The 55445-nt window shown below is 73.6% G+C and carries 55 protein-coding genes and 1 pseudogene (1 of these 56 only partly in view); 27 read left to right on the plus strand and 29 right to left on the minus strand.

The annotated features are described in order from the left end of the window. Nucleotides 1-64: 64 nt before the first annotated feature. Together adh and ACF07N_RS01325 are read right to left on the minus strand one after the other, a co-directional pair. Entirely contained in the window at nucleotides 65-1582 is a 1518-nt protein-coding gene (adh, locus tag ACF07N_RS01320) for an aldehyde dehydrogenase (protein WP_392106878.1), read from the minus strand. A gap of 119 nt (nucleotides 1583-1701) precedes the next feature. Continuing rightward, nucleotides 1702-2928 carry a GAF domain-containing protein gene (locus ACF07N_RS01325; RefSeq protein WP_392106881.1) on the minus strand — a complete coding sequence of 409 codons (1227 nt, stop codon included), beginning with the start codon at nucleotides 2926-2928 and terminating at the stop codon, nucleotides 1702-1704. Nucleotides 2929-3210: 282 nt separating this feature from the next. Between ACF07N_RS01325 and ACF07N_RS01330 the strand changes: the two genes are divergently transcribed. Beyond that, nucleotides 3211-3567, plus strand: a complete 357-nt coding sequence (locus ACF07N_RS01330) for a hypothetical protein (RefSeq protein WP_392106884.1) — start codon at nucleotides 3211-3213, stop codon at nucleotides 3565-3567. On the opposite strand, the gene ACF07N_RS01335 is transcribed toward ACF07N_RS01330, so the two are convergent. Together ACF07N_RS01335 and ACF07N_RS01340 are read right to left on the minus strand one after the other, a co-directional pair. After that, nucleotides 3533-4021, minus strand: coding sequence for a hypothetical protein (locus tag ACF07N_RS01335; RefSeq protein WP_392108719.1), 489 nt, complete (start codon nucleotides 4019-4021; stop codon nucleotides 3533-3535). The two genes, ACF07N_RS01330 and ACF07N_RS01335, sit on opposite strands and share 35 nt — an antisense overlap. 245 nt (nucleotides 4022-4266) lie before the next feature. Next, nucleotides 4267-4650: a DUF5997 family protein gene (locus ACF07N_RS01340; protein ID WP_383328765.1), complete on the minus strand. Its 384-nt coding sequence runs from the start codon at nucleotides 4648-4650 to the stop codon at nucleotides 4267-4269. Nucleotides 4651-4708: 58 nt separating this feature from the next. Here ACF07N_RS01340 and ACF07N_RS01345 point away from each other — a divergent pair, with 58 nt between their 5' ends. After that, the gene (locus ACF07N_RS01345; RefSeq protein ID WP_392106888.1) at nucleotides 4709-5482 is read left to right on the plus strand and encodes a LysR family transcriptional regulator substrate-binding protein; all 774 of its coding nucleotides are present in this window, start codon (nucleotides 4709-4711) and stop codon (nucleotides 5480-5482) included. 7 nt (nucleotides 5483-5489) lie between these two features. Here the strand turns inward: ACF07N_RS01345 and ACF07N_RS01350 are convergent, their stop codons facing one another. From ACF07N_RS01350 to ACF07N_RS01360, 3 genes are all read right to left on the minus strand, one after another. After that, nucleotides 5490-6254, minus strand: a complete 765-nt coding sequence (locus ACF07N_RS01350) for a DUF4142 domain-containing protein (RefSeq protein WP_383328771.1) — start codon at nucleotides 6252-6254, stop codon at nucleotides 5490-5492. A 165-nt stretch (nucleotides 6255-6419) separates the two neighbouring features. Further along, nucleotides 6420-7115, minus strand: coding sequence for an HAD family hydrolase (locus tag ACF07N_RS01355; RefSeq protein WP_392106891.1), 696 nt, complete (start codon nucleotides 7113-7115; stop codon nucleotides 6420-6422). A 20-nt stretch (nucleotides 7116-7135) separates the two neighbouring features. Continuing rightward, nucleotides 7136-7612 (minus strand): Lrp/AsnC family transcriptional regulator, encoded by a 477-nt coding sequence (locus ACF07N_RS01360; RefSeq protein WP_383328777.1) that lies wholly within the window; start codon nucleotides 7610-7612, stop codon nucleotides 7136-7138. A 196-nt stretch (nucleotides 7613-7808) separates the two neighbouring features. On the opposite strand from ACF07N_RS01360, the gene ACF07N_RS01365 reads away from it, so the two are divergent. Next, entirely contained in the window at nucleotides 7809-9299 is a 1491-nt protein-coding gene (locus ACF07N_RS01365; RefSeq protein WP_392106895.1) for an FUSC family protein, read from the plus strand. 342 nt (nucleotides 9300-9641) lie between these two features. Continuing rightward, complete coding sequence (locus ACF07N_RS01370; protein ID WP_392106898.1) at nucleotides 9642-10670, plus strand: lactonase family protein; 1029 nt, start codon at nucleotides 9642-9644, stop codon at nucleotides 10668-10670. A 122-nt stretch (nucleotides 10671-10792) separates the two neighbouring features. Here the strand turns inward: ACF07N_RS01370 and ACF07N_RS01375 are convergent, their stop codons facing one another. From ACF07N_RS01375 to ACF07N_RS01390, 4 genes are all read right to left on the minus strand, one after another. Next, nucleotides 10793-11716, minus strand: a complete 924-nt coding sequence (locus ACF07N_RS01375) for a sirohydrochlorin chelatase (RefSeq protein WP_383328786.1) — start codon at nucleotides 11714-11716, stop codon at nucleotides 10793-10795. 110 nt (nucleotides 11717-11826) lie between these two features. Continuing rightward, nucleotides 11827-12822: an N-acetylglucosamine kinase gene (locus ACF07N_RS01380; RefSeq protein WP_392108721.1), complete on the minus strand. Its 996-nt coding sequence runs from the start codon at nucleotides 12820-12822 to the stop codon at nucleotides 11827-11829. 2 nt (nucleotides 12823-12824) lie between these two features. Then, the gene (locus tag ACF07N_RS01385; RefSeq protein WP_392106901.1) at nucleotides 12825-13502 is read right to left on the minus strand and encodes a uracil-DNA glycosylase; all 678 of its coding nucleotides are present in this window, start codon (nucleotides 13500-13502) and stop codon (nucleotides 12825-12827) included. Between the two features lie 109 nt (nucleotides 13503-13611). Continuing rightward, entirely contained in the window at nucleotides 13612-14769 is a 1158-nt protein-coding gene (locus ACF07N_RS01390) for a WD40/YVTN/BNR-like repeat-containing protein (protein ID WP_392106904.1), read from the minus strand. Between the two features lie 177 nt (nucleotides 14770-14946). On the opposite strand from ACF07N_RS01390, the gene ACF07N_RS01395 reads away from it, so the two are divergent. Further along, nucleotides 14947-15531, plus strand: coding sequence for a hypothetical protein (locus tag ACF07N_RS01395; protein ID WP_392106907.1), 585 nt, complete (start codon nucleotides 14947-14949; stop codon nucleotides 15529-15531). A 92-nt stretch (nucleotides 15532-15623) separates the two neighbouring features. Here the strand turns inward: ACF07N_RS01395 and ACF07N_RS01400 are convergent, their stop codons facing one another. The 4 genes from ACF07N_RS01400 to ACF07N_RS01415 form a co-directional block, all read right to left on the minus strand. Beyond that, a complete protein-coding gene (locus tag ACF07N_RS01400; RefSeq protein WP_392106909.1) occupies nucleotides 15624-16547 on the minus strand; it encodes a hypothetical protein in 924 nt (307 codons plus the stop codon). Nucleotides 16548-16563: 16 nt separating this feature from the next. Beyond that, nucleotides 16564-17169 carry a hypothetical protein gene (locus ACF07N_RS01405; RefSeq protein WP_392106912.1) on the minus strand — a complete coding sequence of 202 codons (606 nt, stop codon included), beginning with the start codon at nucleotides 17167-17169 and terminating at the stop codon, nucleotides 16564-16566. 156 nt (nucleotides 17170-17325) lie between these two features. After that, nucleotides 17326-19335, minus strand: a complete 2010-nt coding sequence (locus ACF07N_RS01410) for a HEAT repeat domain-containing protein (protein ID WP_392106915.1) — start codon at nucleotides 19333-19335, stop codon at nucleotides 17326-17328. 68 nt (nucleotides 19336-19403) lie between these two features. After that, nucleotides 19404-21119, minus strand: coding sequence for a DNA alkylation response protein (locus tag ACF07N_RS01415; RefSeq protein ID WP_392106918.1), 1716 nt, complete (start codon nucleotides 21117-21119; stop codon nucleotides 19404-19406). A 76-nt stretch (nucleotides 21120-21195) separates the two neighbouring features. On the opposite strand from ACF07N_RS01415, the gene ACF07N_RS01420 reads away from it, so the two are divergent. Further along, nucleotides 21196-21954 (plus strand): PaaX family transcriptional regulator C-terminal domain-containing protein, encoded by a 759-nt coding sequence (locus ACF07N_RS01420; RefSeq protein ID WP_392106923.1) that lies wholly within the window; start codon nucleotides 21196-21198, stop codon nucleotides 21952-21954. A gap of 72 nt (nucleotides 21955-22026) precedes the next feature. Here ACF07N_RS01420 and ACF07N_RS01425 read toward each other — a convergent pair whose 3' ends face one another. Then, complete coding sequence (locus ACF07N_RS01425; protein WP_392106925.1) at nucleotides 22027-22815, minus strand: pectate lyase; 789 nt, start codon at nucleotides 22813-22815, stop codon at nucleotides 22027-22029. A gap of 397 nt (nucleotides 22816-23212) precedes the next feature. Here ACF07N_RS01425 and ACF07N_RS01430 point away from each other — a divergent pair, with 397 nt between their 5' ends. After that, nucleotides 23213-24484 (plus strand): PHB depolymerase family esterase, encoded by a 1272-nt coding sequence (locus ACF07N_RS01430; RefSeq protein ID WP_392108723.1) that lies wholly within the window; start codon nucleotides 23213-23215, stop codon nucleotides 24482-24484. A gap of 22 nt (nucleotides 24485-24506) precedes the next feature. Here the strand turns inward: ACF07N_RS01430 and ACF07N_RS01435 are convergent, their stop codons facing one another. Beyond that, entirely contained in the window at nucleotides 24507-25586 is a 1080-nt protein-coding gene (locus ACF07N_RS01435; protein ID WP_392108725.1) for an NADH:flavin oxidoreductase/NADH oxidase, read from the minus strand. A 118-nt stretch (nucleotides 25587-25704) separates the two neighbouring features. Between ACF07N_RS01435 and ACF07N_RS01440 the strand changes: the two genes are divergently transcribed. Further along, nucleotides 25705-26055, plus strand: coding sequence for an ArsR/SmtB family transcription factor (locus ACF07N_RS01440; RefSeq protein WP_392106928.1), 351 nt, complete (start codon nucleotides 25705-25707; stop codon nucleotides 26053-26055). A 157-nt stretch (nucleotides 26056-26212) separates the two neighbouring features. Further along, a complete protein-coding gene (locus tag ACF07N_RS01445; RefSeq protein WP_383328819.1) occupies nucleotides 26213-26671 on the plus strand; it encodes a DUF6214 family protein in 459 nt (152 codons plus the stop codon). A 124-nt stretch (nucleotides 26672-26795) separates the two neighbouring features. On the opposite strand, the gene ACF07N_RS01450 is transcribed toward ACF07N_RS01445, so the two are convergent. The 4 genes from ACF07N_RS01450 to ACF07N_RS01465 form a co-directional block, all read right to left on the minus strand. Continuing rightward, the gene (locus ACF07N_RS01450; RefSeq protein ID WP_392106931.1) at nucleotides 26796-27542 is read right to left on the minus strand and encodes a TetR/AcrR family transcriptional regulator; all 747 of its coding nucleotides are present in this window, start codon (nucleotides 27540-27542) and stop codon (nucleotides 26796-26798) included. Between the two features lie 249 nt (nucleotides 27543-27791). Beyond that, nucleotides 27792-28487 (minus strand): phosphatase PAP2 family protein, encoded by a 696-nt coding sequence (locus ACF07N_RS01455; RefSeq protein ID WP_392106934.1) that lies wholly within the window; start codon nucleotides 28485-28487, stop codon nucleotides 27792-27794. 131 nt (nucleotides 28488-28618) lie between these two features. Then, a complete protein-coding gene (locus ACF07N_RS01460) occupies nucleotides 28619-29554 on the minus strand; it encodes a M56 family metallopeptidase (RefSeq protein ID WP_392106937.1) in 936 nt (311 codons plus the stop codon). A 142-nt stretch (nucleotides 29555-29696) separates the two neighbouring features. Next, entirely contained in the window at nucleotides 29697-30257 is a 561-nt protein-coding gene (locus ACF07N_RS01465) for a DUF5134 domain-containing protein (protein ID WP_392106940.1), read from the minus strand. A gap of 150 nt (nucleotides 30258-30407) precedes the next feature. Here ACF07N_RS01465 and ACF07N_RS01470 point away from each other — a divergent pair, with 150 nt between their 5' ends. Further along, entirely contained in the window at nucleotides 30408-32075 is a 1668-nt protein-coding gene (locus tag ACF07N_RS01470; protein WP_392106943.1) for an FUSC family protein, read from the plus strand. 404 nt (nucleotides 32076-32479) lie between these two features. After that, a complete protein-coding gene (locus ACF07N_RS01475) occupies nucleotides 32480-32998 on the plus strand; it encodes a MarR family winged helix-turn-helix transcriptional regulator (protein ID WP_383329460.1) in 519 nt (172 codons plus the stop codon). Nucleotides 32999-33035: 37 nt separating this feature from the next. On the opposite strand, the pseudogene ACF07N_RS01480 reads toward ACF07N_RS01475, so the two are convergent. Then, nucleotides 33036-33797, minus strand: a pseudogene (locus ACF07N_RS01480) (VOC family protein). 397 nt (nucleotides 33798-34194) lie between these two features. Next, entirely contained in the window at nucleotides 34195-34587 is a 393-nt protein-coding gene (locus ACF07N_RS01485) for a VOC family protein (protein ID WP_383328840.1), read from the minus strand. A 71-nt stretch (nucleotides 34588-34658) separates the two neighbouring features. Here ACF07N_RS01485 and ACF07N_RS01490 point away from each other — a divergent pair, with 71 nt between their 5' ends. After that, on the plus strand, nucleotides 34659-35198 hold the full coding sequence (locus tag ACF07N_RS01490) for a GNAT family N-acetyltransferase (RefSeq protein ID WP_383328843.1): 540 nt from the start codon (nucleotides 34659-34661) through the stop codon (nucleotides 35196-35198). A gap of 3 nt (nucleotides 35199-35201) precedes the next feature. Here ACF07N_RS01490 and ACF07N_RS01495 read toward each other — a convergent pair whose 3' ends face one another. After that, on the minus strand, nucleotides 35202-35885 hold the full coding sequence (locus tag ACF07N_RS01495) for a glycerophosphodiester phosphodiesterase (RefSeq protein ID WP_392106947.1): 684 nt from the start codon (nucleotides 35883-35885) through the stop codon (nucleotides 35202-35204). A gap of 250 nt (nucleotides 35886-36135) precedes the next feature. Between ACF07N_RS01495 and ACF07N_RS01500 the strand changes: the two genes are divergently transcribed. From ACF07N_RS01500 to ACF07N_RS01520, 5 genes are all read left to right on the plus strand, one after another. Next, on the plus strand, nucleotides 36136-37533 hold the full coding sequence (locus ACF07N_RS01500; RefSeq protein ID WP_392106950.1) for a DUF6421 family protein: 1398 nt from the start codon (nucleotides 36136-36138) through the stop codon (nucleotides 37531-37533). Continuing rightward, complete coding sequence (locus ACF07N_RS01505) at nucleotides 37530-38324, plus strand: SDR family NAD(P)-dependent oxidoreductase (RefSeq protein ID WP_383328852.1); 795 nt, start codon at nucleotides 37530-37532, stop codon at nucleotides 38322-38324. The genes ACF07N_RS01500 and ACF07N_RS01505 overlap by 4 nt, the downstream gene beginning before the upstream one ends. Beyond that, entirely contained in the window at nucleotides 38321-39391 is a 1071-nt protein-coding gene (locus tag ACF07N_RS01510) for a threonine aldolase family protein (protein WP_383329463.1), read from the plus strand. Before ACF07N_RS01505 ends, ACF07N_RS01510 begins: the two co-directional genes overlap by 4 nt. A 396-nt stretch (nucleotides 39392-39787) precedes the next feature. Continuing rightward, nucleotides 39788-40360, plus strand: coding sequence for a transglutaminase domain-containing protein (locus ACF07N_RS01515; protein WP_392106953.1), 573 nt, complete (start codon nucleotides 39788-39790; stop codon nucleotides 40358-40360). A 9-nt stretch (nucleotides 40361-40369) separates the two neighbouring features. Then, nucleotides 40370-41071, plus strand: a complete 702-nt coding sequence (locus ACF07N_RS01520; protein ID WP_392106956.1) for a B3/4 domain-containing protein — start codon at nucleotides 40370-40372, stop codon at nucleotides 41069-41071. 18 nt (nucleotides 41072-41089) lie between these two features. Here the strand turns inward: ACF07N_RS01520 and ACF07N_RS01525 are convergent, their stop codons facing one another. Together ACF07N_RS01525 and ACF07N_RS01530 are read right to left on the minus strand one after the other, a co-directional pair. Next, nucleotides 41090-41818, minus strand: coding sequence for a lysophospholipid acyltransferase family protein (locus tag ACF07N_RS01525; RefSeq protein ID WP_392106959.1), 729 nt, complete (start codon nucleotides 41816-41818; stop codon nucleotides 41090-41092). A gap of 188 nt (nucleotides 41819-42006) precedes the next feature. Then, a complete protein-coding gene (locus ACF07N_RS01530; RefSeq protein WP_392106962.1) occupies nucleotides 42007-42423 on the minus strand; it encodes a DUF4395 domain-containing protein in 417 nt (138 codons plus the stop codon). Nucleotides 42424-42501: 78 nt separating this feature from the next. Here ACF07N_RS01530 and ACF07N_RS01535 point away from each other — a divergent pair, with 78 nt between their 5' ends. The 4 genes from ACF07N_RS01535 to ACF07N_RS01550 all read left to right on the plus strand — a co-directional run bounded on the left by ACF07N_RS01535 (nucleotide 42502) and on the right by ACF07N_RS01550 (nucleotide 45516). Continuing rightward, on the plus strand, nucleotides 42502-42915 hold the full coding sequence (locus ACF07N_RS01535) for a thioredoxin family protein (RefSeq protein ID WP_383329466.1): 414 nt from the start codon (nucleotides 42502-42504) through the stop codon (nucleotides 42913-42915). 83 nt (nucleotides 42916-42998) lie between these two features. Beyond that, a complete protein-coding gene (locus tag ACF07N_RS01540; RefSeq protein WP_392106965.1) occupies nucleotides 42999-43490 on the plus strand; it encodes a flavin reductase family protein in 492 nt (163 codons plus the stop codon). 219 nt (nucleotides 43491-43709) lie between these two features. Further along, nucleotides 43710-44498: an electron transfer flavoprotein subunit beta/FixA family protein gene (locus tag ACF07N_RS01545; protein WP_333929999.1), complete on the plus strand. Its 789-nt coding sequence runs from the start codon at nucleotides 43710-43712 to the stop codon at nucleotides 44496-44498. A gap of 55 nt (nucleotides 44499-44553) precedes the next feature. Next, on the plus strand, nucleotides 44554-45516 hold the full coding sequence (locus ACF07N_RS01550) for an electron transfer flavoprotein subunit alpha/FixB family protein (protein WP_383328870.1): 963 nt from the start codon (nucleotides 44554-44556) through the stop codon (nucleotides 45514-45516). A 56-nt stretch (nucleotides 45517-45572) separates the two neighbouring features. Here the strand turns inward: ACF07N_RS01550 and ACF07N_RS01555 are convergent, their stop codons facing one another. Then, on the minus strand, nucleotides 45573-46481 hold the full coding sequence (locus ACF07N_RS01555) for an endonuclease/exonuclease/phosphatase family protein (protein WP_392106969.1): 909 nt from the start codon (nucleotides 46479-46481) through the stop codon (nucleotides 45573-45575). A gap of 195 nt (nucleotides 46482-46676) precedes the next feature. Between ACF07N_RS01555 and ACF07N_RS01560 the strand changes: the two genes are divergently transcribed. Together ACF07N_RS01560 and ACF07N_RS01565 are read left to right on the plus strand one after the other, a co-directional pair. Continuing rightward, on the plus strand, nucleotides 46677-47978 hold the full coding sequence (locus tag ACF07N_RS01560) for a DUF6986 family protein (RefSeq protein WP_392106972.1): 1302 nt from the start codon (nucleotides 46677-46679) through the stop codon (nucleotides 47976-47978). A gap of 135 nt (nucleotides 47979-48113) precedes the next feature. After that, the gene (locus ACF07N_RS01565) at nucleotides 48114-50111 is read left to right on the plus strand and encodes a protein kinase (protein WP_392106975.1); all 1998 of its coding nucleotides are present in this window, start codon (nucleotides 48114-48116) and stop codon (nucleotides 50109-50111) included. Here ACF07N_RS01565 and ACF07N_RS01570 read toward each other — a convergent pair. Together ACF07N_RS01570 and ACF07N_RS01575 are read right to left on the minus strand one after the other, a co-directional pair. Further along, entirely contained in the window at nucleotides 50057-50872 is an 816-nt protein-coding gene (locus ACF07N_RS01570) for a hypothetical protein (RefSeq protein WP_392106978.1), read from the minus strand. The two genes, ACF07N_RS01565 and ACF07N_RS01570, sit on opposite strands and share 55 nt — an antisense overlap. Nucleotides 50873-50879: 7 nt before the next feature. Then, nucleotides 50880-51917, minus strand: a complete 1038-nt coding sequence (locus ACF07N_RS01575; protein WP_392106981.1) for a LacI family DNA-binding transcriptional regulator — start codon at nucleotides 51915-51917, stop codon at nucleotides 50880-50882. Between the two features lie 223 nt (nucleotides 51918-52140). Between ACF07N_RS01575 and ACF07N_RS01580 the strand changes: the two genes are divergently transcribed. The 4 genes from ACF07N_RS01580 to ACF07N_RS01595 form a co-directional block, all read left to right on the plus strand. Then, on the plus strand, nucleotides 52141-53094 hold the full coding sequence (locus tag ACF07N_RS01580; protein ID WP_383328889.1) for an ROK family protein: 954 nt from the start codon (nucleotides 52141-52143) through the stop codon (nucleotides 53092-53094). Nucleotides 53095-53247: 153 nt separating this feature from the next. Beyond that, nucleotides 53248-53694: a helix-turn-helix transcriptional regulator gene (locus tag ACF07N_RS01585; RefSeq protein ID WP_392106984.1), complete on the plus strand. Its 447-nt coding sequence runs from the start codon at nucleotides 53248-53250 to the stop codon at nucleotides 53692-53694. A gap of 10 nt (nucleotides 53695-53704) precedes the next feature. Next, entirely contained in the window at nucleotides 53705-54121 is a 417-nt protein-coding gene (locus tag ACF07N_RS01590) for a VOC family protein (protein WP_392106987.1), read from the plus strand. Nucleotides 54122-54220: 99 nt separating this feature from the next. Beyond that, nucleotides 54221-55445: the 5' portion of an ATP-binding cassette domain-containing protein gene (locus ACF07N_RS01595; protein ID WP_392106990.1), read on the plus strand. Its footprint extends 1172 nt past the window's final position; 1225 of the gene's 2397 nt are visible here — the first part of the coding sequence; it begins with the start codon at nucleotides 54221-54223; the stop codon falls past the right edge of the window.

Genomic DNA, 55445 nt, shown 5'->3' on the forward strand with positions numbered 1-55445 from the left:
TGGTGGCTGCAGTTCGAAGGGTGCCTGAAAGGGTAAAGCCCTCCCAGGCACCCAACTTGCGTCTCTAGAAGAACCCAAGTTTCTTCGGACTGTATGAAACAAGAATGTTCTTCGTCTGCTGGTAGTGGTCCAGCATCATCTTGTGCGTCTCGCGGCCGATGCCCGACTTCTTGTAGCCGCCGAAGGCCGCGTGGGCCGGGTAGGCGTGGTAGCAGTTGGTCCACACACGGCCCGCCTTGATCTCCCGGCCCAGCCGGTAGGCCGTGTTGCCGTCGCGGGTCCAGACGCCCGCGCCCAGGCCGTACAGCGTGTCGTTGGCGATCTTCAGGGCCTCGTCGACCGAGTCGTAGGTGGTGACCGAGACGACCGGGCCGAAGATCTCCTCCTGGAAGATCCGCATGTCGTTGGTGCCGCGGAAGATGGTCGGCTCGATGTAGTAGCCGCCCTCAAGACCGGGAACCGTCCGGGAACTGCCGCCCGTGACGACCTCGGCGCCCTCCTTCCTGCCGATGTCGAGGTAGGAGAGGATCTTCTCGTACTGGTCGTTGCTCGCCTGCGCGCCGATCATCGTGGCCGGGTCCAGCGGGTCGCCGGCGACGATGGCCTTCGTGCGTTCGACGCAGCGGGCCATGAACGCGTCGTAGATCGACGACGGGACCAGGGCCCGGGACGGGCAGGTGCACACCTCGCCCTGGTTCAGCGCGAACATCACGAAGCCCTCGACGGCCTTGTCCAGGAAGTCGTCGTCGGCGGCCATCACGTCGGGCAGGAAGATGTTCGGGCTCTTGCCGCCCAGTTCCAGCGTGACGGGGATGATGTTCTCGCTCGCGTACTGCATGATCAGGCGGCCGGTCGTGGTCTCGCCGGTGAACGCCACCTTCGCCACGCGCGGGCTGGACGCCAGCGGCTTGCCCGCCTCCACGCCGAAGCCGTTGACCACGTTCAGCACGCCGGGCGGGAGCAGGTCGGCGATCAGGCCGACGACGTAGAGCAGGCTGGCCGGGGTCTGCTCGGCCGGCTTGATGACCACGCAGTTGCCGGCGGCCAGCGCGGGGGCCAGCTTCCAGGCGGCCATCAGGATGGGGAAGTTCCACGGGATGATCTGGCCGACCACGCCCAGCGGCTCGTGGAAGTGGTAGGCGACGGTGTCGGCGTCGATCTCCGCGATGCTGCCCTCCTGCGCCCGGACCACGCCGGCGAAGTACCGGAAGTGGTCCACGGCCAGCGGGATGTCCGCCGCCAGGGTCTCGCGCACCGGCTTGCCGTTCTCCCAGGTCTCGGCGACCGCGATCTTCTCCAGGTGCTGCTCGATGCGGTCCGCGATGCGGTTCAGGACGTTGGCGCGCTCGGTGGTCGACGTCCGGCCCCATCGGTCGGCCGCCCGGTGGGCCGCGTCCAGGGCGAGGTCGACGTCGGCCGCGGAGGAGCGGGCCACCTCGCAGAAGACCTTGCCGGTGACGGGGGTCGGGTTCTCGAAGTAGCGGCCCTCGACGGGGGCCACCCAGTCGCCGTCGATGAAGTTGTCGTAGCGCCGGGCGAAGCTGACGATGCTTCCGTCCGTTCCTGGCTGCGCGTACACCATGGCGGCTCTCCTCCGGGGGCAGGGCGGGTGACGGCCACGCCGTCGTGACGCCCTCACTGTGCTCGCGGCGGGTTGGCGCAAGGTTGGCGCCGCGTCCGGCCGTCGCTCGCCCCCCGCCGTCAGTCGCGCAGCGCCGCCGACAGCCGTCCCGCGGCGATCGCCCGGCGGGTGTCCCGCGGTTCCAGCAGCCGCAGCGCGTGCTCGTGGATCTCCGCGTCGTACGGCGCCCGTTCGCCGAAGCGCAGGGCGTGCTCCGGGCGCGTGCTCCCCAGCACGGCCTCCCGCACGGCCACCTCGAGGCGGGTGCGCCACTCCTCGACGCCGGGCGCCTGCGAGCGTGGCAGCAGCGGGCCGCCGTACAGACGCAGGGCGGTGTCCGTGTCGCCCTGCTCCAGCGCGTGCAGCACGTCGGCCGCGTCGCAGGACACCGGGGCGGTGAGGGCGTAGCGGCGGGGCGAGACGCCCCCGCCGAGCGCGCGGCGCAGGTGGGAGACCTCCGCCTTGAAGGTGGACGCGGTGACCGGCCGGTCCCCGTACAGGGCGGCGTGCAGCCGCTCCGGAGAGAAGCCGTCCGGTTCGAGCGCGAGCAGGGTGAGGATCTCCACCTGGCGCGGCCGCAGGGCCAGACGACGGCCCTCACGCACGACACGCGCGGCGCCCAGGCAGGTCAGCCGCACCTGGCCCGGACGGGACGCCGCCTCGGTGCCGAGGCGGGCCTCGATCGTGGACACCAGCGTCCGCACGGTCGACATGGCCAGCGGGTGCGACCGGTCCCAGGTGGTGGACAGGTCCAGGACGCCGAGGACCCGGCCGTCCGGGCTGTGCACGGGAGCGCAGTAGCAGACCCAGCCGTGCAGGGCCGACACCAGGTGCTCGGCCGCGAAGACCGAGCTCGGCCGGCCGGTGCGCAGGGCGAGGGACAGGGCGTTGGTGCCCATGGCCTGCTCGTCCCAGCGGCCGCCCGGGGCGAAGTTGACGCGCTCGGCCCGGCGGCGCATGGTCGCCCCGCCGCAGGTCCACAGGATGGTGCCGGACTCGTCCGTGACAGCCGTGACGAACCCGGCGTCCTCGGCGATGCTGCGCAGCTCGCCGGCGAGCGCGGACACCGGCCGGTACAGCGGTGAGGACGTCCAGCGCTGGTGGACCGGGACGCCGTCGGTGACCGGGGCGCTGTCCCGGCCGGGGTCCACACTGCCGAGCGAACGCGCCCAGGACTCGGTCACCTCGTGGCGCAGCGCGGTGGTGCCGCCCGGCCGCGTCCCCGGGACGCTCAGCCGCGGCACCCACCGGGACCACTCGTGCTCCAGCACGGCCCTGCGCCGGCGGAGGTCAGGGCGCTGTGACATGGCCTCTCCCTGCCGTCGAACCGGTTCTCGGCGTGGGGTCAGTGTGACCGGACACTCCCGGCCCGGTCGAGAACCCGGACGCGGCGGAATGTGCCTCTTCGTACGACTGATGGCTCGAAAGTGACCGAACGGCCGGGAATCGACGCCGGTCTGAACGGGCGACCGCCTGACGGGATGTTTGTCCGGTGCCCGGGTGCCGCCGTACGGGTGACGGGTTCACTCGACCCGACGGACGCCGTCCTACCCGCGTACCACCGGCGCACGGCGCCACGTTGCCCTGGCATGGACAGCACTGACACGGCGCGGCGCCTTCCACGGAACGACGCCGCGCCCCGTCCGTACGCCGAGATCACCACCGCCTACGCGGGCCATCCGCCGATCTACGCGGCCCTGGTCGCCGAGTGGGAGGCCAGAGGCAACGCGGTGCCGGAGCACCGCGACGGCCAGTGGGTCTCCTTCGCCGCGCCGGCCGACAGCGAGACGTGGACCGCCGTGCCCTCCTGGCCGGCCGGTCCGCACATGGGTCCGGTCGCCGCGTCGGGGGGTGCCGTGAGCGGACTCAGGCCGGGGCCCGACCGGCCCGTGAGCCCGGGTGCCGCCCGTCTCACCACCCGTCCGGCACCACCGGCTCCGCGCTGACCGGCGCCAGCACGGCGAGCGTGCCGGTGGCCTCGCGCAGGGCCGACTCCAGGGTGCCGGGCGCGTGCAGCGCGCCGGTGCCGTCCGGCGGGGCGAGCCACTCCAGCCGGCCGGCCGGACGGTAGGGGGGCGGCACCGCGACCCAGGAGCCGCGGCCGAGGTGCCGGACACCGGACCCCACCCACTCGCTGACCGGATCCGGTGGCAGGAAGAACCCCACTCTGCGCGCGGCGGAGTCCACCAGCGTGGGGCCCGGCACCCGCAACGGGTCGCGCCACAGCAGGTCCAGCGCGAGCAGGCCCAGCCGGTCGGGCACGCTGAGCACGTCCCAGTACCGCCCGGCCTCCACGAGGGCCGTGCCCGTGCCGTAGTCCCACTCGCGCTTGCACTCCTGGGGGTCCGTGGCGGCCGCGGCGAGCCACTCGACGGCTTGCTTCCACATGACGCTCTGCATGGCCACCCCAGGCACAGTCGGCGGCGCCGCGGTGGCGCGCGCGGGACGCGGGACACGGGCCGGTGACGCGCGGGATTCCGCGTGCCGCCCGGTCGCCTCCATGGTCGTAGATATTTCTACGGGCTGGAAGGGGTGGCGCGACGTGGCGTTTGCGCAGGTCCACGTCCCGGTCGAAAGGGGGCACGCGAAGGTGCCGGCCCGAAAGCCCCCGGTCAACTCCGGGCGCGTCCTGCCCCGGCGGGAGGTCAGCCGTTGCGTTCGGCCTGCTTCTTCTTGATGCGGGCCGCCTCCTTGCGGACCTCGGCCTGGGTGGCGCGCTCCCGCACCAGCCACTCGGGGCTCTCCTGCTTCAGGGCCTCGATCTGCTCGGTGGTGAGAGCCTCGGTGACACCCCCGCGGGCCAGGCCGGCGATGGAGACACCGAGCTTCGCCGCGACCACGGGCCGGGGGTGCGGGCCGTCGCGCCGCAGGTCCTGCAGCCACTGCGGCGGGTTCGCCTGGAGCTCGTTCAGCTCGGCGCGTGAGACGACACCCTCCCGGAACTCGGCGGGGGTGGCCTCGAGGTACACACCCAGTTTCTTCGCCGCGGTGGCGGGCTTCATCGTCTGGGTGCTCTGGTGCGACGTCATGGCACCCAGCGTATCGAGCGTGTGCGCGAGCCCTGACCACGGCCGGTAACCTGGCCAGGTGACAGGCTCGGAAGTTCCCCCCTCGTTCCGGCTCGTGTACGTCCCCGGGGTGATGCCCGACAAGTGGGTGCGCGTCTGGAACGAGCGGCATCCCGGCGTCCCGCTGACCCTCACGCAGGTGCCCGCCGCGGACGCGGCCGGGCGGCTGCGGGACGGGGAGGCCGACGCGGGTCTCGTCCGGCTGCCCGTGGACCGCGCGGTCTTCAGCGCGATCCCCCTCTACACCGAGCAGACGGTCGTCGTCGTCCCGAAGGACCACCTCGTCACGGCGGCCGACGAGGTGACGCCCGAGGACCTGGCCGACGACATCGTGCTGCACCCCCTCGACGACGTCCTCGACTGGGAACGGGGGCTGCCCGGACGGCCCGCCCTCGAACGCCCCGCCACCACGGCAGACGCCGTCGAGCTGGTCGCGGCGGGCATCGGCGTCCTGATCCTCCCGCTGTCGCTCGCCCGCCTCCACCACCGCAAGGACCTCACCCACCGGCCCCTCACCGGCGCCCCCGAGTCGAGCGTCGCCCTGTCCTGGCCCGAGGACGCGACGACCGACGAGGTGGAGGACTTCATCGGCGTCGTCCGCGGCCGCACGGTCAACAGCACCCGGGGCCGTACCCCGCCCGCGGCGCAGGGGAAGTCCGGGCGCGGGGACCGGGACGGGACCCGCCGGAAGCCGGCGGGCGCCGGGAAGCCGGCCGCGAACCGGCGCGGCGGCACGTCCGGCGGAGCCACCGGGGGCGGCGGCAAGCGGGGCAGGCCCCGCCGCCGGTCGTAGTCCCCGCTCAGCCCGCCGTGGGAGACGGCTGCGGCTGCGCGAACGACGGGTTGGGCGCGACCGTCTGGAAGTCCTTCAGGTCCTCGGGGACCGGCAGCACCCGGACCGGCGCACCCGCCTGCGGGGGCGGCGGCGTCGTCTGGTCCTGCGGCAGCTTCGCCGGGGCGGTGATCTGGAACGCGACCTGCTCGTGATTGACCAGGCCGGTCTTCTCCAGGATCGAGATGTGGTCCAGCACGGTGTCGTTGGTCTGGTCGGCGAGTTCCCGCACGAGGCTGTTGCGGGTGGTGGCCCGGATCTTGGCGACGGTCGGGAAGATGCTGCCGTGCGCGACGCGCATGATGGTCACCGCCGTCGAGTCGAACTCCTTGCCGGTCGCGCCCTCCGCCGTCGCCACGAACTGCTGCTGCTGCGGGGACGGCTCGTTCGGCAGGGTGATGCCCAGGTCCGTGCCGAGCTTGCGGCACGTCGCGTCGAGGCGGCCGTGTCCCACCAGGAGGTGCTTGGCGACTTCCTTCATCGCCGGTGTCGTGCCCTTCGCCATCGCCATCTGCCCGAGCGGGTACTCCCACAGCCCGGCCGCGCGCACCCGCACCACGAAGTCGCGGTCGGCCTCGGTCAGCGGACCCCACTGGGTGTTGGCGATGATGCGGTCCTGCCCGGAAGCCGCGTTCTGCACGCCCAGCATGCTGGGGTAGGCGAGCGCGGAGAGCGTAAGGATCAACGCACCGCCCACGAACGCGGTTCCTGCCGTGCTGCGCGAGATGCGCATCGTGCCTCCTGGGATATGAACGGCCCAACACCCAGAGGTACGGACGCCGGGAGCGAAACAATCACTCCTGCCGCGAAAAACTTGGTGTGACGTGCGGTACCCGGTGGCGCCGGCGCGACGGCACCGGGTACCGCGCGCCGGTGCACGGGTCGGGAGAGGCGTCCTTCACACGGGGCGTGCCGAGTCCGCGAGCCACTCGTAGGCGGACCGAGCCGTGAACTCCCGCTGCCCGCCGCGCAGGAGAAGGGCCGCGGTGGCGAACTCCGGTGCGTCCGCCTGCGCCGGGACGTACGGGATCGCGATGCACCGCATGCCCGCCGCGTGCGCCGCGGCGGCGCCCGGGGCGGCGTCCTCCAGCACCACGCAGTCGGCCGGGGAGGCACCGAGCCGGCGGGCCGCCTCCAGGAAGACGTCGGGGGCCGGCTTGCCGTGCGGCACCTCGTCGGCGGAGACCACGGTGCGCAGGTGCGCGTCCAGTCCGGTGCCGGTCAGCACCGCGGCGATGGCCTCAGGGGACGAGCCGGAGGCCACGGCCATGGGGACGCCCTCGGCCGCCAGCAGTTCGACGAACGCCCGCATCTGCGGGTAGGCGCGCGCCGAGCCGCGGGCCAGTTCCAGGTAACGGCGGTTCTTCGCGGCCAGCAGTTCGTCCACGGACGCGGGCAGCCCGTAGCGGTCCTTCCAGTCCGCGACGGTCTCCTGGGTGCTGATGCCGACGTACCGCTCGTGGTCCGCCCAGGTGAAGTCCGTGACGCCGTACGCGGCGAGGGTCTGCCGGCCCGCCTCGAAGTAATGCGGCTCGCTGTCCACGAGCGTTCCGTCGAGATCGAAGATGACCGAAGTTCCGCGGAGCGTGCTCATGCCGCCATGCTCTCAAAAGATCATCGGCGGGTGGACCGGCCGATCGACTCCACCAGCGGCAGCAGCCGGTGGGGCACCCGCTCGCGCAGCGCCACCTCGGTGCGGGTGCGTACGACCCCGGGCATGCTGATCAGCTTCTGGACGACGTCCTCCAGGTGTGCGTTGTCCCGCGCCACGACGCGGGCCAGCAGGTCGCCGCCGCCCGTGATGGAGAACGCCTCGACGATCTCGGGCACCGCGGCCAGCGCGTCACCCACCTCGTCGAGATGGCCCTGCGTGACCTCGATGTGCACGAACGCGAGCACCGGGTGCCCGAGCGCGGCGGGGGAGAGGGCCGGTGCGGTGCCGGTGATCACGCCCTCGCGTTCCAGCCGGTCGAGCCGTGCCTGCAGCGTGCCCCGGGCGACACCGAGGATCCGGGCGTACTCGCGCACGCTCGTGCGCGGCTGCTCCAGCAGCAGGCGCAGGATGCGGGTGTCGAGGTCGTCCACGGGCATGCCGCGCCCTCCTCGTCCGTTGGCTCTGCGACGGCCGCCTCTCGGCCGCCCGTCCTGTACCAATGGCCCAGTCTAGACGAGGCCTGTTGAGCCAGTGGTGCCCGAGGTGCTGATATGGAGGGGTCGATGGCGCTGCGGACCCCGCGGCGCCTTTTTCATGCTCATTCCTGTCCATGCGCGAAGGGGGCGGTAAGCGGTGCTGAAGAGGGTGTTCACGGCTCCGGATCCGGGGCGGACGCGGTTGCGGTTCGCCGCGCGCGCCGTGCTCGGCATCACGCTCGCGGTCGTCGCGTGCGGCCTCGCCGGGCATTCCCTCACCGGGGCCGTCACCGGCGGTCTCGCCGCCCTGCTCGCCCTGTTCACCGTCACCGACGCCACGGTCCGCGGCCAGGCGGTCACCACCGCGCTGCTGCCCGCCGTCGGCCTGCCCGTGCTCACCGCCGCGGCCCAGCTCCACGACCACCTGGTGGCCCGCGACCTCACCTTCCTCGCCGTGGTCGGTGCGGGCGTCTACGCCCGGCGCTGGGGCCCGCGCGGGCACAGCCTCGGCGTGTTCGCGTTCATGACCTTCTTCGTGGCGCAGTTCCTGCACGCCACCACCGGCCAGCTGCCCGAGCTGTACGCCGCGGTCCTGCTGTCCGTCCTGGCCGCCGCCGCGGTCCGGTTCGGCCTGTGGTGCTACGAGCGCCGCCTGCCCCCGCCCGCCGTGCCCGCCCCGCCGGGCGGCACCGGCCTGGCCCGGGTGACGACCCGCCAGGCGATCCAGGCGACCGCCGGGGCGGGCTTCGCCCTGGTCGTCGGGCAGCTGCTGTCCGGACAGCGCTGGTACTGGGCCGTCGGCGCCACCTGGTGGATCTTCGTCAACACGACCTCAAGGGGCGAGACCCTGGTCCGCGGCTTCCGCAGGGTGCTCGGCACGGTCATCGGCATCGGGCTCGGCCTGGTCGTCGCCCTGCCGGTGCAGGGCGACCCGGCCGTGACGGCAGCCCTCGCCGCCCTCTGCGTCTTCGGCATCTTCTACACGGCCGCCGTGTCCTACACCTGGATGATGCTCTGGGTGACCCTGCTGGCCGGGCTGCTCTACGGCCTGCTCGGGGTGCTCGGTCCCGGCCTGCTCGCGCTGCGGCTCGCCGAGACCGGCGTCGGGGCGCTCGGAGCGGCGCTGGCCGTCGTCCTCGTCCTGCCCGTCACCACGCACAGCGTCACCGACGCCTGGATCCGGCGGGCCCTGCACTGCGTGCACGCCTGCGCCGTGGAGACCGCCCGGCGGCTCGCGGGCGCGCCGGACGCCGATCCGGCCCCCCGGGTGGCCGAGCTGGAACAGCTCCTCGCCCGGGTGCGGCTCTCCGTCGCCCCGCTGGTGCACCCCCTGAACCCGATGCTCGGCCGCAAGCGCCGCGCCCGGCACGTCCTGGACCTCCTCGACGACTGCGCCCGCGAGATCCGCGGCCTGGTCGCCGTCGCGGCCGACCCGGAGGCCTCGCACGACGCCCGCCTGGCCACCGCCTGCCGGCGGGTGGAGGCCGCGGTCGAGGCCCTCACCGAGGGCCGGGACATCGCCGTTCACGCCGACGGACCGTCGGTCACGGAACCCGCGCTGGCACACCTGCACGGACTGGAACGGGCCCTGGCCGAACTCGCCCGCCCCCTGCGTACGCCGCCGGGGTCGCCGCTCGTGGGGGCATGAGCCGGGCGGCGCCCTGTCGTCGGTGCGGTGGGGGCGAGTCCCCAGGGGACGAAGGTCACCCGGGGACTCCCTCATGGCCGTGCCGCCCCGAGTGGCACCACTGCGCGCACGGCGTCCCGGTGGCCCGCACGGCGTCCCGGTAACCCGCACCGCTTTCCGTCGGCCCGCACCGCGTTCCCGCGGCCGCAGGGGGGTGCGGCCGCCCCCTCCCGCGTCTGGTCGGACCGAGTCGCCCGTCGGCCGGCGAACCGAGTCGGCCCCGTCGCCCTTGACCCCTTGGTCTAGACCGCGCATGATCGGCTGCGCGGTCCACCCGGACGGCACACGGCGAGAGGGGTCAGCGTGGCGGACGGCGGTCGGCAGCGGGCGTTCATCGGATCGTTCACGGCGGCCGGAGGCCCCGGCATCGTGACCGCGCGGGTCGACCCGGCCGACGGCGCGCTCACCGAGCCGAGCGGCTTCGACGGCGTCCCCGACCCCTCGTACCTGGCACTCTCGCCCGACGGGCGGACGCTGTACGCGGTCAGCGAGACGGCCCAGGGCGCGGTCGCCGCGTACGACGTGAGCGGGGACCGGCCCGAACCGGCCGGTCCGCCCGTGCCGGTCGACGGCAGCGGGCCCACGCACCTCGGCCTCTTCGACGGGCACGTCCTCACCGCCAACTACGGCTCCGGCAGCGTCACCGCGGTGCCCCTGCGCCCCGACGGCACCCTCGCCCGGACCGCCTCCGGCGTGCTCCGGCACGCCGGCGCGGGCCCCCACACCCCCCGCCAGCAGGGACCGCACGCCCACCAGGTGCAGTCCGACCCGAGCGGCCGCTGGGCCGTCAGCGTCGACCTGGGCACCGACTCGGTACGGGTCTGCGCCCTCGCGGACGGAACCCCCGTCCTGCACCGCGAGACCGCCCTGCGCCCCGGCTCGGGCCCCCGCCACCTCGCCTTCGGCCCGGACGGCACCCACGCGTACGTCGTCAACGAACTCAGCCCTTCCGTCACCGTCTGCCGCTGGGACGCGGCGGCCGGCGTCGTGACGCCGCTGACCGAGACCCCGGTCCTGCCCGGCGCCCCGGCGGGCGACGCCTACCCGTCGGGCATCGCCGTCTCGGACGACGGCCGCTTCGTGTGGACCGCCACCCGCGGTGAGGACGTGCTGTCCGTCCTCGCGGTCGAGGGCGACGGCCTGCGGCTCGTCGCCACCGTGCCCTGCGGCGGCCACTGGCCCCGCGCCCTCACCGCGTCCGGCGGGCTCCTGTACGTGGCGAACGAACGCTCGGGCGACGTCACCTGGTTCGCCGTGGACCCGCACACCGGGATTCCGCGGCGGGGCGGCTCGATCGCGGTGCCGGCCGCCTCCTGCGTCGTCCTCGGCTGACGGATCCGGGCCGGGCACCGGCACGCCGCTCGGGCTCACCCGCTCCCGGCTCACCACGACGAAGGCCCGCTCCGAACCGGAGCGGGCCTTTCGGTCGTGCCGAAGCGGCGTGCCGTGCGGTGTCAGCGAACCGGCGCGCCCAGCGGCTGCTGCGGCGAGATGCCCAGCGCCGTCGTGTACTTGGCGAGAGCCAGCTTCCCGATCGCCGGGTACGGCCCGAGCGACTCCGCGGCGGAGCACTCCGCCTCCTTCGCCGCCTCCTCGACCAGCCCCGGCTCGATCTCCGGGCCGATCAGGTACGGCGCCAGGGCCAGCTGCTGCGAGCCCGAGGAGCGCAGCTGCTCCGCCACGGACGCGATGGAGCCCTCCTGGTCCAGGGCCGCCGCCATGACCGGCACGGCCAGGCGCGCGGCGAGCAGCATGCCGGTGATGCCGGCCGCCTGCACGGCCTCGTCACCGCCCACGGAGGCCAGGATGATGCCGTCCGCTGCGGTCGCCACCGTGAACAGCCGCGCACGGTCGGCGCGAGCGAGCCCCGCCTCGGAGAGCCGCACGTGCAGCGCCTCGGCGAGCAGCGGGTGCGGACCGAGCACGTCGGTCAGCTCGGCGGCCACCCGGCTCTCCATGAGGGCCTGGCGGACCTGGCGCAGCAGCGCGCTGTCCGGGCCGGCGAGCAGCGGCACGACGACGGCGACGGGGCCGTCGGGCTGCTTGACGTCCATGCCGGCGGCGCGGGCCTGCTCGTAACGGGCCGTGCGCTCCTCGGCGGTGTGCACCAGCACGGTCTGCAGCGTAGGGAACTCGGCGTTGTCGCCGTCGAGGTACCCGATCCGGGCGTCGAGGCCGGGCAGCTCGGAGCGGGCGATGCTCACGACCTCCTCGGCGAGGCTGCGCGTGGCGCTACTGGGCGTCCCCGGCACGGCGAGGACGAGCGCCGGCGCGCCCTCGGGAGCGACCAGCGGCTCGGGACGGCGGTGCCGTCCGGGCTGGCGGGGGCGCGGCATTCGTACGGGCAGGCCATCCGCGGGCCCAGTGGGGGAACTCATGGCGCCGCATGTTACTGGTTTCCTGGGCTCCCCTGTTCGGGGAGGGTGCAGGTGAGCGGTATCCGTCCTGTTTTGTCTGATGAGTTCCGCACGGTTCGGACGGGATCGGCTCAATCACCCGATCCATCACCCGACAGGGTTGTCACGGTCAGCATCGCCGCATCACCCGGCAGGGTGAGCGGACCGGCGCTCAACTCGGCCGCCATGCGCACGGCGCCGTCCAGCGGATCACCCGCGGCCGGTACCCGCCGGGTCCCCGGGAGCCGCCGCGCCAGCTCCTCGTCCAGCGGGCCGAGGAGCGGGTCGCCCATCCTGAACAGGCCGCCCGTGACGGCGACCCGCGCCACGCCGCCGGCGGGACACACGGCGGCGGCCGACTCGGCGATGTGCCGCGCGGCCGCGCGCAGGATGCCCGCCGCGACCGGGTCCCCGTCCGCGCAGGCCGCGGCGACCCGCGGGGCGAACGACGCGAGGACGGCGGGCCGGTCGGGCCGCGGGTACAGCGCCGCCGGCAGCCCCGTGACGGGACCGAACATCTCCTCGGCGTCGTCGAACAGCCGGTCCGAGCCGCCGTCGCGCCCGTCGTGGGCCCGCAGCGCGGCCTCCAGGCCGGCCCGCCCGATCCAGGCGCCGCCCCCGCAGTCGCCCAGCAGGTGCCCCCAGCCGTCCGCGCGGCGCCAGCCCGTGAGGTCCGTGCCGATGGCGATCAGGCCCGTACCGCCGGCGACCACCGCGCCGGGCCGCGGCCCGAGGGCGCCCACGTACGCGGTCACGGCGTCGGCCGCCAGGGCGACGGTCCGCACGCCCAGCTCCCGGGCCAGGACGCCCGGCAGTTCGGCGCGCAACGCCTCCCCGAGGGAGGCGAGCCCGGCCGCGCCGACGGCGGCGGCCGTCAGCCGCACCGGTCCGGTCTCGGCGGTCAGCGCCCGTACCAGCGGCAGCAGTTGCGCCATGAAGTGGCCGGGGTCGATGCCCCGCTCACCCGTGCGGACCGGCTCCCCGGAGGCGCACCGGGCCAGCGGGCCGCGCCCGGCGGTCCCGACGACCACCCGGAGCCCGGACCCGCCGGAGTCGACCGCGAGGAAACCGGGGCCCTCCGGCGCCATCGTCACGGCAGGCGCCAGTCCACCGGTTGGCCGCCCTGCCGCATCAGCAGGTCGTTGGCCCGGCTGAACGGACGGGAGCCGAAGAAGCCCCGGTCGGCGGACATGGGGGAGGGGTGCGCGGACTCCACCGAGGGCAGGTCGCCGAGGAGCGGGCGCAGATTGCGGGCGTCCCGCCCCCACAGAACGGACACCAGGGGCTTGCCGCGCCCGGCCAGGGCCCGGATCGCCTGCTCGGTGACCTCCTCCCAGCCCTTGCCCCGGTGGGCGCCGGGCTTGCGCGGGGCGGTGGTGAGCGCCCTGTTCAGCAGCAGCACGCCCTGCCGCGTCCACGGCGTCAGGTCACCGCTCGACGGCTGGGGCACGCCCAGGTCGGCCTGCAGCTCCCGGAAGATGTTGATGAGGCTGCCCGGCAGCGGCCGCACCTCGGGGGCCACCGAGAAGGACAGCCCCACCGCGTGCCCCGGGGTGGGATAGGGGTCCTGACCGACGATCAGGACCCGTACGTCGTCGAAGGGCTGCTGGAAGGCCCGCAGGACGTTCGGCCCGGCCGGGAGGTACGTACGTCCCGCGGCGATCTCCGCGCGCAGGAAGTCCCCCATCGCGGCGACGCGTTCGGCCACCGGTTCCAGGGCCTTCGCCCAGCCCGCTTCGACGATCTCATGCAAGGGTCGTGGTGCCACGGCGTCACCCTACTGCCGTAACGGCAGCGGAGATCAACCGGTGGCCGAGACCCTCGCACCACCGCGTCACCGCACCACCGCGCCGCCGCCCCCGCGCCTCATCCGCGCCTCACCCGACGACCGCGGCCCGCACGCACAGGACGTCCGGCAGGTGCGAGGCGAGCTGCCGCCAGCTGTCGCCGTCGTCCGCCGAGGCGAACACCTCGCCGTTGCGGTTGCCGAAGTAGACGCCCGCCGGGTCCGCGTCGTCCGTGCACATCGCGTCGCGCAGCACCGTGCCGTAGTGGTCCTCCTGCGGAAGGCCCGCGGAGAGCGGCTCCCAGCTCTTGCCCGCGTCCGGAGTGCGGTAGACCCGGCAGCGGTGGTCGGCCGGGACCCGGTCGGCGTCGGCGTTGATCGGGAACACGTACGCCGTGTCGCCCCGGTGCGGGTGCGCGGCCGCGGCGAAACCGAACGTGGAGGGCAGCCCCTCGCCGATGTCCGTCCAGTGCGCGCCCGCGTCGTCGCTGCGGTACACGCCCCAGTGGTTCTGCAGGTAGAGCCGGTCCGGGTCGGCCGCGTCCCGGGCGACCTTGTGCACGCACTGGCCGAACTCCGGGTTCGGGTCGGGCAGGAACACCGCGGAGACGCCCGCGTTGGAGGGCGTCCAGCTGGCTCCGCCGTCCAGGGTCCGGAACACCCCGGCCGTGGAGACGGCGACCGTCACCGCCCGCGGGTCCCGGGCGTCGGTGAGCACCGTGTGCAGTCCCTCACCGCCGCCGCCCGGCACCCACTTCGACCGCGTCGGGTGCTCCCACAGCGGGCGGACGAGCTCGAAGGTCTCCCCGCGGTCCGCCGAGCGGTACAGCGCGGCCGGTTCCGTGCCCGCGTACACCACGTCCGGCTCGGCGGCGGCCGGGTGCAGCTGCCACACGCGCTCCAGGGACGCTCCCGTGTCCTTGGGGAACCTGACGGCCGGGCTGGCCGGTTCGGTCCAGGTCCGGCCGAGGTCGTCGGAGTGGAACACCGACGGGCCCCAGTGGGAGCTGTCGCCGCCCGCCAGCAGCCGCGGGGTCGCGCCGCGGGTGTCGATGGCGACCGAGTACACGGCCTGCGCGTTGAAGTAGGGACTCTCGTCGAACTCCCAGGCGCCGCCGCCTCGCCGGCGCCCGATGAACAGGCCTTTGCGCGTGCCCACGGCGAGCAGTACCTCGGTCATGCCGATCACCTCCGCGGCGTCGCCTTCGACGCCTTCTCCTCGGACACCGGCCAGTCTGCACCCCACCACTGACACTCACCCCCTCATGCGCGTCGGCCCAGGTCACAGCAGTGTCGGCGGGCGTCACCCGGGGCCGGGGGAGGGCACGGGCGGTCCTCGCGAGGTACGTGCGGTGAGCATCCAGGGAGCCTTCTGCGTATGGGGAGGGCGGCGGATGGTCCCGCGCTCGTGAGGAGGATGCCTTCGATGGCGTTACGTGGTCCGCAGGTGTGGCTGTGGCGCTGGCGGCGCAACCCGCTCAAGCGCCGCGCCGACAGGATCGAGGCGTGGGTCGTCCTGGGCGTGTGGACGCTCACCCTGCTCACCGGCACGCTGGCGGGCACGACGGTGAGCCGGTCGGTCGAGGCCGGGCTGGCCCGCGAGCGCGCCGAATGGCGCCCCGTCCTGGGACGGCTCGCCGAACGGGCACCCGGCACGCCCGCCGGGACCGGCGGCGCGACCCGCGCCGACCGGGTGTGGGCGAGGGCGAACTGGACCGCGGCGGACGGGTCCGCCCACTCGGGGCAGCTCCGGGTCCCGGCGGGCAGCGCCGCCGGGACCCCGGTCACCGTGTGGACGGACCGCGAAGGGCGTCAGGTGACCCGGCCCGTCACGGCCGCCCAGGCCCGGGTACGGGCCGGCCTCGTCGGTACGGCGGCCGGCCTCGGCGCCGCCGCCGTACCGTTCGTCGCCGGCCGCGCCGTCCGCGACCGCCTGGAGCGGCGCCGCATCGACCAGTGGGACGTCGAGTGGTCCCGCTTCGGTCCGATGTGGGGCCGGACGGCGGGCTGAGACACCGGCGCACCGCGCCGGAGCACGGGGCGTACGGCCGGTACGGGGGCGCCGGCCCGGTCCCGCGGGCTGCCGGGACCAGGCATGCCGTGTCAGGCCTGCAGCAGCGCTTCCAGCTGGAGGGCGAACTCCTCCAGTCCCGCCGGCACGTGGGCCGCGTCGTCGAGCACCTGCTGCACCGTGCGCAGTGTGGCGGCGTAACACTTCCGGTCGCGTTCCCGCTCCTCCTCGGGCAAGCCGCTCCCGGCCAGCGTGGCGGCCCCCCGCAGCACCACGTCCTTCCACAACGGCACGTTCGACACGGCGGACTTCGGGACGGTCACGGACGCGGACCCCACCTTTAGCGTGAGGGAGAAGCCGTACAGCCAGGACCCGGAGGCCACCTCTCCGGCCGGCCCCAGGGTGAAGGCCAGCGATTCCCCCTTGTGCGGATCCACCTTGAAGAACACGGGTCTCTTCAGCCGGTCGCCCGGCTTCACGTCGACCGGGACCTCCACCGGGAACGTCACGTGGTCGATGTTCCCCCCGCCCGTGCGCGAGCACCGGTTCATGTCGAGAGCGGCGAAGAAGGTGAACTCCGCCGACTTCACATAGGCGGTGTCCTCACCGGAGTTGACCAGGAGGACGTCCAGGACGGGTGCCGGGAAGTCCTGCTTCTCGGGCCGGGCGCCGGGCACCACTTCGACCTGGCCGTGCAGTTCCTCGGACCTGCCGACCGCCACGTTCTCGATCCGCACGTCGGGTGCTTTCCCGGGCTTGGGCTGCAGGTCGGGGAAGAAGGTGAAGACCAGGGCGGCGCCGGCGCCCAGCAGCCCGACCACGGCTGTCGCACCGACGACGAGGACGCCCAGGCGATGGCCCTCGAACGACGCCTGCACCCGCTCCCAGAACGTGCCCGGGCCGGGAGCCTCCGGGGTGCCCTCACCGGGGGACGGTACGGGGCGTTCGCCGCCCGGGCGTCCGTCCTGTCCGGAGGACGGCTCCGACCGCGTGCTGTCGTTCCCCGCTACGGACATGGGCCGCCCCCGTTTCTCACTGACATCTCGGCACCTCCAGCACCGATGCCTTCCGCGCCGAGAGGCGGGCCTCCCCGACGGTGAAGACCTGCACGTACGTCAGGCTGGGGCAGGCCTTGGCGTCCATGGGGCGCCACTTGTCGGCCACGATGGTGATGCGCGACCCCTTCACCGAGACCTTCCGGATCTTCGCCCCTGTCCTGAGCGCCTGCTCGTAGTCCTTCGACGCGGGCATGCGCAGCAGGACCCCGACCGTCTCGGGTGCGGCGGCCGGGGACGCCCCGTCCAGGACGACGACGTGACTGAAGGAACTCGCGTTCCCCGTCACGCATTCGAAGGACGCGATGAGGTCGCGCGTGCCGTCGCCGGTGACGTCGGCGCGCACCGGGGTGAGCGGCAGCTCCACCCCCAGCCCGGGCACGGAGCAATCGATCCGCTTCCCGCCCCACTCGACGAGCGCGGCCTTCTCCATCCCCGACGCGGTCTCCTCCTCCGTGCACCCCGAGCACAGCGCGAGGAGCGTCGCCGCCACCGCGAGACGGACGGCCGCCTTCCCGCCGCCCGCGGCCGACGCGCGGGCGCGGGCGCCGATCCCGCGAACGGCCCTCCCGACGCTCCCCATGCCCGGTCCCCCCGAACGTGCCCCGATGGTGTGCCTGCACTGTAGAACGCATGGGGTGACGGGGCATCACATCTGGCCACCCACCCGACCGACCGCCCGCCCGACCGACCGACCGCCCGACCGTCCCGTTCGCCCCCTCACCCGACGCCGGGATTCTCACGCGGCCAGGGCCTCCCGGCACACCCGTGTCAGCACCAGGTCCGCCTGGATGCCGGTCCCGGCGCGATCGCCCAAGTGCCGCCGTGGGGAGGCAAGTTCGGCGCGGAGCAGATCGTGCAGGGGCGCGCCCGCCGGTCCCAGGGCGGCGACGCACCCGGCGATCGCCGTCCGTGTGCCCGGCTGCCGCGTCCACGCCGAACGCAGGACGGGAAGGACCCGCTCCGCCTCGCCGCCCGTCCGCCACACCGCGCACGCGGCGGCCACGCGCTCCGCCGTGTCCTCGGAGCCGGTCAGGCGGAGCAGCCCGGGTACGGCCGGAGCGGCCGCCGGTCCCATCCGCCCCAGGACGTCCGCGGCCGCCGCGCGCCGGTGCCCACCGCTTCCGGTGTCCGTCAGTGCCCGCAGCAGCACCGGCACCACGGCCTCCGGCTCGCCCGTGACGGACCACAGCGCCTCCGCTGCGGCGACGCCGCAGGCGGTGTCCAGCAGTCCGCGCAGTTCCGGTTCTGCCTCGCGCGCGGCGGCGCCGAAGGCGGCCAGGGCACGGACCGCCGCCTCCACGACCGCCCCGGGATTCCCCGGCCGGTCCGGCACGCCCCGCAGCAGACGCACCACCGACGGCACGGACGCGGTGTCCCGCAGGGCCGCGAGCGCGGCCAGCAGGGGCTCGGCCCGCCGGCGTGCGCCGGGGCCGTCGAGCGGCACGCGCGCGAGGCGGCGCCGTAACGCCGGGGCGAGCGGGGCGGCGGCCCGGCCCAGACGCGGTATCGCCAACCCCAGATCGTCCGGCACCACCGGCCCCGCCAGCACCTCGGCGAGCACCGGGACGGCCCGCGCGTCCCCGGTTCCGGCCAGCACCCGCAGGGCGCCGCCCAGGGCCGGGGCGCCCCGCGGCCCGTACCGGACGCGCAGCTCGGGCCGGTGGGACAGCAGCGCGTGCAGCGGGCCGGCGGCGGGCGCGGCCAGCTCGCCGAGCTCCCGCAGGACGGCCACCGCCGCGTCGTGCAACCGTCCCTCCTCCGTGCCCACCTGGGTGCCGACGAGGACGACCGGATCCGGGTGGGCGCCGCGCCACTCGCGGAACAGCCCGGCCGTCATCCACACGCCGTTGCAGCGGTCGAGCGGGTCCGGGCTGGTCAGCTGCCCGCACAGCAGCGCGACCCGGTCGGCCACGCGGTCCCCGAGGGCGTGGTGCACCGTCCGCAGGAGCCGGGAGCCCTCCTCGTCCGAGGGCCGCAACCGCCGCAGCCGCACGGCGAGCGAATCCCCGTGAGGGCTGCCGTACGGGCGGCCGGGGCGAGCGCGCTGCCCGGACCTGTCCCTGAGCAGCCGGACGACGATCGGCACGAGGTCCGCGGGGAGTCTCTCCGGTGCACAGGAGGCGAGCTGGCCGATGGCGGCGAGCCGCAGCCCGGGGCCGTACGGGGGTCCGCTCAGCTCGGCCAGCAGGCGCACCGCCTCCGCCGCCAGGGGACCGCCGGCGGCCCCATGGCGCCGCGCGAACAGGCCGACGGACTCGGCCAGGCCCGGCAGCACCCGGTCGTCCCGCTCCACGGTGATCCGCTGCCGCAGCAAGGAGAGCACCCGGGCCGGCGGGGCCACGTACGGCACGAGTGCGGGCAGGACCGCCCGGCGCACCCCCGCGTCCGGGTCGCCGGCCAGCCGCGCGAACGCCTCGCCCCCCGCCCGCAGCGCGGCCCGGGCCCGGGCCGCGCGATCGGCGGTGGCTCCCTCCGCGGCGCCGATGCTGACCAGCAGTTCCACCAGTCCCGCCCGGTCCCTCAGCTCCTCGCGGACGGCGAGCGCCAGGAGGAACGGAACACAGGCGAGGGTCGCGTCGTAGACGTCTCCCCGGTGGTGCACGGCGCCGTACATCCCGTCCAGCGCGGTCTGCCGCTCGGCCGGGTCGGCGGAGGCCAGTCCCCGCAGGAGTCCGGGCACGTCCTCCGCGCTGCCGTCCGCATGGCGCAGCGAGGCCCAGTCGACCTCGTCGATCCCCCTGAACACGGTGTCCTCCCCGGACGAGACGCCAACTGAGGGGGAGTCTGCACCACGGCACCGGCAACGGAGCGGAATCAGGCGATGACGGTGCGCGAACCGCGTGCGGGTTGGCCGACGGGCACCCGGTCCCGGCCGGGCAGCGCCCGCTCCACGAGGGCGTCGAGGTCCGCCGCGTCCGGCAGCGTCCCGAAGGAGTGCCCCCAGTCGCCCCCCAGCCGGGTCGCGCAGAACGCGTCGGCGACCGCGGGCGGCGCGTGCCGGACCAGGAGGGAGGCCTGGAGCGTCAGCGCCATCTCCTCCACGAGACGCCGTGCCGTCGTCGGCGACGCCGCGGACAGCCGGTCCTTCAGCCGCGCCACGGCCGCGTCCAGCCGCGCGTCCGCGCCCCGGGCGAGCGCGAACTCGCTGAACAGGGCCTCGGCCGTGCCCGGTTCGCGGCTGAGGGCCCGCAGCACGTCGAGGGCGTTGACGTTCCCGGAGCCCTCCCAGATCGACAGCAGGGGAGCCTCGCGGTAGTGCCGGGGCATGCCCGAGTCCTCGACGTAGCCGTTGCCGCCGAGGCACTCCAGGGCCTCCGCGGTGAAGGCCGGACCCCGCTTGGTCACCCAGTACTTGCCGACGGCCGTGGCGATCCGGCGGAACGCGGCCTCGCCCTCGTCCCCGCGGACCGCCCGGTCGGCCGCTCCGGCCAGCCGCAGCGTGAGCGTCGTGGCGGCCTCGGACTCCAGCGCGAGATCGGCCAGAACATTGCGCATCAGCGGCTGGTCCACGAGCCGTGCGCCGAACGCGCTGCGGTGCCGGGCGTGGTGCCCCGCCTCCACGAGCGTCTTGCGCATCAGCGCGGCCGACATCATCACGCAGTCGAGACGCGTGCAGTTGACCATCTCGATGATGGTCTTCACGCCCTGCCCCTCGGGGCCGACCAGCCAGGCGACGGTGCCGTCGAACTCCGGCTCGGACGAGGCGTTGGACCGGTTGCCCAGCTTGTCCTTCAGCCGCTGGATGCGGAACGTGTTGCGGGTCCCGTCGGGCAGCACGCGCGGCACCAGGAAGCAGGACAGCCCGCCCGGGGCCTGTGCGAGCACGAGGAACACGTCGCACATCGGCGCCGACGTGAACCACTTGTGCCCGCGCAGCGTGTAGACGCCCGGCTCGGCCGTGGGCGTGGCCGCGGTGGTGTTGGTGCGGACGTCGGAGCCACCCTGCTTCTCGGTCATCCCCATGCCGGCCAGCAGGCCCGGCTTCTCGGTGGGCACCCGGAGCTCCGGGTCGTACTCCCGGCTCGTCAGGAGTGGTTCGTAGACCTTCGCCAGGTCCGGCTGGCGGCGCAGGGCGGGGACGGCCGCGTACGTCATCGACGTCGGGCAGCCGTGCCCGGCCTCGGTGTGACCCCACACCAGTCCGCCGGCGGTCCGGGCGACGTGGGCGCCGGGCCGCTCGTCGGCCCAGGGCGCCCCGGCCAGCCCTTCGGCGATCGCCGCGCGCATCAGGTGGTGCCAGCCGGGATGGAACTCGACCTCGTCGACGCGGTTGCCGTACCGGTCGTGGGTGCGCAGCTCCGGCTCGTGCCGGTTGGCCAGGTCGGCCCACTCATGGGCCTGGACGCTGCCCGCCCGCCGCCCGAGGCGCCGCAGGTCCGCCTCGGCCCAGCCGGCGCCCTCCCGCCGCAGGCCCTCCAGCAGGACCGGGTCGTCGGAGGCGTCGTAGGGGGCGAGGGGCGGGGCCTGGTTGGTGACGTCGTGCGTGGCGGGTCCGTCGTGCGCCCGCTGTCCGTCCGGTGTCGCGACCATGCGCCGAGTGTTGCATCTGCTCTGCGATCGCAGCAAGAGTGCAACATCGGGGCGGGGCCGCGTACAGTACGTGACCATGCCGACGAACGACCCGGCACGGTCCGGCCCGCTCGACCTGCGTCCGCTGTCCGCGCGGTCGGTGGTGCTCAGCCTGCTGCTGGGCACGCATCCCCCCGAGCTGCCGGCGCGGGAGCTGGTGCGGCTCGTGGAGGGCTTCGGCGTGGGCGGGTCCACCCTGCGGGCGGCGCTCAGCCGGATGGTCGCCGCCGGTGACCTGCGGCGCACGGACGCCGGCTACCGCCTCAGCGACCGGCTGCTGCACCGCCAGCGGCGCCAGGACGACGCCGTGCGCCCGCGTACGCGCGCCTGGGACGGCGACTGGGAGATGGTGGTGATCACCGCGAGCGGGCGCGGCCCCGCCGAACGCGCCGAGCTGCGGACCCGGCTGGCCGGCCTGCGGCTCGCCGAACTCCGCGAGGGCGTCTGGCTCCGGCCGGCCAACCTCATGCGCGCCCTCCCCGGCGACCTGGACCCGGTGGCCCAGCGGTACACGGCCCGCCCCGGCCCACCGGCGCCCGAACTGGCAGCCTCCCTGTGGCCACTGGACTCCTGGTCCGCCACGGCCCGGGCGCTCCTCGCCCACATCGCGACCGCCCCCCGCCCCGCCGACCGGCTCACCGCCTACGCGGCCGTCGTACGGCACCTGCTGGCCGATCCCGTCCTGCCCCCGGCGCTGCTGCCCGCCGGCTGGCCCGGCGCGGACCTGCGCGCCGCCTACGCCGCCTACCAGGAGGAGCTGGTCGGGGAGGTGCACGCGCGCGTGCGCGGCGCATGACGGGGACGGCCGTGCGTGGTGCCCGCCGGGACACCGCGCACGGCCGCCTTCACCGTGGGGGGAACGTCCGGACTACCTGTAGGTGATGTCCGAGGTGGAGTACAGGCAGTTGGTGCTGTCGGGGCCGGTGCCGACAGCGGTGTTGTTGTTGTACTTCTGGCAGGGGACGACCTTGCGGCCGGCGTCGTTGCGGATGGTGATGCCGCGCAGCGTCGCCACGTCGTTGCGGTTGACGTTGATGCCGACGAGCCGCGCGGTGGTGCCCGTGCCGGTCACGTCGATGGTGTTGAGGTTGACCTTGCGGGTGTACTGCGTGGAGCAGTCGCCGCAGGAGCGGTAGAGCGTCTTGAACTCCTGCACCGCGAAGTTCGAGATGTTGAGCGTGCCGCCGCCGTTGTGCTGGAAGACCTTGTCCGCCGCCTTCTTCGCGCCGCCGCCGATCACGTGGTACGTGGCGCCGGTGCCGCCGCGGAAGGTCGCGGCGTCCTCGCCGACGTCCTCCCACCAGACGTTCTGCAGCGTGCAGCTGCCCTCACAGTGGATGCCGTCGGCCGCCGGGGCGCCGAGGATGACGTTCTTCAGCACCGCGCCGTCCGAGAGCCGGAAGATCGGGTCCTGGCCCTCCTCCTGGCCGTCACCGGCCAGGTTCCCGGTGCCGTAGTACCGCTTCATCCCGTAGTCCTTGGTGCCGGACACCGAGATGGTCGACGACGTTCCCTGGCTGCCGTTCGGCGTCGGCCAGGTGGCGGCGCTCGCCGCGGGCGCCTGGGTAGTCATGATCATGCCAACCGACAGGCCGAGGGTGGCCAGGGTGCCGGTCAGCGCGCGCCTGCGGGCGCGCGGACGTGTCGCAGAAGTCATGTCCCGAATCCTTCTGTCCGTTTCGTGCGGTGGGGGGGGTGACGGACCGTTCCAGTGCCGCACCGGTCATACATATGAACGCTGTTCCTCGTGTTGTGCTGTGGTGCGTGCTGGCACCTCCTCGTGCAGGGGAGACGCCGCTGTCGGGTCACACTGCTGAACGGAACGTAGGGGGTAAGCGCTTTCTAGTCAACGCCTCGCGCAGAACACATTCGGCCGGTCCGGCCGCGGCGGGATGGCGAGGTGGGAGCGCTTCCATGGCAGGCGTGTTCATGTCACCATGCGAGCGTTCCTCCGCGAACCGCCGGACGACGTCCGCAAGCGCCGCGCTCGCCACCGAAGGGACCCGGACGTGCCTGCCACCCCCCGCACCACGGCGAAGAGCCCCCCGAGGCCGCTGCTCCTCGTGCTCGTGGCCGCGCTGCTGCCGCTGCTGGCCGCCGCCGCGCTCACGGCTCCCGCGGCCGCCGCGCGCGACAGGGCCGTACCCGCCGCGGCGCTCACCGAGGTCACGGACTTCGGCGCCAATCCCAGCAGCCTGCGCATGTACCTGTACGTGCCGGAGAGCGTGCGGCCGAACCCGGCGGTGGTGGTCGCCGTGCACTGGTGCACCGGCTCGGGCCCGGACATGTACCAGGGCACCGAGTACGACACGCTGGCCGACCGCTACGGGTTCATCGTGCTCTACCCGTCGGTCACGCGCAGCAGCAAGTGTTTCGACGTGTCCTCGCCCCAGGCCCTGCGGCGCGACGGCGGCAGCGACCCCGTCGGCATCAGGTCGATGGTCGACTGGGTGCTGCGCACGCACGACGCCGACCGGACCCGGGTGTTCGCGACGGGCATCTCCTCCGGCGCGATGATGACGAACGTCCTGCTCGGCGTCTACCCGGACGTGTTCGCCGCGGGTGCCGCCTTCTCGGGCGTCCCCTTCGGCTGCTTCGCCACCGCCGACGGCTCCGAGTGGAACAGCGCCTGTTCGGGGGGCACGCTCACCCGCTCGCCGAAGGAGTGGGGCGACCTGGTGCGGGGCGCGTACCCCGGCTACAGCGGCCCCCGCCCGCGCATGCAAATCTGGCACGGCACCGAGGACGACGTCCTGCGCTACCCCAACTTCGGCGAGCAGATCAAGCAGTGGACGAACGTGCACGGGGTGAGCCAGACGCCGGCCGCGACCGACACGCCCCAGTCCGGCTGGACCCGCACCCGCTACGGCGGCACGGGCGACCGCGCCCCCGTGGAGGCCGTCAGCCTCCAGGGCGTCGGCCACAACCTCTACGCCCACGGCATGGCGTCCCGCGTGCTGACCTTCTTCGGTCTGGACGCCGCGGGCCCGGCCCCGCAACCACAGCCGGGCGCCTGCAAGGTGACGGCGTCGGTGAACGCCTGGAGCACCGGCCTGACCGCTGCCCTGACCCTCACCAACACCGGTACGACCGCGATCGACGGCTGGAGACTGGGCTTCACGCTGCCCGCGGGCCAGACCGTCACGGGCGGCTGGGGCGCCACGTACACGCCGTCGTCCGGCACGGTGACCGCGGTGAACGCGTCCTACAACGGCACCGTCGCACCGGGCGCGAGCGTGAGCATCGGCTACCAGGCCGCCCACACCGGCAACAGCGCCGGACCGGCCGCGTTCACGCTCAACGGGACGGCGTGCGCGGCCGGTTGACACGGCCTGCCGGGGGGCCGGATCAGACCGAACGGTGGTACTGGTCCGGCACCCGCACCTCGGCGCCCAGTTCACGCGCCGCGTGCCGCGCCCACGAGGGGTTGCGCAGCAGCTCGCGCCCCAGCAGGACCGCGTCCGCCTCGCCGTTGGACAGGATCTTCTCGGCCTGCCCGACCTCGGTGATGAGTCCCACCGCGGCGACCGCGAGGTCCGTCTCGTTCTTCACCCGGGCGGCGAAGGGCACCTGGTAGCCCGGGCCGGTCGGGATGCGGACGCCGGAGGCGTTGCCGCCGGTGGAGACGTCCAGCAGGTCGACGCCGTGGGCGCGCAGCTCGGCGGCGAAGCGGACGGTGTCGTCGGGGGTCCAGCCGGCCTCGTCGAGCCAGTCGGTCGCCGAGATGCGGAAGAACAGCGGCTTGTCGTCCGGCCAGACCTCCCGGACGGCGTCGACGACCTCGAGTGCGAACCGGGTGCGGTTCTCGTACGAGCCGCCGTAGGCGTCGGTGCGGTGGTTGGAGTGCGGGGAGAGGAACTCGTTGATCAGGTAGCCGTGGGCGCCGTGGATCTCGGCGATCTCGAACCCGGCGGCCAGGGCGCGGCGGGCCGCGGCCGCGAACTGCCCGACGACGTCGCGGATCTGCGCGACGGTCAGCTCGGCCGGCGCCGGGTGCTCGGCGTCGAACGGGATCGGGCTGGGCGCGACGGAGCTCCAGCCGTGGGCCTCCGGGCCGACCGGCTTTCCGCCCTTCCAGGGGCGGTCGGTCGACGCCTTGCGGCCTGCGTGGGCCAGCTGGACGGCCGGGACGGTGCCCTGCTCCGTGAGGAAGCGGGTGATCCGGCGGAACGCCTCCACCTGGGTGTCGTTCCAGATGCCCAGGTCGTAGGGGGAGATGCGGCCCTCGGGGGACACCGCGGTGGCCTCGACGATGATCAGGCCCGTGCCGCCGGTCGCCCGGGCGGCGTAGTGCGCGAAGTGCCAGTCCGTGGGGGCACCGGCCGCCGCGCCCTCAGGTGCCGCCGAGTACTGGCACATCGGGGGCATCCACACGCGGTTCGGGATCGTCACATCGCGCAGGGTGAAGGGCTCGAAGAGCGCGGTCACGGCGGACTCCATTCGTCGCGGGGCCAGGTCGACTCGTACGATAGGCATCGTAGTACGGGAGATGTCAAACTACGATGGGTCTCGTACTATGGGAGCCCCGAAGGAAGTGGAGCCCGCCGTGACGTCCCCCGCCGTCAGTAGTCGTGACCTGCCGCATCCGGTGCGGGACGAGATCCGCCTGGAGGGCGTGCTGCACGCGCTCTCCGATCCGATGCGGCTGCGGATCGTGCGGGAACTCGCCTCCGTCAGCGGTGAGTTGTCCTGCTCGGACTTCGAGCTGCCCGTCACCAAGTCGACCACCACGCACCATTTCCGGGTGCTGCGGGAGAGTGGGGTGATCCGGCAGGTGTACCGCGGGACCGCCAAGATGAACGGGCTGCGGCGGGAGGACCTGGACGAGCTCTTCCCGGGGTTGCTGGACGTGCTGCTCGACGCGGCGGGGCGGCAGGCCGTTCGCGTGGGTGGCTGAACGGGCCGGCGGTCCAGCCGCGCTCCGCTGACAGGGTGCTGTGCCCCGGCCGGGGCGCGTGTCCGATCTGTAGGGAATGTGATCATGCGGTTTCGTTCCGTATGTGCTGGAAGCATCCTTTCTTCATCTTTCTGATCGCTCTCCGGCGGACGGTGCGGTGTCCGTGCGGCCCGCGTGGGAAGTGCGGGAGAACGAGGACGCCACGCGGTGGTTCGAGTTCCGGGTCGCCTTCCCGGACGGCGCCCGCGTCGACGCGCTGGCCGTCCTGGCCGGCGGACGCGTCGGCGTGGAGGAGGTGCGCGCTCAGCCCGCGCTCTCCCTCGACGACCTGACCGTGCTCGCCGACTGGATCGAGGAGGCGCTGGCCGACGCGTGCGGTGCCGGGCCGGCGCCCGGAGGGTGCGCAGCGCAGGGTCGGCGGGCCCGGCCGGCCTGGCCGCGCGGTGCGGAGGGGCGGTGGCGGGTGGCGCAGGAGTACCGCGCGGCCCAGCGGGACGGCGTCGACCCGGTCCTCGCGGTGATGTCCGCGACCGGGCACAGCCGCCGCACGTCCCTGCGGCTGATCGGGCAGGCCCGCGACGCCGGCCTCCTGACCTCCCGCAGGGACCGGCGGTGAGCCGGCCCGCGGGCGCCGCGTCGGCCGGCCGCGCCCGTGCTGCCCCTGCGGTCCTGTCCTGCCTGCTGCGGACCTGCCGGCCGATGGGGGACTGAGCTGTGTCTCCGGGCGTGACGTCGGGGCGTTACGGCCGGGGCTCGGGCTCGTCGGCGGCTGCCGTGGCCGCGGCGCCGTCCGCCGCCTCAGGCGTGACGCCCGTTCCCGCCGCCGGCGCGGCCCCCGCCCCCGTCGCGAAGAACCGTGACAGGTCCGAGTCGGCCGTCCCGCCCGGTGGCGTGGTCTCCGGCGGCGTGCCCAGCTCCCAGTCCAGCCGGTAGCGCTTGAACAACTCGGCCCGCAGGACCGGCACCGGCATCGGAACCCCCGGCACCAGAGCGGCGTACACCGCGCCCATCAGCAGGGCGCGCAGCATCGGATAGTCGCTGTCGACGTCCCGCGACCCGTGCCGGGCGACGGTGTCCCGGAGCAGTTCGGCCAGGCGGCGCTGCTCGGGGCAGGGGACGAAACCCTCGGCCTGCAACAGCCCGGCCATGTGCTGCCGCATCAGCACGGGCCGGTCCCGGGCCAGGCCCAGGATCGCGTCGATGGCCCGGGCCATCCGCTCCCGGCCGTCCTCGGCGCGCGGCGCACGCTCCAGCGCCTCTTCCAGGGTGCGGTGCATCAGCCGGTGCACCGCGGACTGCACGAGCTGGCGCTTGCCCGGGAAGTAATAGGACACGAGGCCCCGCGCCGAGCCCGCCCGGTCGGCGATGTCGCCGAGCGTCGTCGCCTCGAAGCCGCGCTCCCCGACGAGTTCGACCGCCGCTTGCAGGAGCCGCTCCTTGGAACGCCGCCGCAACTCTTCATTGACCGAGGCGCTGCGCGGGCACATGCTGGAACTCCTGCGTTGACTGGCTGCCAGCCAACTATACTCAGGGCGTCCGGTCCGGCCCGCTGTGGCCGCTGCCGGACGATGCCGTCCACCTCGGGCGACGCGGGGGATCGTCCGAGGCGGACGAGCATCCGGTCATGTAGTCGCCTCGGGCTACTTCCCGCGCGGGCCGCGCACGCGCCCCACTTCTAGGGGCGGTGCAGCTCACGAAAACCCGCGCCGCCGCTGCGCACTCGGTCTCGACGAGCCCTACGAGGCGTCGGAACCCTTCCGGCCGCCCGGCACCCGGCGCTCGTACACCCACACGGCCAGGGTCACCACCAGAGCGCCCAGCAGCCAGCCGCCCACCACGTCCGACGGCCAGTGCACGCCGAGCCAGACGCGGGTCAGCCCGACGCCGACCACGGAGACGACCGCCACGGCCAGGGCTGTGCGCCACACGGCGGGGCTGACGCCGTGCCGGTGCAGGAGCCACAGCAGCAGGCCGCACACGACCGTGGCGGTCATGGCATGCCCTGAAGGGAACGCCGCGTAGTGGGCGGAGTCCACGGGGTCGGGAAACACCGGGCGAGGGCGGTCCACCGCCGCCTTGAGGCCCTGCTGCAGCAGCGAGCCCAGGGCGACGGCCACCGCCAGCCACAGTGCCGTCCGGCGCGCCGCCTGCCGGACCACCAGCCAGACCACGACGGCCGCGCAGAGCAGCCGCATCGTCCAGGGGTCCCACACCCAGTCCGTGAGGATGCGGCAGGCCTGGGTGAGGCCGGGTTCACCGACCGCCCAGCGGTGGGTGGTCCGGGAGACGTCCCCGTCCGCCTCGATCAACGGGCTCCATCTGGCCGCGACGAGGGTCAGCAGCAGGATCGAGCACGCGGCCAGGGCGCCGGCGAGACCGGCGGCGGCACGATGCTCCGGACGGGGCGGGGAATCGACGGTGGGGGAGTGCATGCTGCGATCCTCGCCGAACCGGGGGGTCCGGATCCACTACGTGGGCGGTCCTCGGCCCGGGAGTGGCTCATCCGCGCCCCTCCCGGGCACCGGCGGAACCACTCTTTCCCGGGACGGGCGGGTCCGCCCCGTCAGCCCAGGGCCCGCAGCCCCGGGGCGAACGCCACCAGCACCGGCACCACGGGGACCACCGCGGCCGCCGCCGTGAGCCGCAGGCGGCGGGCCGCGGTGAGCCGGTCCGGGGGAGTGAGCAACCGGTGCACCCGCGCCGGGACATGGGCCCGCGGCGTGGGGCACGGCCCGAACACGCCCCGGTGCTCGTTGAGTTCCACCAGTGCCAGGGCCGTGGTCAGCCGGCCGAAACGGCGCGACGCCGTGTCGTCCGCGGCGAGTTCCACCAGCCGGTGCATCTCGTCGCGGAAGGCGGCGAACACCGGAACCTGCGGAAAACCGCCCGCGAGAGCGGAAGAACAGTTCAGCAGCCAGTCGTGACGGGCGCGGGCGTGGCCCTGCTCGTGAGCCAGTACGGCGTCCAGTTGCCGGCCCTTCAGACGGCGCAGCGCGGCCGTCGTGACGACCAGTCGGGGCGGGCTGCCGGGCAGCCACCAGGCGTCGGGGCGCTCGCTCTCCAGGACCGTGAGACGGCCCGAGACGGCCACCTCCCCCGGCAGCAGGGGCGCCCGCACCAAGAGGTCCGCGCGACGGCGGCGCCGCCGGGCCCGGGTCCGGCCGATCTCGCGCACCAGCATCGCCGCGCTCCACAGCGCCCCGCAGGCCAGCGTGACGGCGGTGGTGGCCGCCCAGGGGCCCGCCGTGCCGAGGGCGTACGCCTCGACGACCCCGCTCGGGGCCGTGGCGAAGACGTGCCAGCCGACCGCGTGCCACGCCGCCGCCGCGCTGAACGTCATCGACAGGGCACAGCACACCAGGACGGCCGCCACCACGCACTGCCACATCCACAGCGCCACGACCGGCTCCCGGTCCGGCCAGTCCGCCCGGGCGAGCAGCCGGGGGCCGGCCACGGCCGTCAGGGCGCCGAGCAGCAACAGCACGGCGGGGAGCATCATGGGACGCAGCCTATGAGCGCGGCTCGCCCAGGGGTACGCCCCCGGGCGGCAAGTGACGCACACAACGGTCCCCGTGGGACGTGCCGCACCACCGCACCCTCGGCGACCGCGTCCGGGACGTCGTCGTGTCGGTGCTCCGGCCTCACAGGGTCAGCAGCATCGCCACCATCGCGATCCCCATGGCCAGCCGGCAGGCCCGTGCCAGTTCGGGGCGGTCGCCCCAGCCGCCGGCGTCACCGCCCCCGGTCCCGCTTCCGGCCAGCGCCGCCACCGGCACCAGCCGGACGCCGCCCAGCAGCACGTACCCGGCGAAGTACAGCAGCAGCGCCCCCGTCAGCAGCGGGACGTCCGATCCGTCCCGGCCGTGCCCATGAGCGGGGGAGGCCGCCATGACGACGGACATGTAGACCATCGCGCCGGCCCCCACCAGGTGGTGGAGGTGGTGGGCGCCGGACCGCGCCGCCCACAGCGCGTGCACGCCCGCCGCGCCGAACACGGCCGCGTACACCGGCCAGGCCCACGGCGGAGGCGTGAACACCGCCGCGGGCACCGCCATCGCGGCCATCCCGAAACCCATCAGCGCCTCGCCGCCCGCGGCGCGCCGCTGCTCCCCGGTGCCGCTGCGCATCCGCACCAGGCAGTAGGCGCCGGTCACCGCGCAGAGCGCCACCAGCAGCCAGCCGGACGAAGCCGGTCCGTGCACGCGCACCTCCCCGCTCGACAGTCGGTCATTCGATGCCCGGGCGACGCGGCGCGCACGCGAGCGCAAGGGAGTACACGGGGAGCGTGGGGAGGAGCACCGCAGATCAGAGGCTGTAATTTACGAGTAAAACACCTGCTAACCTTGTGTTCCATGAGCAGTGCGCCCCCCACTCCCGCCTCCACCCCGCCGGCCCGGCGCCTCCCGCTGGCCGGCGTGCTGCGCCTCGGCCGGCCCTCGGACATCTGGTTCAAGCCCGCGCTGAGCGTCGTCGCGGCCATCGCCCCGCCCAGCCTCACCCTGCTCGCGCTCGGCCGGCTGGACCTCGCGATGTACGCCATGGCCGGGTCGCTGTGCGCGCTGTACACCCACAACCGGCCCTACGCCGCCCGGGCCGTGGCCCTGCTGTGGGTGGTGCTCGGCATGCTCGGCGGCCTCGCTGCCGCCCTGGTCACGGCCTCCCTGACCGGCAGCGCCGTCGTCCTGGTCACCGTCGGGGCGCTGCTCGCCGCCGCGCAGAAGGTGCTGTGCGACGCGACCCGGGTGGGTCCGCCCGGCAACGTCGTCCTGACCTTCGTCAGCTCGGCCTCGCTGTTCGTGCCGCAGACCCTCGACCGCGTTCCCGGCCACCTGGCCCTCGCGGCCGCCACCGGTGCCTGGGCCTGGCTGGTCTGCATGGCACCCGCGCTCCTGCGCCCGCACGGCCCGGAGCGCCGCGCCACCGCGAGCGCCCTGCGGGCCGCCGCCACGTACGCCGACACCGGGGGCGAGGGAGAGGGGCACGTGCGGGCCCGTGCCGCCGGGTACGCCGCCGTACAGGCCGCCTGGCAGTCACTGCTGTCCACCCGCGCGCCGTCCCGGACCCGACGCGCGTTGGAACGGCTCGTGGTGCGGGCCGAGGTCGCCCTCGCCGCTCCGGCGGACGCCGACGGCACCCTGCTGCGCGGGTGGGCGCGTTCGCTGCGCTCCACCGGGCCCGTCCCGCGGGCCGCTCTGCCGCCGGCGGCCGCGGACGAACTGCTCGGCGTGGAACCGGCCCGCTCGCTGTGGGCCCGGCTCGGCCCGCTGACCCCGCTCGCCGCCCGCACCGCGCTGGGCTGCGCACTCGCCGGCTACGCCTCCCTCGCGCTCGGCATCGGCCGCCCGTACTGGGCGGTGGTCACGGCCGCCTCGCTCTACCAGGCGAACATCGCCCTGACCTGGAGCCGGGCCGTCCAGCGGGTCGTGGGCAACGTCGTCGGCGTGCTCGTCTTCGCGGCCGTCGTGCCGCTCGCCCACCTCGGCAAGGCGGCCCTCGTCCTGTGCTGCGTCGCGTTCAGCTTCGGCGCGGAGGCGCTGATCAGCCGGAACTACTGGCTCGGCAGCGTGTGTGTGACGCCCATGGCCCTGCTCATCACGGAGTTCGCCGGACGGCAGAATCCCGGCGAGCTGATGACCGAGCGGGTCGTGGACACCGTCGTCGGGGCGCTGGTCGGCTTCGTCGCCGCGGTGGCCGTCACCGACCGGCGGGCGGGTGACCGGGTGGAGCACGCGCTGACGGCCGCGGACCGGGCCCGCGAGCACGCGGCGCGGCTGCTGGCGGAGCCGCACCCCGAGGCGGCCGCCCTGGAATCCGCCCGCCGCCGGCTCGCCGTCGCCCTGGCCGATCTCCGGGCCACCGCCGACGCCGCGGCCGGGGAATGGTGGCAGCGGGCCCTGCCCCAGGAGCGGGTCGTGCTCGCCGAGCAGTCCGGACACCGTACGCTCGCCGCTACGGCACGACGCCAGGGGCTGCTCCCGGACCGCGGTCCCGACACGGAGACGGAGGACGCACGGCCATGACGCCGACGGAAGGACCATCCCCCACGGGTCCCGGCCCGGCCCAGCCACCGGTGACCGGGGGAGCGCGGTCCCGGGAGCACCGGCAGGCGGGGACGACTGCGGGCGACCGCACGGACGAACGGGCGTCCGGCGGGACCGGCCCCGCGGAGGGAACGGCGGGGGCGTCCATGGGGGACACGGGTACGGATACGGGCTCGGGCATGGGTGCGGGCGGGACCTTCGCGGTGGGAGGCGACGCCGGCGAAGGCCCCGTAGCGCGCGGGCACGCCGGTGAGGGCTCCCGGCCCCGGCCAGGATCGGGGGGCGACGGCTCCCCCCGGGACGGCGGGGACGCGGCCGACGTGCATCCCGGCCGCGGTGACGGGGACGGCCCGGACAGCGGGACGCCGGGCCTCGAAGCCGGGGTGTCCGGTGCGCGGCGGGCCGACACCGTCGCCTCCGTCGTGCGGCAGTGGAAAGCCGTGCACCCCGGCCTGGACACGGGCCCGATGGAGATCATCGGGCGCATCAACCGCTGCGCCGCCCTGCTCCAGCAGGCCGAGGACGCCCCGCTGCGCCGGGCCGGGCTCAGCCGTCCCGAGTTCGACCTCCTCGGCGCGCTCCGCCGCACCGGGCACGAGCTGACGCCCGGGGAGCTGGCACGGGAGACCTTCTCCTCGGGTGCCGCCGTCACCAAGCGCCTCAAGCAGCTCACCGAGCGCGGCCTGGTGGAACGCCGCGGCGACACGCGGGACCGCCGGGTCGCCCATCTGCGCCTCACCGACGCCGGCCGGGACCTCGTCGACGGCATCCTGCCGGCCCAGCTCGCCTACGAGACCGCCGTCCTGTCCGGTCTGGACGGCCCCGAGCAGGGGGAACTGTCGGCGCTCCTGGGGGAGTTGCTCGCCCAGCTGGAGGGCAGGCTGGGCGCGCTGAGCAGGTGAGACGACGGGCCCCCGGAGGCTCGCCCGCACCGCCGGATCAGAACCCGTCGCCGGCCCGGTACACGCCGAACATCGCCCCCTGCGGATCCCGCAGCACCGCGATGCGCGGCCCGTCGGGCACCGACGTCGGCACCATCAGGACGGTGCCGTGCCGCTGTACGACGGCGGTCGTGGCGTCCACGTCCGCCACGGCGAAGTACGGCAGCCAGTGCGCCGGCACCTCCGGCGGGAACTTCTCGTCCATCGTCACCATGCCGCCGAAGTCGGCCCCGCCGACGCCCCACTGCGTGTAGCGCTCCCCGGCGGCGACGGTCCACCCGAACACCCGCGTGTAGAAGGCCACGGCCTGCTCGGGATCCCGTGTGAACAGCTCGACTCAGCCGAGCGCGCCCGGGGCGTTGAACAGCCCGGCGCCCGGGAAGGTCCCCGCCTGCCACAGCCGGAACACGGCACCGCCCGGATCGGCGGCCACCACGGAACGGCCCGTGCCGGACACGTCCGTGGGGCCGAGCAGCACCTCCCCGCCCGCGTCCGCCACCGCACGGGCCGCGGCGTCCGCGTCGGACACCGCGAACGACACGTTCCAGCCGACCGGCTGCGCGGGCTCGTACAGCGGGGCCAGCCCGGCCACCGCGTCCTCGCCGAGGTGCGCGACGGTGTGACCGCCCGCCTCCTGACGCGGGTCCGTCCCGGGCCGCCAGCCGAACAGCCGCGTGTAGAACCGCCGCGCGGCCTCCAGGTCGCTGGTGCCCAGCTCCGTCCAGCAGGGCCCGCCCGTCACCGGTGCGTCGAGCTTCATGGCGTTCCTTCCGCAGGGAACCCCCCGCAGCACGCTAAGCCGCCGCCGGTGCCCCCGGCCATCCGGGAAAACCCACCGGTGTGCCGCGCGGCCCCCCGACCGCCCCCACCACCAGGCGGCCTCCGGCTCCCCGCGACCGGCCGGACACCCTGGCCTGTGCGAACGGGGGGCTTCCGGCACGTCGGACACCGGGATCGTCCTGATCGCCCCGTCTCGTCTCGCCTCGCCGACGTCGGCGGCCAGGTCCTCGACCCCGCCGAGGCCGGCACGGGCCTGAGACACCGCCCGCCGTGGGACCCTGCCCACCGGCGCGGGCTTCAGCGAAAGCGGCCCGCACCGGCCGGGGCCGGGTGCGCCATCCGGGGCGGCGGCCCCGGCCGCCCCGCCCCGGGCGGCCTCAGATGCCGGGCCGGTAGCGGATCGGGTGGTCGGCCGGGACCTCCACCAGCACGATCGGCGTGCCGTCCGGGTCCGCGATCCACATCTCGACCAGCCCCCAGGGCTCCTTCACCGGCGGCCGCACGATCTCCACGCCCTTCGCCAGCAGCTCGTCGTGCGCCGCCGTCACGTCGTCCACCTGGAGCCACAGCCGCACGGCGGGCGCCGGTGGAGTCCCGGACCGTCCCGAGAGCTCAAGGAAGCCGCCGCCCAGGAAGTAGACCGTGCCGCGCTCGGGCCCCGTGCCGAACTCCCGGTAGACGGCGAGCCCGAGCTGTTCCCCGTAAAAGGCCCGCGACTTCTCCGGGTCGGTGGGGCGGAGCAGGATCCGGCTGCTCAGTACATGCACCATGCACCGGAGCCTAGTCGCAGGGTTACGCTCGTCCCTGCCCGAGCCGCGCCCAGACACGGAGACGTACGCCCATGGACACCCTCGCCACCGGACTGACCTTCCGCGACGCCACCGACGCTGACGTGGACGACCTGGTCACGCTGATCGAGTCGGCGTACCGGGGCGAGGCCAGCCGGGCCGGGTGGACCACCGAGGCGGACATCCTGGAGGGGCAGCGGACCGACCCGGAGGGGGTGCGGGCCGTCATCAAGGCGCCGGACAGCCGGCTGCTGACCGTGGAGCGGGAGGGGCGCATCGTCGCCTGCTGCCAGCTGGAGCACCGGGGCGACCACGCCTACTTCGGGATGTTCTCGGTCAGCCCCGCACTCCAGGGCGCGGGCCTCGGCAAGGTCGTCATCGCGGAGGCGGAGCGGCAGGCCCGCGCGGACTGGGGCGTGACGGAGATGCACATGACCGTGATCTCCGTCCGGGACGACCTCATCGCCTGGTACGAGCGCCGCGGCTACCGCCGCACGGGCCGGATGACCCCCTTCCCGTACGGCGACGAGCGCTTCGGCATCCCGCTCCGCGACGACCTGCGGTTCGAGCTGCTGGTCAAGGAGCTCGGCTAGCCGTCAGGCCGTGAAGCGGCCCGTGCGCTTGATGTCCGGGTGGTCGGTGGTCGCGCCGTCCAGCCCGAACGCCCGGACCAGACGCAGATGGTCCTGCGTGTTCACCACCCAGCCGATGATCCTCAGGTCGGCCTCACGGGCGCGCTCCACGATCTCCAGGGTGAGCCGGCGGATGTTCAGGCAGACGGTCTCGGCGCCGGCCGCGACGGCGCGGTCGACGACGTCCGTGCCGTAACGGCTGGCGATCAGCGCGGTGCGCACCCCCGGCACCAGTGGCTTGATCTCGGTGATCGCCGCGTCGTGGAACGAGGAGACCTCGACCCGCCCCGCCAGCCCCCGCTCGTTCATCACCCGCGCCAGGGCCCGCGCCGCCTGCACGTCCTTGATCTCGGCCTGCAGCGGCGCCTGGACGGCCTCCAGGACCTCCTCGAAGACCGGCACCCGCTCACCCCGCCCCGCGTCCAGCGCCCGCAGCTCGGCGAGGGTCTTCCCGGCGATCGGCCCGCTGCCGTCGGTCGTGCGGTCCACGTCCGTGTCGTGCATGACGACCAGCGCGCCGTCCTTGCTCAGGTGCAGGTCCAGCTCGATGGCGTCGAGCCCGGCCTCCTGGGCGGCGACGAAGGACCTGAGGGTGTTCTCGGGTTCCACACCCATGACTCCGCGGTGACCGATGGTGAGGAAGTTCACGACACTACTCTCTTCCGTCGACAGGCGGCAGTGAGGGCCTCGAGGGCCCACCCGACCGTATCGCCCGGGCCCGCCCCCTGCGCAGGGCGAGGGCATGGCCGGCGCACAGCTGGGCATAAGCGTGACCGGCAGGAAAAAGTGCGGTGAAGGCCCGGGTGAGGCAGGATAATTTCCTGAGGTGGCCCTTGCTGGGAGGAACCTCGTGTGTATACGGTCGGCGCACGTGAGATTCTCCCGTGGAGGATGGGACATGACGGAAATTCTTGTGCAGGTGGGTTCGGAGGGCGGGGTTCCTCCCGTGGCCAGGGTGGTGGAGCACCCGGCATGGCCCGTGCTCAAGGATGCCGTGGAGCGGATCCGGCCATGGCAGTCCAAGGACGGGTCGATCGACTTCGACGCCGAGGGCGCGCCCGACCCGGCCGACGCCGAGCTCGCGGTCCGGCAGGTCGCCGACGCCGTCCTGGAGCTCTCCCCGCTGCTCCCGCACGACCGTGCGTACCACGAGGCCCTGGCCAAGGACCTGACCCGCTGGGCCGACAGCGGCTTCCAGGTGCCCGACTTCCTCGACTCGCTGCTCGCCTTCCAGCCGGCGCGCGACCGCCGGGACGGTCTGCAGCACCTGGTCGTCTTCCCGATGTACACGCAGAACGGCAACCCCGACCGCAACCTCGAAGCGGTCGTGCTGCGCATGGTCTGGCCGGACTGGCTGGCCGAACTGGAGCGCACCCGCTACGACAACCCGCTGTTCTGCGGCATCAAGTTCGAGGACTTCACGTCCGGCTACGACACCAACTCGGCCGTGCTGTTCCCGGAGACCATCGCCGTGCGCGAGGCGCCGGAGCGGTTCACCTGGGGCGGCATCTTCTGCGACCGTGAGGCCGCCCGCTTCCGCCGCGTCACGGACGCCGCCGTCGACATCCTGGGCCTGGAACTGCCCGAGGACGTCGCCGCGATGGTCCACGACCAGAAGCGCTGCGAGGAGGCGTTCGTCCTGTGGGACATGGTCCACGACCGCACCCACAGCCACGGCGACCTGCCGTTCGACCCGTTCATGATCAAGCAACGCCAGCCGTTCTGGATGTACGGCCTGGAGGAGCTGCGCTGCGACCTCACCGCCTTCAAGGAGGCGGTCAAGCTGGCCGGCGAGGGCGTACCGCAGGCCCGTGACGTCCAGGTCGCGGTCCTGTTCGACCGCATGTTCCGCTTCCCGGTCACCGGCGAGCGCGTGCGCAACTACGACGGTCTCGGCGGCCAGCTCCTCTTCGCGTACCTGCACAAGCACGACGTCGTCCGCTGGACCGACAACAAGCTCTCCCTCGACTGGGAGCGCGCCCCGCAGGTCACCAACCAGCTGTGCGGCGAGATCGAGCAGCTGTACCGCGACGGCATCGACCGGCCCAAGCTGGTCCACTGGTTCGCCGGGTACGAGCTCGTCTCCACGTACCTCTCCCCGCACCCGGGCTCCAAGTGGGCCAAGGGTCCGGACGCCCTGGACCTGACGCAGCCGCCGCGCAAGCTCGTCGATGACGTGCTTCCGGACGAGTTTCCGCTGAGCATGTTCTATGAGGCACTGTCCAAGAAGCTGAAGAACGTGATCGCCTCCACCAAGGGCATCACGGCGGACGGCGCCGAGCGGATCGCCGCATGAGCGATCGGCGTACCGAGAACACTGCTCAGGAGGCGAAGAGGATGGCGGGGAACGGGGCGCTCAGCGGTGCGGTGATCGCGGTGGCCGGTGCGGGCGGGCCGGCGGGCCGGGCGGCGCTGCTCAGGCTGGCCGAGGCGGGAGCGACCGTCATCGGCTCGGACAACGACCCGGAGCGGCTGGCGGAGGCGGTGGACGCGGCGAGCTACGCGACCGGCGGCGCCACCGTCACCGGCGACACGGTCGACCTGCTCGACCTGCAGGCCACCCGCGACTGGGCCGGCCGCATCGAGAAGGACTTCGGCCGGGTCGACGGCCTGGTCCACCTCGTCGGCGGCTGGCGCGGCAGCGAGACCTTCACCAGGACCAGCCTGGACGACTGGGACTTCCTGGAGATGCTGCTGGTGCGCACCGTGCAGCACACCTCGCTCGCCTTCCACGAGGCGCTGCAGCGCAGCGACCGCGGCCGGTACGTGCTGATCAGCGCCGCCGGCGCGACCAAGCCCACCGCGGGCAACGCCGCCTACGCCGCGGGCAAGGCGGCAGCGGAGGCGTGGACGCTCGCCATGGCCGACTACTTCCGCAAGGCCGGGGGCCCCGAGGGCCCGACCTCGGCGGCTGCGATCCTGGTGGTGAAGGCACTGGTGCACGACGCGATGCGCGCCGACCGCCCCAACGCGAAGTTCGCGGGCTTCACCGACGTCAAGGATCTGGCCGAGGCCATCACCGAGGTCTGGGACAAGCCCGCCGCCGAAGTGAACGGAAAACGTCTGTGGCTCACCGAGAAGCCGTGAACCCGCCGAAGACCGACGCCCGCCGCCACCACGACCCCGACGTCCGCGGTTTCGCCAGCGACAACTACGCCGGCGCCCACCCGGAGGTGCTCGCCGCCCTGGCCCTGGCCAACGGCGGGCACCAGGTCGCCTACGGAGAGGACGACTACACCGAGAACCTGCAGCGCGTCGTCCGCAGCCACTTCGGGGCCACGGCCGAGGCGTTCCCGGTCTTCAACGGCACCGGCGCCAACGTCGTCGCGCTCCAGGCGGTCACCGACCGCTGGGGCGCGGTGATCTGCGCCGAGAGCGCGCACATCAACGTCGACGAGTGCGGCGCGCCCGAGCGGGTCGGCGGGCTCAAGCTGCTCACCGTCCCGACACCCGACGGCAAGCTCACGCCGGAGCTGATCGACCGGCAGGCCTACGGCTGGGACGACGAGCACCGGGCGATGCCGCAGGTCGTGTCGATCACCCAGGCCACCGAACTGGGCACGGTCTACACGCCGGACGAGATACGGGCGCTGTGCGAGCACGCCCACGCGCACGGCATGAAGGTGCACCTGGACGGGTCCCGGCTGGCGAACGCCGCCGCCACCCTGAACGTCCCGATGCGGACGCTCACGGAGGTCGCCGGCGTCGACATCCTCTCCCTGGGCGGCACGAAGAACGGCGCCCTCTTCGGCGAGGCCGTCGTCGTCCTCAACCAGGACGCCGTCAGCCACATGAAGCACCTGCGCAAGCTGTCCATGCAGCTCGCCTCGAAGATGCGGTTCGTGTCGGTGCAGCTGGAGGCCCTGCTCGCCCGGGACCTGTGGCTGCGCAACGCCCGGCACGCCAACGAGATGGCCCAGCGTCTCGCCGAGGGCGTGCGGTCCGTGCACGGGGTGGAGATCCTCTACCCCGTGCAGGCCAACGCGGTCTTCGCCCGCCTGCCCCACGACGTGAGCGAGCGTCTCCAGAAGCGCTTCCGCTTCTACTTCTGGGACGAGGCCGCGGGCGACGTCCGCTGGATGTGCGCCTTCGACACCACCGAGGAGGACGTGGACGCGTTCCTCGCGGCGCTGAAGGAGGAGATGGCCCGCTGAGGCCCTCTCCGGAGGTGTGCGCCCCGCGCACCACCCGGTCGATCCGCAGCGGTATCTCGAAGGTGCAGGACGCCTTGTCGTGCAGGTGGATCGGCGTCCGGCAGTAGTAGGGGGTGGCGGGGGACGTGCCGTCGTCCTCCGCCGTCCGGCACCGGCCCTCCGGCAGGGCGCCGACCGTGGTGCCCTCGGGCGCCCGGAACCGCACGGTGGCCACGGAAGCCCCCGCGCTCACGGACGCCACCTCATGTTTCCCCTCCTTCTCACCGTTCCGTGGACCCGAGACCAGACCGGCGAGGCTTGCGGCAGTGGTGAGCCGTTCTCGCGGTCACCGCATAGATATGCAAATGAGTGTAAATTGATTGACGTGCCTCGTCTCACTCCCTACGCTCTGCCCGCATGCAGCTGATCCAGGAAAACCCGGACCTCTCCGCCTACTTGGCCGCCGACGAGGTGATCGACCACCGCCACCCGCGCGTGCGCGACACGGCGGCGCGGCTCGCCGAGGGAGTGGCGGACTCGTATGAGTATGCGAGGGTGGCCTTCGAGTTCGTGCGGGACGCCATCGCGCATTCCCAGGACTCCGGCGACCTCCGCGTCACGTGGCGGGCCTCCGACGTACTGGAGCAGCGCACCGGCATCTGCTACGCCAAGGCGCACGCCCTGGCCGCGCTGCTGCGGGCCGAGGACATCCCGACCGCGCTGTGCTACCAGAGGTTCGACGTGGTGCACGGACTGGTCGCCGTGCGGTTCAACGGAGCCTGGCACCGGCAGGACCCCCGCGGAAACAAGCCGGGCGTCGACGCGCAGTTCTCCCTCGACGGCGAGCGGCTGGCCTTCGTACCCGACCCTGCGTCCAATGAACTGGACTACCCAGTCCTGTATGCTGCACCGCACCCGGTCGTGCTGGACGCCCTGCGCGCGGCACCCGACCGGCCGCACCTCTGGCAGACGCTCCCCACCGCACTCTGAGGCCCGACCATGACGCTCACACTCACCGTGTCCGACGACGTCCGCGCGCTCGCGCCCGGTTTCACCCATGTAGCGATCGAGGCCCACGGCCTGGTCAACGGGCCGAGCACCGACGCCAGTGCGGAGCTGCTGGACGATGCCGCCCGCCGGCTCGCGGCCCGGCTGGACGGCCGCGCCCCGCACGAGGACCCGCACATGGCGGCCTGGCGCGAGGTCTACACCGCCTTCGGCTCGAAGCCGTCCCGCACCCGCAACTCCGCGGAGGCCCTGGCCAGGCGGGCCCTGACGGACGCCGGACTGCCCCGCAGCAACCTGCTCGTCGACCTCTACAACGCCGTCAGCGTCGCCCATCTGATCCCCGTCGGCGGCGAGGACCTCGACCGCGTCCAGGGCGGCATGCGGCTGGTGCGGGCCACGGGCGAGGAGGACTTCGTCACCGTCGCCGGGGGAGAGGAGACCGTCGAGCACCCCGACGCGGGCGAGGTGGTGTGGCGCGACGACGCGGGCGTGACCTGCCGCCGCTGGAACTGGCGGCAGGGGCCGCGCACCCGGCTCACCGAGCGGACCGCTTCCGGCATCTTCCTGCTGGAGAGCATGGCGCCGATGCCGGTGGCCGAGGTCGAGGCGGCGGCGGCCGAGCTCGCCGGGCTGCTGGAGAAGTTCAGCCCCGGCGCCGAGGTCGACGTACACGCTCCATGGTCCGCCGCCTGAGCGGCGCAGACCCGGGCGTCAGAGCGCCTCGGCCGCCCGCACCTGCTCCGGCGTCGGGGCGGTGCCGCCGAGGTGGGCCGGCATCCACCAGGTGTCGTCCGGGCCCTTGGGGCGTACGGGGTAGGCGCGCTGGGCGGCCTCCAGCAGTTCCTGGACGCGCTCGCGCAGCTGACGCGTGATCGCCCCCGCGTACTTGTCGCGGGAGGCCTCGATCGCCTCGCCCACCCGGATGGTGATGGGGGTGTGGCTGCGCTTGAAGTTGCGCGGGTGGCCCTTGGTCCACAGCCGCTGCGTACCCCACACCGCCATCGGGATCAGCGGGACGCCGGCCTCCTGCGCCAGACGCGCGGCGCCCGACTTGAAGCTCTTCAGCGTGAACGACTGCGAGATCGTCGCCTCCGGGAAGACCCCGACGATCTCGCCGGACCGCAGCGAGTCCAGGGCGTGCGCGTAGGCGGCCTCGCCCTGGGCGCGGTCCACGGGGATGTGCTTCATCCCGCGCATCAGCGGGCCCGAGATCCGGTGCCGGAAGACGGACTCCTTCGCCATGAAGCGCACGAGACGCTTCTGCGGCAGCGCCGCCAGCCCGTTGAAGACGAAGTCCAGGTAGCTGATGTGGTTGCTCACCAGTACGGCGCCGCCCGAGCGCGGGATGTTCTCCGAACCCTGACAGTCGATCTTGAGGTCCCACACCTTGAACAGCGTGCGGGCGAAACCGACGACGGGACGGTAGACGAGCTCTGCCATGGGCGGTTCGGACCCTTCCTGCTCAGCCTGGGAAGGGATTCCCAGCGGACAAGTTACGCAGCCGTAGGTTTACGGCTTGTCGCAGATGGTGCCCCAAGAACGGCCGGGTAGCCAGTCCTCGTGCCCGTGGGCGGAGAGATTCTCGTCACGTCGCCATCGCACCCCCACCTCGTGCTTTTACGTCCGCATTACTCCACGCGCACCGTCGCGCGGCGCGCGAGCAGGTACAACTCGCAACCCAGGCAGTACCCGAACGCCGCATTCAGGAACGCCGCGGCGAGGGCCGCGCCGGTCGCCGCGAGCCCGAGCCAGTCCGGACCCAGGGTGTAGCCCACGAGCCCGAGCCCGGCGAAGAGCAGCCCGACCGCTTGGGCGAAGCGCGGCGGCTCGGGCGCCTCGAACGCCGTCGGCGGCCCGAGTCGCGGTCGTACGGCGTGGGCGAACAGCAGCCCGTACGGCGACCGGCGCACCCCGCCCGCCGCACCCAGCAGGAACGCCAGCGTCTGCCACGCCAGCAGCCACCCGCTCCCGGTGACCAGCACGACCGCCAGCACGACGGTCGTCACGGCCGCGCCGAAGCGCGGCCCTCTCGCATCGATGTCCATGGGAACCAAGCATTCCGCAGCGCTGCGCCGTCGCGGGGCCGGGAATCTTTGCGGTCTCGTGAACGCTTGCAGCAGGTGATGACCGGACTGGTGGTGTGCGTGGTGGTGCTCGCGGCGGCGAGCGCCTTCGGAGTGCTGCACAAGCGGCGGAGCGGGAGAGTGCGGGTGCGCGGGCGGGACGAGGGCGTACGGCTGGGCGCGGCGGACCTGGGCGCGGAGCTCGGCGAGCGGGCCACGCTCGTGCAGTTCTCCAGCGCGTTCTGCGCGCCCTGCCGGGCGACCCGGCGGGTCCTCGGCGAGGTCGCGGAACTGGTCCCGGGCGTGACCCACGTCGAGATCGACGCGGAGGCGCACCTGGACCTGGTGCGGCGGCTGGACATCCTCAAGACGCCGACCGTGCTCGTCCTGGACGCCGGCGGCCGGGTGGTGCGGCGGGCCACGGGGCAGCCGCGTAAGGCGGACGTGATCGCCGCGCTGGGGGAGGCCGTGTGAGGGAGTCGACCCCGTCCGTGAGCCACCTCCCACATCAGGGAACCGACTTGACTGCGCCGACCATTTATCGTCAGCCTGACCCCATGCCTGCGGACCTGATCACCACGAGCGACCTCCTGCGCTCGGTCTTCCGGCGGCACGCCGCGGGCGTCGCCGTCATCACCGCCCGTGGCGAAGACGGTCCGGTGGGCTTCACCGCCACCTCCCTCACCTCCGTCTCCGCCGAGCCGCCGCTGCTCTCCTTCGGCGTCGGCACCGGCGCGTCCAGCTGGCCGGCGATAGCCGAGGCCGATCACGTCGGCGTCCATGTCCTCGGCGAGCACCAGCAGGAACTCGCCGCCACCTTCGCGCGCAGCGGAGCCGACCGCTTCGGCGGGCCCACCGCGTGGCGGGAGGGGCCCGAGGGGGTGCCCGTGCTGGACGGCGTCCTGGCCTGGCTGGTGGGCCGCGTGGTGGCGCGCGTCCCGGCCGGCGACCACCGCATCGTCATCGCCGAGGTCGTCCACGGCGACTCCACCGGCACCGGCCGTCCCCTCCTCTACCACCAGGGACGTTTCCAGCGCCTGGGCGACTGAACCGGCTCCGGCCCCGGGCTGCGTGACGGTCCAGTTCCGGTTACGCTGCGTTGCGAAGGTCACAGTTCAAAGCGCTTGCTTAGCGGGAACGAACTCTGTGTACTGGCGAGTAATATTTCGCTCGGAGCGTGGGTGGCCCCGACCGGGATCGGCCGCTTGAGGCGCCTATGCTGCCTGCAAGAGGCAGCCGAGAAATGACGATGCAGTAGGAGAGCCGGCGTGAGCTTGAGGATCGTTGTCACTGTGAAGTACGTGCCCGACGCCACTGGCGACCGGCACTTCGCCGATGACCTGACCGTCGACCGGGACGACGTGGACGGTCTGCTCTCCGAGCTCGACGAGTACGCGGTCGAGCAGGCGCTGCAGATCTCCGAGAACTCCGACGACGACGTGGAGATCACCGTCCTGACGGTGGGTCCCGAGGACGCCAAGGACGCCCTGCGCAAGGCGCTGTCCATGGGCGCCGACAAGGCCATCCACGTCGAGGACGACGACATCCACGGCACCGACGCCATCGGCACCTCCCTGATCCTGGCCAAGGCGATCGAGAAGGCCGGCTACGACCTGGTCATCTCCGGCATGGCCTCCACCGACGGCACCATGGGCGTCGTCCCGGCACTGCTCGCCGAGCGCCTGGGCGTCCCGCAGGTCACCCTGCTCTCCGAGGTCTCGGTCGAGGACGGCACGGTCAAGGGCCGCCGCGACGGCGACGCCGCCTCCGAGAGCCTGGAGGCCTCCCTGCCGGCGGTCGTCTCCGTGACCGACCAGTCGGGCGAAGCGCGCTACCCGTCCTTCAAGGGCATCATGGCGGCCAAGAAGAAGCCGGTGGAGTCCTGGGACCTGTCCGACCTCGACATCGAGGCCGAGGAGGTCGGCCTGGAGGGCGCCTACACGGTCGTCGACGGCGCGGCCGAGCGTCCGGCCCGTACCGCGGGCACGATCGTCAAGGACGAGGGCGAGGGCGGCAAGCAGCTCGCTGAGTTCCTCGCGGGCCAGAAGTTCATCTGAGCCCCGCATCCGCTGACCGCCCCTCATCTTTCGCAAGCAGGAGAGAAGAAGTCCCATGGCTGAAGTTCTCGTCTACGTCGACCACGTGGACGGTGCCGTCCGCAAGCCCACGCTGGAGCTGCTGACCCTCGCCCGCCGCATCGGCGAGCCCGTCGCCGTCGCCCTGGGCAACGGCGCCGCCGACACCGCCGCCGCCCTCGCCGAGCACGGCGCGGTCAAGGTCCTCACCCACGAGGCCGCCGAGTACGCCGACTACCTGGTCGTACCGAAGGTCGACGCCCTCCAGGCCGCGCACGAGGCCGTCTCCCCGGCCGCCGTGCTGGTCCCGTCCTCCGCCGAGGGCAAGGAGATCGCCGCCCGCCTGGCGCTGCGCCTCGGCTCCGGCATCATCACCGACGCCGTCGACCTGGAGGCCGGCGACGAGGGCCCGGTGGCCACCCAGTCGGTGTTCGCCGCGTCCTTCACCACCAAGTCCCGTGTCTCCAAGGGCACCCCGGTCATCACGGTCAAGCCCAACAGCGCCGCCGTGGAGGCCGCCCCGGCCGCCGGCACGGTCGAGGCGCTGAACGTGTCCTTCTCCGCGCAGGCCACCGGCACCAAGGTCACCGGCCGCACCCCGCGTGAGTCCACGGGCCGCCCGGAGCTGACCGAGGCCGCGATCGTGGTCTCCGGCGGCCGTGGCGTCAACGGCGCGGAGAACTTCGCGATCATCGAGGCCCTCGCCGACTCCCTCGGCGCGGCCGTCGGTGCCTCGCGCGCCGCGGTGGACGCCGGCTGGTACCCGCACACCAACCAGGTCGGACAGACCGGCAAGAGCGTGTCGCCGCAGCTGTACATCGCCTCCGGCATCTCCGGCGCGATCCAGCACCGCGCCGGCATGCAGACCTCGAAGACGATCGTGGCGATCAACAAGGACGCCGAGGCCCCGATCTTCGACCTCGTCGACTACGGCGTCGTCGGCGACCTCTTCGACGTCGTCCCCGCCCTGACCGAGGAGATCAAGGCCCGCAAGGGCTGATCGGGACCGGCCGCACCGAGGCCCCCGTGACCGAGCGCGGTCACGGGGGCCTCGCGTCATCCCAGGGTCATCGAGGCCTGCACCGGCAGATGGTCGCTCGGGTACGTCCCGTCCCTGCTGAAGGTGTTCATCCGGGCCCAGTGCGTGGTCACTCCGGGGCTGGTGAGGATCCAGTCGATGCGCCGTCCGCCGGGCCTGGGCTGCCGGTAGCCGTGATGCGTCCCGTACGCCGGACCCCGCGAGGCCGCCGTGTCCCAGGTGTCCACCAGCCCGATGTTCAGCATGAGGTCGTACACGCGGTTGTCGTGGGCGGCCGCGTTGAAGTCGCCGGTGACGACGACCGGCAACGACCGGTCCCACCCGGCGATCGTCTCGCCGATGAGTTCGGCGGACCGTTCCCGGGCGTACTGGCTGACGCTGTCCAGGTGGGTGTTGAGCACGTGGAACTCCCGTCCCCCGTCGGCGAGATCGGCGAAGCGGACCCAGGTGACCATGCGCAGCCAGTCCGCGCCCCAGGTGTTCGAGGCGATCGTGTACGGGGTGCCGGACAGCCAGAAGTGGTCGAACGCGACCGGTTCGAGCCGGCGTGTGTCGAAGAAGACCGCCATGAACTCGTCCTTGCTGCCGCCCCCTCGTCCGACGCCGATCCAGTCGTAGTGCTCGCCCAGGTCCGACCGGATCGCGCGCACCTGCCGGTAGAGCCCTTCCTGGGTGCCGATGACGTGCGGTCGCTCGCGGCGCAGCAGCTCCCGCATCACCGGCCGGCGCACGGACCAGGGCGGTGTGTCGTCGACGACGGTCCCGAAGCGCACGTTGAACGTCATCACGTTCAGGGCGCCCGCCTGCTCGCCCGCGGTGGCGGCGGACCGGGTGGGCCCCGCGGTGGTGAGCAGCGGTCCCGCGACGGCGGCGGCCGCCGCCGCCTTGATCCCGTGGCGGCGCGTCACTGCGGCCTCGTTGGGCACCTGATCTCCCTCCCCTTGCACGTCAGGATGAAGCTTGCCTCGTGCATACGGAAGATGAGGGCGGGTCCGCGGCGATCGAGGGGGAAGGATGGGCGATCCGACGTCAAGACGGTGTTGACCAGGCCGAAGGTCGGCCGATAACTTCGCTCTACGGATTGTTGATTCCGTAAAGCGGAAAAACAGGAGGGTGTCGGAATGGGTCACGGCCAGCAGGAGAAGGTGGCGACGAGCCTCGCGGGCGCCGTCAGCGAGGAGATCAGCGCCTCCCTCGCCCCGGTCGACGCCGAACTGGAGCGCCGCTACCCCGGAGATCCCGGCACCCGCCAGCCCGTCCACACCGTCTACGTGCCCGGCGACGTCTTCGCCGCCGACACCGTCCGCTCCTGGGGCGACCGGGCCCTCGCCGTCCTGGACGAACACGCCCCGGACGCCGCCTCCTTCGCCGCCGTCCTCGGCCTGCCCGAGGAGCTCGCCGGGCCCGTCCACGCCCGGGTGCGCGCCAAGCTGGAGCGCGAGCCCGTCGAGGACCTGCGCGTCGACTTCGAGGACGGCTACGGCAACCGGCCCGACACCGAGGAGGACGAGGCCGCTGCCCGTGCCGCCCGGATCATCGCCGAGGCGTACGCCGAGGGCACCGCGGCCCCTTACATGGGCATCCGCATGAAGTGCATGGAAGCGCCCGTCCGCGCCCGGGGTATCCGCACCCTCGACATCTTCCTCACCGGCCTGATGGAGGCCGGCGGCCTGCCCGCCGGACTGGTCCTCACGCTGCCGAAGGTGACCTACGCCGAGCAGGTCACCGCCATGGCACGCCTGCTGGACGCCTTCGAGAAGGCACACGGCCTGGAGCCCGGCCGGATCGGCTTCGAGATCCAGATCGAGACCAGCCAGTCCATCCTCGCCGCCGACGGCACCGCCACCGTCGCCCGCATGATCCAGGCCGCCGAGGGCCGCGCCACCGGCCTGCACTACGGCACCTTCGACTACAGCGCCTGCCTCGGCGTCTCCGCCGCCCACCAGGCGAGCGACCACCCCGCGGCCGACCACGCCAAGGCCGTCATGCAGGTCGCCGCGGCCGGCACCGGCGTCCGCGTCTCGGACGGCTCCACCAACGTCCTGCCCGTCGGCCCCACCGAGAAGGTCCACGCCGCCTGGCGCCTGCACTACGGCCTCACCCGCCGCGCCCTGGCCCGCGCCTACTACCAGGGCTGGGACATGCACCCCGGCCACATCCCGACCCGGTACGCGGCCGTCTTCGCCTTCTACCGCGAGGGTTTCGAGCAGGCGGCCGGCCGCCTCGCCCGCTACGCCAACCGCACCGCCGGCGACGTCATGGACGAACCCGCCACCGCCAAGGCCCTCGCCGGCTACCTGCTGCGCGGCCTGGACTGCGGCGCCCTCGACATCGGCGAGGTCGCCCGGCTCACCGGCCTGACGCGAGCCGACCTGGAGAGCTTCGCCTCGCCCCGGCGCGGTGATCTGACGGCGTCCGCCTGAGGACGCGCCCGGCGGCACGTACCGGCCCTGTCACAGCGCTCACCAGGGGCTGCCGCCGTCACCGCCGCCCCGTAGTCTGTACGCCACGTACAGGCGGGTGAGCGGATCCGGTGGGGTCACGGGAACGGGGCAGCGGTGTCGACGGGGGAGTACGGGCAGGCGGACGGGACCGGCCGGCTGCTGGCGGGCAGGTACCGCGTCACGGCCCAGCTGGGGCGCGGCGGCATGGGCGTCGTCTGGAAGGCGGTCGACGAGGTCCTGGGACGTGAGGTCGCCGTCAAGGAACTGCGCACCTACACCGACGCCGCCGGTCCCGAACTGGCCGGTCTCCAGCTGCGGATGCAGCGCGAGGCGCGCGCGGCGGCCCGGGTCCGCCACCCAGGCGTCATCGCCGTGCACGACATCACCGAGGTCGACGGACGCCCGCTCATCGTGATGGAGCTGGTCGACGGGCCGTCGCTGGACGACGTCCTGCGCGACCGCGGCACGCTGGACCCGCGGGAGGCCGCCGGGATCGGCGCCAAGGTCATGGAGGCGCTGGCCGCGGCGCACCGGGTGGGCGTCCTGCACCGGGACGTGAAGCCAGGCAACATCCTGCTCGACCGCTCGGGCCGGGTCGTCCTGACGGACTTCGGCATCGCCACCATGGACGACCCGGGCGACGGCTCGGCCACGCACCTCACCCGCAGCGGCGAACTCGTCGGCTCCCTCGACTACCTGGCCCCCGAGCGGGCCCAGGGCGCCGATCCGGGCCCCGCCTCCGACATCTGGGCCCTGGGCGCCACGCTGTACGCGGCCGTCGAGGGCGCCTCGCCCTTCCGCCGCACCTCCACGTTCTCCACGCTCACCGCGATCGTCACCGAGCCACTGCCGGAGCCCCGCCGCGCCGGTCCGCTCGCCCCGGTCCTGCAGCGCCTGATGGACAAGCGTCCCGAGGCCCGCCCCGAGGCCGGCCAGGCCCGGGACCTGCTCCAGGCGGTGGCGGATTCGAGCGGCACCGACACGCCGACCTCGGCTCTGCGCGGCCCGGCGGCCCCGCTGCCGCGCCCGGAGACGGAACGCAGTGTGCCGTCAGTGCCCCCGGGCTTCGGACCGCCGCAGCAGTTCCCGCGGGCGCAGGAGGCCGCCGGACCGCGGGAGGTCACGCCCGGCTTCGGCCCGGCCGCGGCCTTCGGGGCGGCCGGGGCGGGTGACACGGGCCAGGGCGGGCCGGGAAGCGGACCGCAGGGCGCGAACGCCGCCGACCCGGGCACCGGAGCGCGGGCCGCGAGCGCCGGCCTCCCGGCCGCCGCGGGGCCCGGCGCGCAGGCGCCCGGGGCGCACGGCACGGAGCCGCACGGCTCGGTCCCCGGCCCGCAGGGCTTCGGCCCGGCCGACGCGGGCGGCGGCGCCCCGACCGGCCCGCAGCACACCGGACCGCAGGGCCCCCGCCGCGCGAAGACACGGGCTCTCCTCGCCGCCGCGGCCGTCACCGTCGTCCTCGCCGCCGCCGGCACCACCGTCGCCCTGCTCGGGGACGGCGACGGCACCGCGCCGGACGCACGGACCGGTGCCGCGGGCGCCGCGGCCTCCGAGCCCGGCCGCACCGACGACGGATCGAACGCGCCGAGGCCCACCCAGCAGGGCGACGAACAGCGCAAGGACAAGGACAAGGACAAGGACGCGGACCCGTCCGCGAAGCCCGCGGACGGGAAGGATGCCGAGCCGTCCGCCCGGCCCTCCACCTCGGCCCCCGCCAAGTCCTCCGGGGGCGGCACGAGCGGCGGCACGTCCACGGGCACCTCGGGCGGCGGCACCGAAGGCGGCACGACCAGCGGCGGCACGAGCGGCGGCGGCACGAGCACCCCCGCCCCGGCCTGCCACGCGATCGGCGGCGGCAAGTACAACTGCCAGGTCTGGAAGACCGCCGACTCCTACACCGCCTCCGGCACCAAGGTCGGCATCCTCAACGCCGGCACCAACTACTTCTACTGCCAGCAGAACCTGGGCCGCCGCGAGACCTACGGAGAGTGGACCAACGTCTGGTGGGCGAAGACCGACGACGACAGCGGCAACACGGACGTCTGGGTCAGCGACGTCTACGTCAAGGGCGGTGACAACGACGGGCCCGTCCCCGGGCTCCCGCTCTGCTGACGGCACGCCGGCCCTGCCACGTACCGCTCCAGACCGGAGGCCGTGACCAGCTTCTCCTCGGCGAACAGCCGCGTGCCCCGCTCGCACAGCCGCCGGTCGGCGCGGGCCCGCGAGCAGAACTCCTCGGGGACGACACCGAACAGCTCCCGCAGCCGGGGCAGCGCGACAAGCAGTTCGGTGAGCAGTTCCCGCTGGCCGGGGTGGGTGCGCGGCGCGCCGGTGCCGTCGTGCAGGACGCCGTGGCGGTTGACGTACGCGTACGCCCCGGGCAGCCGAGTGCCGTCCGCCAGGTCGATCCGCACGTCGGGTGCGGGCAGCCAGGCCCGGTCGAAGTTGCCGCCCGGCACCGGCGCGCCCTCGCTCGCGTCGATCACCGCGAGCTGCTCGGCGTCGAGCCAGAGCACGAACAACTCCCGCACGGTGTCCGGGGCGCCGATCGGGGAGGCCGACACGTACCCCATGCGGCTCACGTGCGCGGAGACACCGGCGTCGACGCCGGTCACCCGGGCCTTCACCATCGGCAGGGGCGTGCCGATCCCGAACTCCCGCATCTTGTGCCGCAACTGGCCGGGGGAGGCGTTGGAGCCGATGGCGAGGACCGGCGTGCGGTCGGCGTGCACCAGGCGCCCGGGCGGCAGGAAGAGGTCCCCGTGGAGGATCCCCGAGTCGGCGGGCCAGGCGCCCGGATACAGCAGGGGGTGTTCGCGCGGCGCCTCGGCCAGGCCCAGGGCTCGCAGCGTCCGTTCCGCGGGGTGTGTCATGGGCCGCTCAGTCCGCCGGAGGGATCTCGCCCGAGCCGCGGGTGATCAGCCGGGTCGGCAGCTCGATGCGCTCGGGGGTGGCCGGACCGCCGTCCAGCTGCCGGAAGAGACGTTCCGCCGCGGTGCGCCCGAGGTCCGCCGCGTCCTGCGCGACGACGGTGACGCCCGGCTGCAGCAGGTCGGCCAGCTCGATGTCGTCGAAGCCGACGAGGGCGACCCGCCGGGTCTGCTCGGCGAGCACCCGGATCACGGTGACCGTCACCCGGTTGTTGCCCGTGAAGATCGCGGTGACCGGGTCCGGACCCGTCAGCATCTCCTCGGCGGCCCTGCGCACCCGCTCGGGGCCGGTGACACCGAGGGACATCCAGGAGTCCGCCACCGGTATCCCCGCGTCCTCCATCGCGGCCCGGTAGCCGCGCAGCCGCTCGGCGGCCGTGTGGATGCGGGGCATGTCGCCGATGAAGCCGATCCGGCGGTGCCCGTGCGCGATCAGGTGGGCCACGCCGTCGCGGGCGCCGCCGAAGTTGTCCGACAGCACCACGTCGGCGTCGATGTGCCCGGCCGGCCGGTCCACGAACACCGTCGCCACGCCCGCCTTCAGCTCCGGCTCCAGGTACCGGTGGTCGTCCCCGGCCGGGATCACCACCAGACCGTCCACCCGGCGCGCGCACAGGGCCAGCACCAGCTCCTGCTCACGCTCCGGGTCCTCCGCGCTGGAGCCGTTGATCAGCAGGGCGCCGTGCGCGCGGGCCACCTCCTCGACCGACCGGCTCAGCGGTCCGTAGAACGGGTCCGCGAGGTCCTCCAGGACCAGGCCGATGCTCGCCGTGCGTCCCTTGCGCAGCACCCGCGCGCTGTCGTTGCGGCGGAAACCGAGGGCGTCGATCGCCTCCTGGACCCGCCGCTCCGTCTCCGGCGTGACCCCCGGCTCCCCGTTCACGACCCGCGAGACCGTCTTGAGGCCGACCCCGGCACGGGCGGCCACGTCCTTCATCGTGGGACGGTTGCCGTAGCGCGTTGCGGATCGGAGGTGGGTCTGGGGCACGGTGCGGTGTCCTGTCCTGTCGTCCACGGGGATGCGTCGGTCCTGGGTTTGTATGAGGATGTGGCGTCGAGCATAGAGCCTGGACAACGTTGTCAGGCTCGGGAGAGACTGTCCACCGCAATCTCCGGTCCCACGCACCGCCGCGGGACCGGTCCGCGGTTTGCCCAGCCCGATGGCTTTTCACGGCGTTTTTTCTCATGGTTGACGGGGAGATCCGACACTGATGCACACCGACCTCGTGGCCGCGCTCGACATCGGCGGCACCAAGATCGCCGGCGCCCTGGTGGACGGCCACGGCCGGATCCTGGCACGCGCCCAGCGGCCGACGCCCGCCCGGGAGGACGGCGACACCGTGATGCGGGCGGTCGAGCAGGTGCTCGGGGAACTCACCGCGTCACCGCTGTGGCAGCGGGCCACGGCCGTCGGGATCGGCAGCGCCGGGCCGGTGGACGCCTCGGCGGGCACCGTCAGCCCGGTGAACGTGCCCGGCTGGCGGGACTACCCGCTGGTCGCCCGGGTCCGGGCCGCGGCCGGGGACCTGCCCGTGGAGCTGATCGGCGACGGTGTGGCGATCACGGCGGCCGAACACTGGCAGGGCGCCGCCCGCGGCCACGACAACGCGCTGTGCATGGTGGTCTCCACGGGGGTCGGCGGCGGCCTGGTGCTCGGCGGACGGCTGCACCCGGGGCCCACCGGCAACGCCGGGCACATCGGCCACATCAGCGTCGACCTCGACGGCGACCTGTGCCCGTGCGGCTCGCACGGCTGTGTGGAGCGCATCGCCAGCGGCCCCAACATCGCCCGGCGCGCCCTGGAGAACGGCTGGCGGCCCGGCCCGGACGGTGACACCAGTGCCGCCGCGGTGGCCGCGGCGGCCCGGTCCGGCGACCCGGTCGCCGTCGCCTCCTTCGAGCGCGCCGCCCAGGCCCTGGCCGCCGGGATCGCCGCCACCGCGACCCTCGTGGAGATCGACATCGTCGTCATCGGCGGGGGAGTGGGCAAGGCGGGCGACATCCTCTTCACGCCCCTGCGCACGGCTCTGCGCTCCTACGCGACCCTCTCCTTCGTCCAGCACCTCACGGTGGCGCCGGCCCAGATGGGCACGGACGCGGGTCTCGTGGGCGCGGCGGCGGCAGCCCTGACCCGGCGGACGGACCCGGCGGCCGCGGGGGTCTGAGACCCGGCAGGAACGTTCAAGCAGCGGTGGCGGGCACGTTCGGGCGGCGGTGGCGGGCACGTTCGGGCAGCAGTGGCGGGGCGGTGTCCGGCGGACGCGGGCTCTGTCCTGGAAATCGACCGTGTGTCCGTCCGATGTGGCACGATCGCGCATGTGAGCAGCAGCAGACCCGCCGCGGCGCAGCGGCTGAGCGATCTCGCCCGGTTGCGCCGGGTCAAGGACCGGATCGACCGGGAGTACGCGCAGCCGCTGGACGTGGAGGCGCTGGCACGGGGGGTGCACATGTCGGCCGGGCATCTCAGCCGCGCGTTCCGTCAGGCGTACGGCGAGTCGCCGTACAGCTACCTCATGACCCGGCGCATCGAGCGTGCGATGGCGCTGCTGCGCCGCGGCGACCTCAGCGTCACCGAGGTGTGCTTCGAGGTCGGCTGCTCCTCGCTGGGCACCTTCAGTACCCGCTTCACCGAGCTGGTCGGGATGCCCCCCAGCGCCTACCGGCGGGAGGCGGCGCGCGCGACCGCCGGGATCCCGTCGTGCGTCGCCAAGCAGGTCACCAGACCGATCAGGAATCGAGAAGCGCCCGCCGCGGGCCGAAACTAGCGTGAAGGCCATGGACCTCACCATTCACGCCAGCTTCCTCCCGCACGACGACCCGGACGCCGCCCTGGCGTTCTACCGCGACACCCTCGGCTTCGAAGTCCGGAACGACGTCGGCTACGAGGGCATGCGCTGGATCACGGTCGGGCCCGTGGGCCAGCCCGGGACCAGCATCGTGCTGCACCCGCCGGCCGCCGACCCGGGCATCACCGACGACGAGCGCCGCACCGTCACCGAGATGATGGCCAAGGGCACCTACGCCGGCATCGTGCTGTCCACCCCCGACGTCGACGGTGTCTTCGAGCGGCTCCAGGCGGGCGACGCCGAGGTGGTGCAGGAGCCGGTCGACCAGCCCTACGGCGTCCGTGACTGCGCCTTCCGCGACCCCGCGGGCAACATGGTCCGCATCCAGCAGGTCAAGGGCCAGTAGCGGCCCACCAGTTCCGACCCCCGCGCCGCACCCGGGAGGGTCCGGCGCGGGGACGAGATCGTCCGAGCGCGGCAGCCCCGCCCGACAGATGGAGCCACCATGAGCAAGGCCACGACGACGGACAGACGGTCGCCCGGGCCCCACCTCGCCGACAGCCATGACGTGATCCGCGTGCACGGCGCGCGCGAGAACAACCTCAAGGACGTCAGCATCGAGATCCCGAAGCGCCGGCTCACCGTCTTCACCGGTGTCTCCGGCTCGGGCAAGAGCTCACTGGTGTCCGACACGATCGCGGCGGAGTCGCAGCGCCTGATCAACGAGACCTACAGCGCCTTCCTCCAGGGCTTCATGCCCAACCGGGCCCGGCCCGAGGTCGACGTGCTCGACGGCCTCACCACGGCGATCGCCGTCGACCAGCAGCGCATGGGCGGCGACCCCCGCTCCACGGTCGGCACCGCCACCGACGCCAACGCCATGCTGCGCATCCTCTTCAGCCGCCTCGCCGAGCCGCACATCGGCCCGCCCAGCGCGTACTCCTTCAACACCGCTTCCGTCAGCGCGTCCGGCGGCATCCGGGTCGACCGCGGAGCCGAGAAGACCAAGACGGTCAAGGCGACCTTCTCCCGCACCGGCGGCATGTGCACCCGCTGCGAGGGCCGCGGCAAGGTCTCCGACATCGACCTCACCCAGCTCTACGACGACTCCAAGTCGATCGCCGAGGGCGCGTTCACCATCCCCGGCTGGAAGTCCGACAACGTCTGGACCGTCGGCCTGTACGCCCAGTCCGGCTTCCTCGACCCGAACAAGCCGATCCGCCGGTTCACCAAGAAGGAGATGCGGGACTTCCTCTACGGCGAACCGACCAAGGTCAAGGTCAACGGCGTCAACCTCACCTACGAGGGCCTGATCCCGAAGATCCAGAAGTCGTTCCTGTCCAAGGACAAGGAGGCGATGCAGCCGCACATCCGGGCGTTCGTGGAGCGGGCGGTCACCTTCACCACGTGCCCCGAGTGCGACGGCACCCGGCTGACCGAGGCGGCCCGCTCGTCCCGGATCGGCGAGGTCAGCATCGCCGACGCCTGCGCCATGGAGATCAGGGACCTGGCCGAGTGGGTGCGCAGCCTGGACGAGCCGTCGGTGACGCCGCTGCTGACCGCGCTGCAGGGCACCCTCGACTCCTTCGTGGAGATCGGCCTCGGCTACCTCTCGCTCGACCGCCCGGCGGGCACGCTCTCCGGTGGCGAGGCGCAGCGCGTGAAGATGATCCGCCACCTCGGCTCCTCCCTCACGGACGTCACCTACGTCTTCGACGAGCCCACCATCG

This window comes from Streptomyces sp. NPDC015242 (genome assembly GCF_043079125.1).
Lineage (GTDB): Bacteria > Actinomycetota > Actinomycetes > Streptomycetales > Streptomycetaceae > Streptomyces.

Bases quoted from the DNA above. Each gene is read 5' to 3' on its own strand.
- ACF07N_RS01375 (WP_383328786.1), bottom strand. From the start codon at position 11,716: ATGAGTTCCCCCACTGGGCCCGCGGATGGCCTGCCCGTACGAATGCCG.
- ACF07N_RS01340 (WP_383328765.1), bottom strand. From the start codon at position 4,650: ATGACGTCGCACCAGAGCACCCAGACGATGAAGCCCGCCACCGCGGCG.
- ACF07N_RS01520 (WP_392106956.1), top strand. From the start codon at position 40,370: ATGACGCTCACACTCACCGTGTCCGACGACGTCCGCGCGCTCGCGCCC.
- ACF07N_RS01335 (WP_392108719.1), bottom strand. From the start codon at position 4,021: ATGCAGAGCGTCATGTGGAAGCAAGCCGTCGAGTGGCTCGCCGCGGCC.
- ACF07N_RS01580 (WP_383328889.1), top strand. From the start codon at position 52,141: ATGCACACCGACCTCGTGGCCGCGCTCGACATCGGCGGCACCAAGATC.
- ACF07N_RS01530 (WP_392106962.1), bottom strand. From the start codon at position 42,423: ATGGACATCGATGCGAGAGGGCCGCGCTTCGGCGCGGCCGTGACGACC.
- ACF07N_RS01535 (WP_383329466.1), top strand. From the start codon at position 42,502: ATGACCGGACTGGTGGTGTGCGTGGTGGTGCTCGCGGCGGCGAGCGCC.
- ACF07N_RS01570 (WP_392106978.1), bottom strand. From the start codon at position 50,872: ATGACACACCCCGCGGAACGGACGCTGCGAGCCCTGGGCCTGGCCGAG.
- ACF07N_RS01325 (WP_392106881.1), bottom strand. From the start codon at position 2,928: ATGTCACAGCGCCCTGACCTCCGCCGGCGCAGGGCCGTGCTGGAGCAC.
- ACF07N_RS01550 (WP_383328870.1), top strand. From the start codon at position 44,554: ATGGCTGAAGTTCTCGTCTACGTCGACCACGTGGACGGTGCCGTCCGC.
- ACF07N_RS01330 (WP_392106884.1), top strand. From the start codon at position 3,211: ATGGACAGCACTGACACGGCGCGGCGCCTTCCACGGAACGACGCCGCG.
- ACF07N_RS01490 (WP_383328843.1), top strand. From the start codon at position 34,659: ATGGACACCCTCGCCACCGGACTGACCTTCCGCGACGCCACCGACGCT.
- ACF07N_RS01540 (WP_392106965.1), top strand. From the start codon at position 42,999: ATGCCTGCGGACCTGATCACCACGAGCGACCTCCTGCGCTCGGTCTTC.
- ACF07N_RS01485 (WP_383328840.1), bottom strand. From the start codon at position 34,587: ATGGTGCATGTACTGAGCAGCCGGATCCTGCTCCGCCCCACCGACCCG.
- ACF07N_RS01455 (WP_392106934.1), bottom strand. From the start codon at position 28,487: ATGCACTCCCCCACCGTCGATTCCCCGCCCCGTCCGGAGCATCGTGCC.
- ACF07N_RS01450 (WP_392106931.1), bottom strand. From the start codon at position 27,542: ATGTGCCCGCGCAGCGCCTCGGTCAATGAAGAGTTGCGGCGGCGTTCC.
- ACF07N_RS01470 (WP_392106943.1), top strand. From the start codon at position 30,408: ATGAGCAGTGCGCCCCCCACTCCCGCCTCCACCCCGCCGGCCCGGCGC.
- ACF07N_RS01515 (WP_392106953.1), top strand. From the start codon at position 39,788: ATGCAGCTGATCCAGGAAAACCCGGACCTCTCCGCCTACTTGGCCGCC.
- ACF07N_RS01415 (WP_392106918.1), bottom strand. From the start codon at position 21,119: ATGGTCGCGACACCGGACGGACAGCGGGCGCACGACGGACCCGCCACG.
- ACF07N_RS01590 (WP_392106987.1), top strand. From the start codon at position 53,705: ATGGACCTCACCATTCACGCCAGCTTCCTCCCGCACGACGACCCGGAC.
- ACF07N_RS01360 (WP_383328777.1), bottom strand. From the start codon at position 7,612: ATGCCCGTGGACGACCTCGACACCCGCATCCTGCGCCTGCTGCTGGAG.
- ACF07N_RS01350 (WP_383328771.1), bottom strand. From the start codon at position 6,254: ATGCGCATCTCGCGCAGCACGGCAGGAACCGCGTTCGTGGGCGGTGCG.
- ACF07N_RS01380 (WP_392108721.1), bottom strand. From the start codon at position 12,822: ATGGCGCCGGAGGGCCCCGGTTTCCTCGCGGTCGACTCCGGCGGGTCC.
- ACF07N_RS01505 (WP_383328852.1), top strand. From the start codon at position 37,530: ATGAGCGATCGGCGTACCGAGAACACTGCTCAGGAGGCGAAGAGGATG.
- ACF07N_RS01525 (WP_392106959.1), bottom strand. From the start codon at position 41,818: ATGGCAGAGCTCGTCTACCGTCCCGTCGTCGGTTTCGCCCGCACGCTG.
- ACF07N_RS01500 (WP_392106950.1), top strand. From the start codon at position 36,136: ATGACGGAAATTCTTGTGCAGGTGGGTTCGGAGGGCGGGGTTCCTCCC.
- ACF07N_RS01395 (WP_392106907.1), top strand. From the start codon at position 14,947: ATGGCGTTACGTGGTCCGCAGGTGTGGCTGTGGCGCTGGCGGCGCAAC.
- adh (WP_392106878.1), bottom strand. From the start codon at position 1,582: ATGGTGTACGCGCAGCCAGGAACGGACGGAAGCATCGTCAGCTTCGCC.
- ACF07N_RS01425 (WP_392106925.1), bottom strand. From the start codon at position 22,815: ATGACTTCTGCGACACGTCCGCGCGCCCGCAGGCGCGCGCTGACCGGC.
- ACF07N_RS01355 (WP_392106891.1), bottom strand. From the start codon at position 7,115: ATGAGCACGCTCCGCGGAACTTCGGTCATCTTCGATCTCGACGGAACG.
- ACF07N_RS01560 (WP_392106972.1), top strand. From the start codon at position 46,677: ATGGGTCACGGCCAGCAGGAGAAGGTGGCGACGAGCCTCGCGGGCGCC.
- ACF07N_RS01420 (WP_392106923.1), top strand. From the start codon at position 21,196: ATGCCGACGAACGACCCGGCACGGTCCGGCCCGCTCGACCTGCGTCCG.
- ACF07N_RS01400 (WP_392106909.1), bottom strand. From the start codon at position 16,547: ATGTCCGTAGCGGGGAACGACAGCACGCGGTCGGAGCCGTCCTCCGGA.
- ACF07N_RS01405 (WP_392106912.1), bottom strand. From the start codon at position 17,169: ATGGGGAGCGTCGGGAGGGCCGTTCGCGGGATCGGCGCCCGCGCCCGC.
- ACF07N_RS01460 (WP_392106937.1), bottom strand. From the start codon at position 29,554: ATGATGCTCCCCGCCGTGCTGTTGCTGCTCGGCGCCCTGACGGCCGTG.